The 54,187-nt window shown below is 60.4% G+C and carries 58 protein-coding genes (1 of these 58 cut by a window edge); 27 read left to right on the top strand and 31 right to left on the bottom strand.

Annotated elements, in window-relative coordinates; all coding sequences use genetic code 11:
- The 6 genes from ABLV54_RS18630 to sad all read right to left on the bottom strand — a co-directional run.
- Window positions 1-1,011 carry the 5' portion of a tagaturonate reductase gene (locus ABLV54_RS18630; RefSeq protein WP_050534217.1) on the bottom strand. 441 nt of this gene lie to the left of the window's left edge, so the window shows 1,011 of its 1,452 coding nt (coding positions 1-1,011); its start codon is at window positions 1,009-1,011; its stop codon lies off the left edge, out of view.
- A gap of 113 nt (window positions 1,012-1,124) precedes the next feature.
- Complete coding sequence (locus ABLV54_RS18625) at window positions 1,125-1,655, bottom strand: GNAT family N-acetyltransferase (RefSeq protein WP_050534216.1); 531 nt, start codon at window positions 1,653-1,655, stop codon at window positions 1,125-1,127.
- A gap of 76 nt (window positions 1,656-1,731) precedes the next feature.
- Window positions 1,732-3,156, bottom strand: coding sequence for a GGDEF domain-containing protein (locus ABLV54_RS18620; RefSeq protein WP_050534215.1), 1,425 nt, complete (start codon window positions 3,154-3,156; stop codon window positions 1,732-1,734).
- A 114-nt stretch (window positions 3,157-3,270) separates the two neighbouring features.
- A complete protein-coding gene (locus tag ABLV54_RS18615; protein WP_023289638.1) occupies window positions 3,271-3,639 on the bottom strand; it encodes a DUF4186 domain-containing protein in 369 nt (122 codons plus the stop codon).
- The gene (glsB, locus tag ABLV54_RS18610) at window positions 3,639-4,565 is read right to left on the bottom strand and encodes a glutaminase B (RefSeq protein ID WP_050534214.1); all 927 of its coding nucleotides are present in this window, start codon (window positions 4,563-4,565) and stop codon (window positions 3,639-3,641) included. The genes ABLV54_RS18615 and glsB overlap by 1 nt, the downstream gene beginning before the upstream one ends.
- Window positions 4,566-4,645: 80 nt before the next feature.
- Window positions 4,646-6,031 (bottom strand): succinate-semialdehyde dehydrogenase, encoded by a 1,386-nt coding sequence (gene sad, locus ABLV54_RS18605; RefSeq protein ID WP_050534213.1) that lies wholly within the window; start codon window positions 6,029-6,031, stop codon window positions 4,646-4,648.
- 106 nt (window positions 6,032-6,137) lie between these two features.
- Here sad and ABLV54_RS18600 point away from each other — a divergent pair, with 106 nt between their 5' ends.
- The gene (locus ABLV54_RS18600) at window positions 6,138-7,016 is read left to right on the top strand and encodes a LysR family transcriptional regulator (protein ID WP_050534212.1); all 879 of its coding nucleotides are present in this window, start codon (window positions 6,138-6,140) and stop codon (window positions 7,014-7,016) included.
- On the opposite strand, the gene ABLV54_RS18595 is transcribed toward ABLV54_RS18600, so the two are convergent.
- Window positions 6,970-7,452, bottom strand: coding sequence for a GNAT family N-acetyltransferase (locus ABLV54_RS18595; RefSeq protein ID WP_050534211.1), 483 nt, complete (start codon window positions 7,450-7,452; stop codon window positions 6,970-6,972). The two genes, ABLV54_RS18600 and ABLV54_RS18595, sit on opposite strands and share 47 nt — an antisense overlap.
- Window positions 7,453-7,597: 145 nt before the next feature.
- Between ABLV54_RS18595 and ABLV54_RS18590 the strand changes: the two genes are divergently transcribed.
- Complete coding sequence (locus ABLV54_RS18590) at window positions 7,598-8,542, top strand: L-lactate dehydrogenase (RefSeq protein WP_050534210.1); 945 nt, start codon at window positions 7,598-7,600, stop codon at window positions 8,540-8,542.
- 21 nt (window positions 8,543-8,563) lie between these two features.
- Here the strand turns inward: ABLV54_RS18590 and ABLV54_RS18585 are convergent, their stop codons facing one another.
- Genes ABLV54_RS18585 through ABLV54_RS18575 form a run of 3 tightly spaced genes read right to left on the bottom strand, consistent with a single transcriptional unit; the run spans window position 8,564 to window position 11,541 of the window.
- Window positions 8,564-9,325, bottom strand: a complete 762-nt coding sequence (locus tag ABLV54_RS18585; RefSeq protein ID WP_023289632.1) for a DeoR/GlpR family DNA-binding transcription regulator — start codon at window positions 9,323-9,325, stop codon at window positions 8,564-8,566.
- 1 nt (window position 9,326) lies between these two features.
- Window positions 9,327-10,313, bottom strand: a complete 987-nt coding sequence (locus ABLV54_RS18580; RefSeq protein ID WP_050534209.1) for a D-threonate 4-phosphate dehydrogenase — start codon at window positions 10,311-10,313, stop codon at window positions 9,327-9,329.
- Window positions 10,306-11,541, bottom strand: a complete 1,236-nt coding sequence (locus ABLV54_RS18575; protein ID WP_101881650.1) for a four-carbon acid sugar kinase family protein — start codon at window positions 11,539-11,541, stop codon at window positions 10,306-10,308. Before ABLV54_RS18575 ends, ABLV54_RS18580 begins: the two co-directional genes overlap by 8 nt.
- A 184-nt stretch (window positions 11,542-11,725) precedes the next feature.
- On the opposite strand from ABLV54_RS18575, the gene ABLV54_RS18570 reads away from it, so the two are divergent.
- From ABLV54_RS18570 to ABLV54_RS18545, 6 genes are all read left to right on the top strand, one after another.
- The gene (locus ABLV54_RS18570) at window positions 11,726-12,874 is read left to right on the top strand and encodes an iron-containing alcohol dehydrogenase (RefSeq protein WP_050534207.1); all 1,149 of its coding nucleotides are present in this window, start codon (window positions 11,726-11,728) and stop codon (window positions 12,872-12,874) included.
- A gap of 14 nt (window positions 12,875-12,888) precedes the next feature.
- On the top strand, window positions 12,889-13,773 hold the full coding sequence (locus ABLV54_RS18565; protein ID WP_050534206.1) for a dihydrodipicolinate synthase family protein: 885 nt from the start codon (window positions 12,889-12,891) through the stop codon (window positions 13,771-13,773).
- A 76-nt stretch (window positions 13,774-13,849) separates the two neighbouring features.
- Window positions 13,850-15,259 (top strand): sodium:solute symporter family protein, encoded by a 1,410-nt coding sequence (locus ABLV54_RS18560; protein WP_023289627.1) that lies wholly within the window; start codon window positions 13,850-13,852, stop codon window positions 15,257-15,259.
- 3 nt (window positions 15,260-15,262) lie between these two features.
- Complete coding sequence (locus tag ABLV54_RS18555) at window positions 15,263-16,429, top strand: exo-alpha-sialidase (RefSeq protein ID WP_050534205.1); 1,167 nt, start codon at window positions 15,263-15,265, stop codon at window positions 16,427-16,429.
- The gene (locus ABLV54_RS18550; RefSeq protein WP_032452776.1) at window positions 16,426-16,899 is read left to right on the top strand and encodes a YhcH/YjgK/YiaL family protein; all 474 of its coding nucleotides are present in this window, start codon (window positions 16,426-16,428) and stop codon (window positions 16,897-16,899) included. The genes ABLV54_RS18555 and ABLV54_RS18550 overlap by 4 nt, the downstream gene beginning before the upstream one ends.
- Complete coding sequence (locus ABLV54_RS18545) at window positions 16,896-17,573, top strand: SDR family oxidoreductase (protein WP_050534204.1); 678 nt, start codon at window positions 16,896-16,898, stop codon at window positions 17,571-17,573. Before ABLV54_RS18550 ends, ABLV54_RS18545 begins: the two co-directional genes overlap by 4 nt.
- 50 nt (window positions 17,574-17,623) lie before the next feature.
- Here the strand turns inward: ABLV54_RS18545 and ABLV54_RS18540 are convergent, their stop codons facing one another.
- On the bottom strand, window positions 17,624-18,415 hold the full coding sequence (locus ABLV54_RS18540; RefSeq protein ID WP_023289623.1) for a PhzF family phenazine biosynthesis protein: 792 nt from the start codon (window positions 18,413-18,415) through the stop codon (window positions 17,624-17,626).
- Between the two features lie 201 nt (window positions 18,416-18,616).
- On the opposite strand from ABLV54_RS18540, the gene ABLV54_RS18535 reads away from it, so the two are divergent.
- A complete protein-coding gene (locus ABLV54_RS18535) occupies window positions 18,617-19,816 on the top strand; it encodes a sugar transporter (RefSeq protein ID WP_032452773.1) in 1,200 nt (399 codons plus the stop codon).
- A 69-nt stretch (window positions 19,817-19,885) separates the two neighbouring features.
- Here the strand turns inward: ABLV54_RS18535 and ABLV54_RS18530 are convergent, their stop codons facing one another.
- A complete protein-coding gene (locus ABLV54_RS18530) occupies window positions 19,886-20,554 on the bottom strand; it encodes a MarC family NAAT transporter (RefSeq protein ID WP_004205969.1) in 669 nt (222 codons plus the stop codon).
- Window positions 20,555-20,815: 261 nt separating this feature from the next.
- On the opposite strand from ABLV54_RS18530, the gene marR reads away from it, so the two are divergent.
- Genes marR through marB form a run of 3 tightly spaced genes read left to right on the top strand, consistent with a single transcriptional unit; the run spans window position 20,816 to window position 21,904 of the window.
- Complete coding sequence (marR, locus tag ABLV54_RS18525) at window positions 20,816-21,250, top strand: multiple antibiotic resistance transcriptional regulator MarR (RefSeq protein ID WP_004143563.1); 435 nt, start codon at window positions 20,816-20,818, stop codon at window positions 21,248-21,250.
- 20 nt (window positions 21,251-21,270) lie between these two features.
- Window positions 21,271-21,651, top strand: a complete 381-nt coding sequence (gene marA / locus ABLV54_RS18520) for an MDR efflux pump AcrAB transcriptional activator MarA (protein WP_004205971.1) — start codon at window positions 21,271-21,273, stop codon at window positions 21,649-21,651.
- Between the two features lie 34 nt (window positions 21,652-21,685).
- Window positions 21,686-21,904 (top strand): multiple antibiotic resistance protein MarB, encoded by a 219-nt coding sequence (marB, locus tag ABLV54_RS18515; protein ID WP_044522908.1) that lies wholly within the window; start codon window positions 21,686-21,688, stop codon window positions 21,902-21,904.
- A 48-nt stretch (window positions 21,905-21,952) separates the two neighbouring features.
- Here the strand turns inward: marB and eamA are convergent, their stop codons facing one another.
- Complete coding sequence (eamA, locus tag ABLV54_RS18510) at window positions 21,953-22,852, bottom strand: O-acetylserine/cysteine exporter (protein ID WP_023289620.1); 900 nt, start codon at window positions 22,850-22,852, stop codon at window positions 21,953-21,955.
- A gap of 194 nt (window positions 22,853-23,046) precedes the next feature.
- On the opposite strand from eamA, the gene ydeE reads away from it, so the two are divergent.
- Together ydeE and ABLV54_RS18500 are read left to right on the top strand one after the other, a co-directional pair.
- On the top strand, window positions 23,047-24,243 hold the full coding sequence (gene ydeE / locus ABLV54_RS18505) for an efflux MFS transporter YdeE (RefSeq protein WP_050534203.1): 1,197 nt from the start codon (window positions 23,047-23,049) through the stop codon (window positions 24,241-24,243).
- A 129-nt stretch (window positions 24,244-24,372) separates the two neighbouring features.
- Window positions 24,373-24,855 carry a helix-turn-helix domain-containing protein gene (locus tag ABLV54_RS18500; RefSeq protein ID WP_050534241.1) on the top strand — a complete coding sequence of 161 codons (483 nt, stop codon included), beginning with the start codon at window positions 24,373-24,375 and terminating at the stop codon, window positions 24,853-24,855.
- 33 nt (window positions 24,856-24,888) lie between these two features.
- Here ABLV54_RS18500 and urtE read toward each other — a convergent pair whose 3' ends face one another.
- The 7 genes from urtE to ABLV54_RS18465 all read right to left on the bottom strand — a co-directional run bounded on the left by urtE (window position 24,889) and on the right by ABLV54_RS18465 (window position 32,195).
- On the bottom strand, window positions 24,889-25,587 hold the full coding sequence (urtE, locus tag ABLV54_RS18495) for an urea ABC transporter ATP-binding subunit UrtE (RefSeq protein ID WP_023289617.1): 699 nt from the start codon (window positions 25,585-25,587) through the stop codon (window positions 24,889-24,891).
- A gap of 9 nt (window positions 25,588-25,596) precedes the next feature.
- On the bottom strand, window positions 25,597-26,394 hold the full coding sequence (gene urtD / locus ABLV54_RS18490; protein WP_023289616.1) for an urea ABC transporter ATP-binding protein UrtD: 798 nt from the start codon (window positions 26,392-26,394) through the stop codon (window positions 25,597-25,599).
- Entirely contained in the window at window positions 26,394-27,467 is a 1,074-nt protein-coding gene (urtC, locus tag ABLV54_RS18485; protein WP_050534202.1) for an urea ABC transporter permease subunit UrtC, read from the bottom strand. Before urtC ends, urtD begins: the two co-directional genes overlap by 1 nt.
- Complete coding sequence (gene urtB, locus ABLV54_RS18480; RefSeq protein WP_050534201.1) at window positions 27,467-29,041, bottom strand: urea ABC transporter permease subunit UrtB; 1,575 nt, start codon at window positions 29,039-29,041, stop codon at window positions 27,467-27,469. Before urtB ends, urtC begins: the two co-directional genes overlap by 1 nt.
- Window positions 29,042-29,102: 61 nt before the next feature.
- Entirely contained in the window at window positions 29,103-30,374 is a 1,272-nt protein-coding gene (gene urtA / locus ABLV54_RS18475; protein WP_004205981.1) for an urea ABC transporter substrate-binding protein, read from the bottom strand.
- 170 nt (window positions 30,375-30,544) lie between these two features.
- Window positions 30,545-31,648 (bottom strand): cobalamin-independent methionine synthase II family protein, encoded by a 1,104-nt coding sequence (locus ABLV54_RS18470; protein WP_050534200.1) that lies wholly within the window; start codon window positions 31,646-31,648, stop codon window positions 30,545-30,547.
- Window positions 31,649-31,796: 148 nt separating this feature from the next.
- On the bottom strand, window positions 31,797-32,195 hold the full coding sequence (locus tag ABLV54_RS18465; protein WP_050534199.1) for a rhodanese-like domain-containing protein: 399 nt from the start codon (window positions 32,193-32,195) through the stop codon (window positions 31,797-31,799).
- 67 nt (window positions 32,196-32,262) lie between these two features.
- Between ABLV54_RS18465 and ftrA the strand changes: the two genes are divergently transcribed.
- Both ftrA and ABLV54_RS18455 read left to right on the top strand, forming a co-directional pair.
- The gene (gene ftrA, locus ABLV54_RS18460) at window positions 32,263-33,360 is read left to right on the top strand and encodes a transcriptional regulator FtrA (RefSeq protein WP_050534198.1); all 1,098 of its coding nucleotides are present in this window, start codon (window positions 32,263-32,265) and stop codon (window positions 33,358-33,360) included.
- Window positions 33,329-33,544: a DUF4177 domain-containing protein gene (locus ABLV54_RS18455; RefSeq protein ID WP_004205985.1), complete on the top strand. Its 216-nt coding sequence runs from the start codon at window positions 33,329-33,331 to the stop codon at window positions 33,542-33,544. The genes ftrA and ABLV54_RS18455 overlap by 32 nt, the downstream gene beginning before the upstream one ends.
- A gap of 54 nt (window positions 33,545-33,598) precedes the next feature.
- Here ABLV54_RS18455 and ABLV54_RS18450 read toward each other — a convergent pair whose 3' ends face one another.
- The gene (locus ABLV54_RS18450) at window positions 33,599-34,039 is read right to left on the bottom strand and encodes a GNAT family N-acetyltransferase (protein ID WP_049014027.1); all 441 of its coding nucleotides are present in this window, start codon (window positions 34,037-34,039) and stop codon (window positions 33,599-33,601) included.
- Between the two features lie 264 nt (window positions 34,040-34,303).
- On the bottom strand, window positions 34,304-35,368 hold the full coding sequence (locus tag ABLV54_RS18445) for a LacI family DNA-binding transcriptional regulator (RefSeq protein ID WP_050534197.1): 1,065 nt from the start codon (window positions 35,366-35,368) through the stop codon (window positions 34,304-34,306).
- Window positions 35,369-35,563: 195 nt separating this feature from the next.
- Here ABLV54_RS18445 and ABLV54_RS18440 point away from each other — a divergent pair, with 195 nt between their 5' ends.
- Together ABLV54_RS18440 and ABLV54_RS18435 are read left to right on the top strand one after the other, a co-directional pair.
- Complete coding sequence (locus tag ABLV54_RS18440; RefSeq protein ID WP_050534196.1) at window positions 35,564-38,671, top strand: beta-galactosidase; 3,108 nt, start codon at window positions 35,564-35,566, stop codon at window positions 38,669-38,671.
- A gap of 54 nt (window positions 38,672-38,725) precedes the next feature.
- Window positions 38,726-39,991: an MFS transporter gene (locus ABLV54_RS18435; protein ID WP_048334863.1), complete on the top strand. Its 1,266-nt coding sequence runs from the start codon at window positions 38,726-38,728 to the stop codon at window positions 39,989-39,991.
- Window positions 39,992-40,020: 29 nt separating this feature from the next.
- On the opposite strand, the gene ABLV54_RS18430 is transcribed toward ABLV54_RS18435, so the two are convergent.
- The 3 genes from ABLV54_RS18430 to ABLV54_RS18420 all read right to left on the bottom strand — a co-directional run bounded on the left by ABLV54_RS18430 (window position 40,021) and on the right by ABLV54_RS18420 (window position 41,569).
- Window positions 40,021-41,109: an AAA family ATPase gene (locus ABLV54_RS18430; protein WP_023289607.1), complete on the bottom strand. Its 1,089-nt coding sequence runs from the start codon at window positions 41,107-41,109 to the stop codon at window positions 40,021-40,023.
- Window positions 41,110-41,193: 84 nt separating this feature from the next.
- Window positions 41,194-41,454, bottom strand: coding sequence for a hypothetical protein (locus ABLV54_RS18425; protein WP_004205993.1), 261 nt, complete (start codon window positions 41,452-41,454; stop codon window positions 41,194-41,196).
- Window positions 41,438-41,569: a hypothetical protein gene (locus ABLV54_RS18420; protein ID WP_023289606.1), complete on the bottom strand. Its 132-nt coding sequence runs from the start codon at window positions 41,567-41,569 to the stop codon at window positions 41,438-41,440. The genes ABLV54_RS18425 and ABLV54_RS18420 overlap by 17 nt, the downstream gene beginning before the upstream one ends.
- A gap of 181 nt (window positions 41,570-41,750) precedes the next feature.
- Between ABLV54_RS18420 and blaOKP the strand changes: the two genes are divergently transcribed.
- The gene (gene blaOKP / locus ABLV54_RS18415; protein ID WP_050534370.1) at window positions 41,751-42,611 is read left to right on the top strand and encodes an OKP family broad-spectrum class A beta-lactamase; all 861 of its coding nucleotides are present in this window, start codon (window positions 41,751-41,753) and stop codon (window positions 42,609-42,611) included.
- Between the two features lie 20 nt (window positions 42,612-42,631).
- On the opposite strand, the gene ABLV54_RS18410 is transcribed toward blaOKP, so the two are convergent.
- Window positions 42,632-43,393 (bottom strand): DeoR/GlpR family DNA-binding transcription regulator, encoded by a 762-nt coding sequence (locus ABLV54_RS18410; RefSeq protein ID WP_023289604.1) that lies wholly within the window; start codon window positions 43,391-43,393, stop codon window positions 42,632-42,634.
- Between the two features lie 261 nt (window positions 43,394-43,654).
- Between ABLV54_RS18410 and ltnD the strand changes: the two genes are divergently transcribed.
- Genes ltnD through ABLV54_RS18385 form a run of 5 tightly spaced genes read left to right on the top strand, consistent with a single transcriptional unit; the run spans window position 43,655 to window position 48,655 of the window.
- Complete coding sequence (gene ltnD, locus ABLV54_RS18405; protein ID WP_032452756.1) at window positions 43,655-44,557, top strand: L-threonate dehydrogenase; 903 nt, start codon at window positions 43,655-43,657, stop codon at window positions 44,555-44,557.
- 11 nt (window positions 44,558-44,568) lie between these two features.
- On the top strand, window positions 44,569-45,834 hold the full coding sequence (gene otnK, locus ABLV54_RS18400) for a 3-oxo-tetronate kinase (RefSeq protein WP_050534371.1): 1,266 nt from the start codon (window positions 44,569-44,571) through the stop codon (window positions 45,832-45,834).
- Complete coding sequence (locus ABLV54_RS18395) at window positions 45,827-46,447, top strand: aldolase (protein ID WP_023289601.1); 621 nt, start codon at window positions 45,827-45,829, stop codon at window positions 46,445-46,447. Before otnK ends, ABLV54_RS18395 begins: the two co-directional genes overlap by 8 nt.
- Window positions 46,448-46,451: 4 nt before the next feature.
- Window positions 46,452-47,234 (top strand): HPr family phosphocarrier protein, encoded by a 783-nt coding sequence (locus ABLV54_RS18390; RefSeq protein ID WP_050534372.1) that lies wholly within the window; start codon window positions 46,452-46,454, stop codon window positions 47,232-47,234.
- Between the two features lie 56 nt (window positions 47,235-47,290).
- Window positions 47,291-48,655, top strand: a complete 1,365-nt coding sequence (locus tag ABLV54_RS18385; protein ID WP_050534373.1) for a GntP family transporter — start codon at window positions 47,291-47,293, stop codon at window positions 48,653-48,655.
- A gap of 26 nt (window positions 48,656-48,681) precedes the next feature.
- Here the strand turns inward: ABLV54_RS18385 and ABLV54_RS18380 are convergent, their stop codons facing one another.
- Window positions 48,682-49,590, bottom strand: a complete 909-nt coding sequence (locus ABLV54_RS18380) for a helix-turn-helix domain-containing protein (protein WP_050534374.1) — start codon at window positions 49,588-49,590, stop codon at window positions 48,682-48,684.
- A gap of 310 nt (window positions 49,591-49,900) precedes the next feature.
- Between ABLV54_RS18380 and kbvR the strand changes: the two genes are divergently transcribed.
- Window positions 49,901-50,512, top strand: a complete 612-nt coding sequence (gene kbvR, locus ABLV54_RS18375) for a LuxR family transcriptional regulator KbvR (RefSeq protein WP_050534375.1) — start codon at window positions 49,901-49,903, stop codon at window positions 50,510-50,512.
- Window positions 50,513-50,541: 29 nt separating this feature from the next.
- Here kbvR and ABLV54_RS18370 read toward each other — a convergent pair whose 3' ends face one another.
- Entirely contained in the window at window positions 50,542-50,661 is a 120-nt protein-coding gene (locus ABLV54_RS18370) for a small membrane protein (RefSeq protein WP_137910593.1), read from the bottom strand.
- A 397-nt stretch (window positions 50,662-51,058) separates the two neighbouring features.
- On the opposite strand from ABLV54_RS18370, the gene ABLV54_RS18365 reads away from it, so the two are divergent.
- Complete coding sequence (locus ABLV54_RS18365; RefSeq protein ID WP_050534376.1) at window positions 51,059-52,276, top strand: diguanylate phosphodiesterase; 1,218 nt, start codon at window positions 51,059-51,061, stop codon at window positions 52,274-52,276.
- A gap of 20 nt (window positions 52,277-52,296) precedes the next feature.
- Here ABLV54_RS18365 and ABLV54_RS18360 read toward each other — a convergent pair whose 3' ends face one another.
- The 3 genes from ABLV54_RS18360 to ABLV54_RS18350 all read right to left on the bottom strand — a co-directional run bounded on the left by ABLV54_RS18360 (window position 52,297) and on the right by ABLV54_RS18350 (window position 53,989).
- Entirely contained in the window at window positions 52,297-52,809 is a 513-nt protein-coding gene (locus ABLV54_RS18360; protein ID WP_348814208.1) for a 2-oxo-tetronate isomerase, read from the bottom strand.
- A gap of 168 nt (window positions 52,810-52,977) precedes the next feature.
- The gene (locus ABLV54_RS18355) at window positions 52,978-53,451 is read right to left on the bottom strand and encodes an Hsp20 family protein (protein ID WP_023289594.1); all 474 of its coding nucleotides are present in this window, start codon (window positions 53,449-53,451) and stop codon (window positions 52,978-52,980) included.
- A 436-nt stretch (window positions 53,452-53,887) separates the two neighbouring features.
- On the bottom strand, window positions 53,888-53,989 hold the full coding sequence (locus tag ABLV54_RS18350) for a hypothetical protein (RefSeq protein WP_224222711.1): 102 nt from the start codon (window positions 53,987-53,989) through the stop codon (window positions 53,888-53,890).
- On the opposite strand from ABLV54_RS18350, the gene ABLV54_RS18345 reads away from it, so the two are divergent.
- A complete protein-coding gene (locus ABLV54_RS18345; protein ID WP_022065603.1) occupies window positions 53,940-54,044 on the top strand; it encodes a YnaM/YnfT family protein in 105 nt (34 codons plus the stop codon). The genes ABLV54_RS18350 and ABLV54_RS18345 overlap by 50 nt on opposite strands.
- The last annotated feature ends 143 nt before the right edge of the window (window positions 54,045-54,187 follow it).

Below are 54,187 nucleotides of genomic sequence, written 5' to 3'. Positions count from 1 at the left end.
CACCAGCTCATCGCGCGGCAGATCCAGCACCGGAATAATCTCGTCATAAATCGCCTTTTCGACAAACGCGCAAATTTCCGCATCGTTCATCGCCTCGCCGACGGTGTCGATCCCGGCCTGGAAGGCCACCGGCACCAGGGCGGTGTGCGCCCCGTTGAGGATCGCCACTTTGCGCTCTTTATAGGGCTTGATATCGTCCACGATGCGCACATTGAGCGGCAGCTTATCGAGTCGCAGCTCGCTGGCTAATGAGGCGGGCCCCTGAATAACGAACAAATAAAAGTGCTCGGCAGTATCGAGGAAAGCGTCCTGATAGCCGGTTTGCGCCTCCAGAGCCGCCACTTCATCGCGCGGGTAGCCGGTCACAATGCGATCCACCAGCGTGGAACAGAAGGTATTTGCCGACGTCAGCCAGTTGATAAAGGCCTGCGGCAGCTGCCACTCGGAGGCATAGCGCAGCACCAGCGTCTGCAACGCCTCGCCGTTATAATCGATCAGTTCGCAGGGGATGATCACCCATCCCTTATCGGCTGCGCCGGCAAAATGCTGGTAGCGTTCAAACAGCAGGCGGGTCAGTTTTGCCGGATAGCTTACCGGCGGCGCGTCATCAAACCGATCCCCGGCATGGTAGCTGATGCCCGCCTCAGTGGTATTGGAAAAGACAAACCGCATCTGTGGGTTATGCGCCAGACGTAAAAAAGCGTCGTAGTCAGCGTAAGCGCTGATTTCCCGGTTGACCGAGCGGATCAGCCGCGCGTCGCTCACCGCTTCGCCCTGCTCGTTGAGACCGCGAATGATGGTGGTATAGAGGCCGTCCTGGGTATTCAGGGAGGGGGGGAAATCGGTGGCGATAGGACGAACGACCACGATGCCAGCATTCAGGTCGGTATGCGTGTTGAGCAGGTCAATCTGCCAGTCAACGAATGCGCGCAGGAAGTTACCTTCTCCAAACTGGATGATACGGTCAGGGTACTGCGCGCCGGGGAAATCACGACGGTTTAACGTTTTCACAATGGGTTCCCTCTAAGAGTAGTCATACAACCTGAGTAATTGGTCCAATAACTTATCAGGTTTTACTACCAGTGAAACCCTGTTTTGATCAAAGGATTCTGTAATAACCGCCGTCAGGCAAGAAACTTATAGAACAGTGAAGTGGCGGTCATTGCACCGTCAGGCATCAGCGCATAGCGCGGAATTTCGCCCACTTTTTCCCAGCCACAGCGGACATAGAACTGTTCCGCCCCGCTGCCGGTCGCCGTGTCCAGCACCAGCACCGTCTTACCTACCCGCCGGGCGGTTTGCTCCAGATCCGCCATCAGCGCGTTGGCAATCCCCAGGCGACGGGCATTTTGGTGAACCAAAAGTTTGGCCACGTCCGCACGATGGGGCTGGTTTTCCGGTTGGCTGGTGATAAGTTGCACGGTGCCGACGGGACGTTCCTCAGCGTCAAGGGCGGCCAGCACGATGCGCTCCCCGGCCGCCACGCTGTTGGCGACATGTTGCCAGAAGGTCGTCGCCGTCTGCTGACTGAAAGGCAGCATAAAGCTCACCGAGGCGCCGCCGTTCACGCAGCTCGCCAGGATATCGCTTAATGCCGGAAGGTGATGAAGAATATCGTCGCGCGATAACGTGCGCAGTGAAAATGATGTGATCATAATAGCTCCTTGTTTTTGACCACATCACTATATTTTAACCAAGCATTAACACAAGCATAACACTTATAGGATTTTCTTATGGTGCGCTTTCCGTCAGCGTCGGCATACAGATGCGGTTACGGCCTGTCTGTTTGGCTTTGACCATTTCATCGTCCGCGGCCAGCAGCAGCTGGTTAAACAGCTCGGTAATACGGGCCTGGCCCACCTCGCGTGTCTCCAGTCCCATACTGATGGTCAGGTGGATCGGGTTATGTCCCCAACCGAAAGCTTGCGACTCTACGCCGTGGCGGATCTTCTCCGCCAGCAGATAACCCTGCTGGGTGCTGTCGACCACGGCGGCGACCGCAAACTCCTCGCCGCCGATACGGGCGACCATACCCTGCTCGCCCACCAGTTGCCTGACCTGCTGGGCAAACTGAGTCAGTACGCAATCTCCGCCCTCATGGCCCAGGGCATCGTTCACCCTTTTGAAGCCATCGATGTCCATCACCATCACCGTCAGTAGTTTATCGGCCGGCAAGGCCTGACGTTTCAGCGCCTCGCTCAGCCCGGAACGGGAATAGACCCGGGTCTGGAAATCAAAATCAGCGCGCAGGGCCAGCTGTTTCACCAGCATGTTGATCGCCTCGACGCTGGAGGCGACGATCACCGGGCTTATCAGCATCGCCGCGATCCCCAGGCGAGTGGAGAACAGCTGCCACGGCTGCATTCGCGTATCCGGCGAAAAGTGAATTAACGAGTTGGCTACCAGCAGTATCTCGCCGATGCCGGTGAGAAAGGTCAACAGGCAGGTCAGCGGCAGCGGATAGCGCACGGCGCACCAGATCAGGGCCGGTAGCGGGAAGGTAATGCTGCCGGCGCCGCCCACCGCCACGCCGAGGGCTATCGACAGCACCAGCGCCAGCGCGGGCAGCAGCTGGCGAAAGCGAAAACCGCTTAACGCGGAGGGCAGCGTCAGGGTCAGAATAAACGGCAGAATAAGCACCGCCGTCGAGAACTGCTCGCTAAACCAGTCCGCCAGCTGGGGAATAAAGGTGGCGCGCTCGACGTCCACCGACCCCAACGCGCCGACCGCTGCGCACAGCAGCGCGGCTAACAGACAGAAACAGAATAAATTAAGCGCGTTAATCGGGCCGGGCATCGAGTCGGCGCGTCGTTTATCCCACAGCACCAGCTGCGCCAGGGTCACAATAAAGACAATATTGGAGAAGTTAATCAGCAATGAGGCAAAGCCCATTCCCCAGCGCGAGGTTAATCCGTCATAGACCAGCATTGCCGCAAAGCAGACGGCATAAAAATAGCTGCGATTAAGCCATACGTAGCGCGCAAAGATCCCGGCCATCACTGCGTTGAGCGGCCAGAAGAAAGAGAGCTCCTGCACCAGACGCAACATCGCGCCCAGAAAATGCAGCAATAGCGTTAACGTAAATAAGACCAGTGCATCGCGCACGGGTTGTTCTTCACGAAACAGCGTAAATGACCGAATCGACAGTGAAGACATTCAGTAATTATCCGTCTAATTGTTTCAGGCAATTATTATGTTAATAGTTAGTTAGCGGATTATCATAACATGAGAATATTTATCAGGCATACTCCGGCGCCGATCAAATGCAAATTAGCGCACAGACGGGCCGTTCATCTGCAGCACCAGCCAGCGGTGGATCACCTGCACAATATAGCGCTGCTCCTGCTCGCTCAGCGCGCGGCCGTGGGGAATGGCGTGCCATTTTTCCAGGCAGCCGCGACAGCAGGTGGCGGTCGCGTGCTGGGCGATAAACACCGGGTGACCGCGCATCGGCGTCTGCTTGCCATCATTGGCCGGCGCGGCGGACGCCAGCCGCTGACGGATAAAATCGGCGGCATGCTGGTCGATGACCTCCGGCCCTTTATCGAGGCAGTATTGCCGCTCTTTCATTCCCAGCCGGAAGCGTGAACGAAACGTCGAACGCGCCAGGCGAGCAAATAATCGATCCTGATCGACCATCAGAACACCGACCTCCCCATCCGCTGAGTCAGTTTCTCCAGCAGCGCCACGCCGGCCAGGGAGTTCCCCGCCTCGTCAAGCTCCGGGCTCCAGACCGCGATCGCCATCTCCTGCGGCACAATCGCCACAATTCCGCCGCCGACGCCCGATTTCGCCGGCAGACCGACGCGCCAGGCAAACTCGCCGGCGTTCTGGTACATGCCGCTGGTCATCATCAGGGCATTCACCTGGCGGGACTGTATCGGCGCGATAACCGGCGTTTCGAGATGCGGGGCGATGCCGCGGTCGGCGAGAAACAGAAAGGTTCGCGCCAGCTCGACGCAGCTCATCTCCAGCGAACAGTAGTGGAAATAGTTCTGCAGCACGGTGGCGACATCATTATGGAAGTTGCCGAAGGATTTCATCAGCCAGGCGATGGCGGCGTTGCGCGCCGAATGCTCAAACTCAGAGCGGGCCACCAGCGGATCGTAGGCGATATCGGCCACGCCGCTCAGGCGGCGGACAATCTCCAGCATTCGCTGGCGCGGCGCGCTGAGCCGGCTCTGCAGCATGTCGCAGACAACCAGCGCCCCGGCGTTGATAAACGGGTTGCGCGGTTTGCCCTGCTCGATCTCGAGCTGCAGAAGCGAGTTAAAGGGCTGACCGGAGGGATCTTTCCCCACCCGCTGCCAGATCTCCTCTTCCTGATAGTGGTTCATGGCCACCACCAGACTCAATACCTTGGAGATCGACTGGATGGAGAATCGTTCATGGGCATCGCCGGCGGCAAAATGTTGCCCGTCCACCGTACAGATAGCGATGCCAAGCTTATCGCCGCTGACGCTGGCCAGCGCCGGAATATAATCCGCCACTTTACCGCGGCCAATCAGCGGCCTGATTTCTGCCAGAATGGCTTCCAGCATTGCGTTATTGATCACCGTCGCCACACGCGGCTCCTTGCCCACCGTCGAATTTTGGTGGGCGAGTATAGCAGACGAGAACGACGGTCGTCAGGGGCAAACGCAGATTAGCGACGGTCTTTCCAGACGGTCTGCGCATTGCAGAACTCATGCAGGCCAAAATGCGACAGTTCACGACCAAAACCGCTCTTCTTCACGCCGCCGAAAGCCACCCGGGCGTCGCTGGCGCAGTAGCCGTTAAGGAAGACACCGCCGCACTCCAGCTCGCGGGCAAAGCGCTGGGCCTGCGCCTCGTCGGTGGTGTAGACCGTTGCCGACAGGCCAAATTCGCTGTCGTTAGCGAGGGCCAGCGCATGGTCTGCGTCACGGGCGGTGGTCAGGGTCGCGACCGGACCAAACAGCTCCTGGCGGAAGCCGGTCATGCCGGCGGTGACGTTGCCCAGGACCGTTGGCGCATAGAAATTGCCCGCCCCTTCGATTTTTTCCGCCCCCAGCAGCAGGGTTGCGCCTTCATCGAGGGTCGCCGTTACCTGCTGGTGCAGTTCATCGCGCAGATCGAATCGCGCCATCGGCCCGACGTAATTCTGCTCGTCGCGCGGATCGCCCATCTTCAGCGCCGCGACGGCGTCGACAAATTTGCGGGTGAAGGCCTCGGCAATGCCGGCTTCGAGGATAAAGCGCTTCGATGCGGCGCACACCTGGCCGCTGTTCTGATAGCGGCCGGTGACGGCGGCCTTCACCGCTTCATCCAGATCGGCATCGTTCAGAACGATAAAGGGATCGGATCCCCCCAGCTCGAGCACGCATTTCTTCAACGCTGCGCCCGCCTGAGCGCCAATCGCTTTCCCGGCGCGGACGCTGCCGGTGACGGTCACCGCCGCGATGCGGTCGTCATTGATAATCTGCGAAACGCCGTCATTGGTGGCGTTGACCCAGCCAAACACGCCATCCGGCAGGCCGGCGGCGGCAAAAATCTCACCCAGCAGGCGGGCGCTGCCCATCACGTTCGGGGCGTGCTTCAGCAGGTAGCTGTTGCCGGCCAGCAGGATCGGCACCGCGCCGCGCAGCACCTGCCAGACCGGGAAGTTCCACGGCATCACCGCCAGAATGGCCCCCAGCGGACGATATTCGATCACCGCCTGGTTATTTTCCACCAGGGTGGCTTCGGTCGCCAGCATCGCCGGGCCATGTTCGGCATACCAGTCGCAGAGATTGGCGGATTTCGCCACCTCGCCGCGAGCCTGAGCAATCGGTTTGCCCATCTCGAGAGTGATCGTCTGGGCCACCTCTTCACCGCGGGCGCGCAGCTCGGCCCCGATGCGGTGCAGCGCGTCGGCGCGTGCGGCGAGCGGCGTCTGACGCCACTGGCGATAGCCCGCCGCGGCGAGAGCGATAGCCGCGTCGACCTCGCGTTCGCTGGCCCACGGCAGCGAGGAGACCACCTCGCCGGTAGTCGGGTTGACGGAGACGGCGTGCGTTGCAGATAAATTCATCGTTATTCTCTCTCTCGTTGCTTGCGAAGTGAACGTATTCTGGCTTACCTTTCCATTCATTGAAAATGAATAATATTAAGCAACGCATTCACAAAAGAAGAATAGTATGGACCTGACTCAGCTAGAGATGTTTAACGCCGTCGCCAGCACCGGCAGCATTACCCAGGCAGCGCAGAAAGTGCATCGCGTGCCGTCCAACCTCACCACCCGCATCCGCCAGCTGGAGGCGGATCTTGGCGTTGAGCTGTTTATCCGCGAGAACCAGCGGCTGCGCCTCTCGCCCGCGGGCCACAGCTTCTTACGCTACAGCCAGCAGATCCTCGCCCTGGTGGACGAGGCGCGAATGGTAGTGGCGGGCGACGAACCCCAGGGACTCTTCTCTCTCGGTTCGCTGGAGAGCACCGCGGCGGTGCGGATCCCCACCACCCTGGCCCACTTTAATCAGCGCTACCCGAAAATTCATCTCGCCCTCTCCACCGGCCCCTCCGGGACGATGATCGACGGCGTGCTGGAGGGAGCCCTGAGCGCCGCGTTCGTTGACGGACCGCTGGTGCACCCGGGCCTGGAGGGGCTACCGGTGTTCCCTGAAGAGATGATGATCGTCGCCCCCTACGGCCACGCGCCCATCGCCCGCGCCAGCGAAGTGAACGGGGCTAATGTCTACGCTTTTCGCGCCAACTGTTCCTACCGCCGGCATTTTGAGAGCTGGTTCCATGCCGACAGAGCCACTCCGGGCCGGATCCATGAGATGGAGTCTTATCACGGGATGCTGGCCTGCGTGATCGCCGGCGCCGGGCTGGCGCTGATCCCGCGCAGTATGCTGGAGAGTATGCCGGGCCATCAGCAGGTTTCCACCTGGCCGCTGGCGGAAGAGTGGCGCTGGCTCACCACCTGGCTGGTGTGGCGCCGGGGCGCCAAAACCCGCCAGCTGGAAGCGTTTATAGCGCTGCTGAACGAAGATCGGCAAACAGCGGTTTCTCCATAAAGACGCTGAGCGGATCGGGCTGGTAGGGAGCAAACGCGCAGCGGGTCTGATAGCCGTTGCGCGTATAGAGGGTGATGGCCGCATGCTGATGGATGCCGGTCTCCAGGCGCAGAGTATGGCAGTCGCGCTGGCGCGCTTTCGCCTCCAGGGCCACCAGCAGTTTTTCTCCCAGCTGTTGCCCACGATGCTGTGGATCAATATAGACCCGCTTCATCTCGCCAAAACCTTCATCGCTGAGGACGATAGCCCCACAGCCAACGGCTTCGCCCTGCGGACTGCGGATCGCCAGGGCGATCACTGTCTCCGGCGGCAGTTGACCGAGGTCCAGCAGATGGTTGCTCTCCGCCGGGTAGAGTGTCTCCTGCCAGGCGTCGAGGGCGGCAATCAGGGCGGTAAATTCGGCGTCGGTGGGGGCGATGTCGGTGATGGTATACATAGGTGAGCTCCTTTTTTTACGCCACTGTAGCGCGCCCCGGAACGTTTTCCGCCATAGCATTAACTTATATTGCCGCCCGCCACTTGCGCTAACTAACTGAAACGAAGTAACTTTATCCCCTGCCGTCCGTTTTTGAGACCTGAATATGCGCACCAAAGCCCGTAAAGTGATGATTATTGGCGCCGGTAACGTCGGCGCTTCAGCGGCCTACGCCCTGCTCAACCAGAGCATTTGTGAGGAGCTGATCCTCGTCGACCTTAACCAGCCGCGCGCCGAGGCCCACGCTCAGGACCTCAGCGACGCCGCGGCCTATCTGCCGGGGATGATGACCATCTCCACCCGCGAGGCCAGCGACTGCGCCGATGTCGACATCGCGGTGATCACCGTCTCCGGCGGCGCGCTGCGCCCCGGCCAGAGCCGTCTCGATGAACTGACCACTACCGCAAAAATCGTCAAGAGCATTGTGCCGACCATGATGGCCAACGGGTTTAACGGCATCTTCCTGGTGGCCACCAACCCGTGTGACATCATCACCTGGCAGGTATGGCAGCTCTCCGGCCTGCCGCGCAGCCAGGTGCTGGGCACCGGCGTCTGGCTGGATACCACCCGCCTGCGCCGTCTGCTGGCGCAGGAGCTGAACATTGGCGCCCAGAGCATCGACGCTTTTATCCTCGGCGAGCACGGCGATACCCAGTTTCCGGTATGGTCGCACTCCTCGGTATATGGCACGCCGATCGCCGACCTCTACCAGCAACGCACCGGCCGGCCGCTCGACCGGGAGGCGATGGCCGACAAAGTGCGCAAGCTGGGGTTTGAGATCTACGCCGGCAAAGGCTGTACGGAATATGGCGTGGCAGGCACCATCGCCGAGATCTGCCGCAATATTTTTACCGGCAGCCACCGTGCGCTGGCGGTCTCCTGCATTCTTGACGGTGAGTACGGGGTCAGCGGCGCGGCGGCTGGGGTGCCGGCGGTGCTGGCCCAGGGGGGCGTGGAGCAGATTATCGAACTGCGGCTGGCCGGCGAAGAACAGACGAAGTTCAGCCAGTCGGTTGCGGTGATCAAAGCCAATATCGCGCGTCTGCCCTGACGGCAGACGGCGGCGTCTGGATCAGTCGGCAATGATCAGCTGAGGGGAAAGGGTCACCAGCGCCTCGCGGGTCGCTTCCGGCAGGTGGCCGTCGGTGACGATATCGGTCAACGACTCCAGCGGGGCTATGTTGAAGAGTGACCAGGCGCCGTATTTGGAGCTGTCCGCCAGCAGAATGCGCCGGCGGGCATTGGCCATCAGATCGCGTTTCAGGGCGGCCTTCTCCTCCGTCGGGGCGGTGATCCCTTTCTCAAGGTCCCAGCCGTTGCAGCTGACGAAGGCGAGATCGGGCCAGATGGTCTGCAGCAGGCGGCGGCCGTGATCGCCGATGCACGACTGGCTGCTGTCATCGATGCGCCCGCCGATAATCGTCACTTCAATCTGCTTAAATTCCGACAAAAACAGGGCGATATGTAAATCGCTGGTGATCACCCGCAGCGGCAGATGGGTGATCTGCCGCGCCAGCTCAATCATGGTGGTGCCGGCATCGAGCACAATGGCGTCTCCGGCTTTCACCAGCGCTGCCGCCGCGCTGGCGATCGCCTGCTTTTCCAGCGGGCTGCGCTGGGCTTTCTCCAGCGTCGTCGGCTGGGCAGGAATAAACCGGTTCAACGTCACCCCGCCGTGCGTGCGGCTGATCACCCCTTCCTGATCGAGTTTGATCAGGTCGCGACGAATGGTGGCTGGCGAGGCGTTGGTCGCCGCCACCAGCTGGTCGACTGTCACCAGATTATGGCTTTTCAGGAAGTCCATAATCTGCTCTAACCGGTTATATCCCTTCATGTTATTCCTGCGCGATGTGCATGGCGAGCTCAATGGAGGTTGCCATGCTCTCAGACTTCGCTTTACCTGTCCAGGCAATATCAAACGCGGTGCCATGATCCGCAGAGGTGCGGATAAACGGCAGCCCGGCGGTGATATTGACCCCATCATAGAATCCCAGCAGCTTCAGCGGAATATGCCCCTGGTCGTGATACATCGCCACGACCATGTCGTACATCCCCTCATGACACTGCATAAACACCGTGTCCGGTGGACAGGGGCCGGTTACCTCCACTCCCTGCTCCCGCATGGCGGCAACCGCGGGGGCGACGATGCGGATCTCTTCATCGCCAAACAGGCCGTTCTCCCCGGCGTGCGGATTCACGCCGGCGACCGCAATGCGCGGACGCTGATAGCCGACGCGGCGCAGAAAGCGATCCGCCACGCCGATCACTGTCTCGATCCGCGACTGGTTGAGGGTGTCAAGGAACTGGCGCAGGGCGATATGGGTGGTGATATGGATAACCTTAAGCTTTTCGGTATACAGCACCATGGCGTAATCGGTGGTTTGCGTCAGGTGGGCCAACAGTTCCGTATGACCGGGAAAAGCATGCCCCGCCAGATGCAGCGCCTCTTTATTCAACGGCGCGGTGGCGATGGCCGCGACGGCGCCCTCCAGCGCGAGGCGGGTCGCCCGCTTAATGCAGCGAAACGCCAGATCCCCGGCCTGGGCCTGCACTTCGCCAGGACGCAGCCCCTGCGGGTCGCTGAGCGGCTCATCGATGACGTTAATCGTCGCCGGGGCAAAGCTTGCCTCGGCGGGATGGTCAATGATGCGCAGCTCCGCCCGCGGGGTGATGTTCAACGCCAGGATACGCCGCAGCGTCTGCGCGCAGCCCACCACCACCACCGGCGCGCCGCTCAGCGCCCCGTCGGCGAGGGATTTGATAATAATCTCCGGACCAATCCCTGCCGGGTCGCCCATTGTGACTGCAATGATGTTAGACACTCAGTTTCTCCTCAATAAAATTCACAACATGTAATAGCGTGGTGTCGGTGCCGAATCCTCCGGCTTTAGTCATCACCGGCCGCGACCAGCGGCCGCCGAGGAAGTATCCGTATGGGACGCACTCCGCGACCCGGCCGCGGATCTGAAAACCGCTGGCGCCGAGCACCTGAGCCACGGCGATGGCCACATCGCCACCGGAGAGGTACAGCGCGCCAGGGGGACACAGGGCCACCGCCTGTGCCGTAACGTCGGCAAGCCAGGCGCAGATGTGCTCCCCGTAGGCCGCACGGCTGAGACCGCGTTCGCGGCACTGGGCTTCAATCCCGTGCCGGACGGCGTTATTCGGGCGGGTGGTCACCACGCAGTGATCACCCTCACGCAGCACCTCGGCGATCCGCGAGGCTTCCTCCTTCGGCGATCCGCTAAAGGCCTGTTCGACATCAATTTCGATCTTTCTCACTCGGGAATGAGCCTGCAGCGCCGCGACCTGGCGCTGCGCCATCTCGCTCATCGAGCCGACCACCGCCAGCAGCGGCCCCTGCTCGCTGCGGCGCAGGCGGCGCGCCAGCGCCTCGCAAAGGCCTGCCGAGCCGACCAGCAGGGTCTCCTGCGCATGAGGAGCGACGGCGTCAATAACCTGATCCAGATGACGCTCTTCCCAGGCGTCGATAATCAGTACCTGCCTCGCTTCGCCTGCCGTCGCTAACGCTCCCGGAAGCTGGGCGGCGCTCAGCGACCGGCTCGGCAGCCGGCTCTGCATGGCGAGAATGCCGGCAATATCCGCCCGGCTAACCGGCGTCTTCGGATCGCTGGCAAATTCGGTGTGATCGAGGGGTATCCCGTGTACATAGCAGCGTCCGTCCCGGGTATGCCGCCCGGCCGCCGGGTAAGCCGGCGCCACAACCGCCACCCGGCAGCCCTGCGCCGTCATCATCGCTTCCAGTTCGGCGCCGGGGTTGCCGCGCAGCGTGGAGTCGATCTTCTTTATCTGCCAGCGCGGGGCGAATCGCGCCGCGCCGCGCAGCAGAGCGGTGACCTTGTCGGCGGCCGCGCCGGCGGTCATCGCCCGGCTGTCGCTGTTGAGTATTAACGCCCGGGCGGATGACGCCTGCCCGGCGGAGAATGCCACTTCTACCGACATGCCCGCCTCCGCCAGGCTGACCCCGGCGTCATTGGCTCCGGTAAAGTCATCTGCCAGCACCAGCACGCTGTTATTGCCGTCTTTCATTGTCCTGCCTTGTGGTCGTTGTAAACGTTGCAAACCTGAAATTGATTATATTCAATCATATTTGATTAAATGTGAGCAAGCTCAAGTTATTAAACCGCCGTATAAATTATAACTTTTCCCCACCAGACGAGTAGAACGACTCGTGAATGATTGAATTCAATCAACCACTACCAAGGAGAAACGCGTGGCGACGATTCACAGCACGATCATCAGCGGGGCTGGCGCCTCATCGGCCCTGCTCCCGCTGCTGGCAGATAAAACCCGTATCCTGCTGGTGACCGACAAGAACGTCGGGGCGCTGGAGGCGACCCGGGTGATCCATCGCCTGCTGGCGGCTGACGGGCGCCAGGTTGAGGTCATTAACAGTGTGCCTGCCGAGCCCAGTCATCAGGATGTGGCGGAGATCGTCAGCCAGCTGGGCGCTTCTCAACCGCAGATGGTCGTCGGCATTGGCGGCGGGAGCGTACTGGATGTGGCGAAACTGCTGTCGGTGCTGCTGCATCCGCAAGCCCCCACTCTGACGGCCCTGCTGGCGGGTGAACAGCCGCAACGACGGCTATGCTCCCTGCTGATCCCTGCCACCGCCGGGACCGGCTCCGAAGCAACGCCGAACGCTATTCTGGCGATCCCCGAGCAGCAGACCAAAGTGGGGATCATCTCCCCGGTGCTGCTCCCGGACTACGTCGCCCTGCTGCCGGAGCTGACCACCAGCATGCCGGCCAGCATCGCAGCCTCGACCGGGATCGATGCTCTGTGCCATCTGCTGGAGTGTTTCACCTCCACCGTGGCCAACCCGGTAAGCGATAACGCGGCGTTAATCGGTTTACACAAGCTGGTGCGTCATATCGAACGCTCGGTGGATCAGCCGCAGGATCTGACGGCGAAGCTGGAGATGCTCTGGGCCTCGTGGTACGGCGGCGCGGCGATCAACCATGCCGGCACCCATCTGGTGCATGCGCTCTCCTATCCGCTCGGCGGCACCTGGCACCTGCCGCACGGGGTGGCCAACGCCATTCTGCTGGCGCCCTGCATGCGGGTCGTCCGCCCCCACGCGGTGGCGAAGTTCGCTCAGGTCTGGGATCTGATCCCCGACGCGGACCTCACCCTCAGCGAGGAAGAGAAATCCCATGCGCTGGTGGCATGGCTGGCGGCGCTGGTCAAACGCTTACCGCTGCCCGATAACCTCGCCGCGCTCGGCGTTCCCGCAGACAGCATCCCCGCCCTCAGCGCGGCGGCGCAGAACGTGAAGCGCCTGATGAATAACGCCCCCTGCAGCGTCAGCCGTGAAGAGATCGCGGCTATCTACCAGACGCTGTTTCCGGAACATGCCTAACAGGAGAAAATCAAATGAGGAGAGCCATTAGCGGCGTACTCACCGCCATCGTTACCCCCTTTACCACTGAGGGAGCCCTTAACCTGCCAGCGCTGCAGCAGCAGGTGCAGCGCCAGATCGCCGCGGGCAACGGCATATTCTGCGGCGGCACCAACGGCGAGTTTTTTGTCCTCAATGAGGAAGAGAAGATCGCCGTCGCCAGAACCTGCGTGGAGGCGGCCGCCGGTCGCGCGCCGGTGGTAGCCCACATCGGGGAGGTTTCCACCCGGGAGACTCGCCGGCTTGGCCAGCAGATCGCCCGCCTCGGGGTTGACGCGGTATCGGCCATTACCCCGTGGTTCGTGCCCCTGAAGCAGGAAGAGCTGATAAACCACTATATGGCGATCGCCGACGCCCTGAGCGTCCCGCTCTTTCTTTACAACATTCCCGCCCGCACCGGTAACACCCTTGCGCCGGAGACAGCGCGTAAGCTGGCGCAGCACGACAATATCATTGGCATCAAGGATAGCGCCGGCAGCTACGACAGTCTGAAAGGCTTTCTTGACGCGGTACGCGACATTGACGGTTTCGACGTTCTCAACGGCCCGGACTCGCTTATCCATCAGGGGTTCGTCGACGGCTGCTCAGCCTGCATCTCGGGGCTTGCCAACGTCGCGCCTGCCGAGATCAACGCTATCTGGTCGCTGTTCCATGCTGGAGAAATCGCCGGATCGCGCCAGGCGCAGGAGCGGGTAACGGGCCTGCGCACCGACCTGTACAACGTAGCGTTCTCACCCGCGGCGGTGAAAAAAGCGCTGCAGCTGATGGGCCATGAGGTGGGCGACAGCCGCTACGCGGTGCAGTTTAGTGACCAGCAGCTGCAGGAAATACGCGGCATCATTGCCCGTTATTTAGCGTAATACCCGCTGCGTTTCGTAAATAAAACAGACCGGGTACCGCCGTACCCAGGATTCGTACGCCCAGAGAGAGGCTAAGATGAATCATTTTACCGCTGAAGATACCTTTATTATTGTCGGCATTGTCATTGCCTATATTCTGTTCACCACCTGGCTGACATTCCGTATTCGTAGTAAGAATTCCGGGGATTTTATGGAAGGCTCGCGCGCCATGCCGGCCTTTATTGTCGGTATATTACTGATGTCGGAATATATTGGCGCCAAATCAACCATCGGTACCGCTCAGGCCGCCTTTGAGAGCGGAATTGCCGCCTCATGGTCCGTGCTGGGGGCGGCCATCGGCTTCCCGCTGTTCGGTTTGATTCTGGTAAAGCGCATCTATAACACCGGGAAAATCACCATATCCGGGGCTATCGCTGAGAAATATGGCACCAGTACCAAAAATATTATCTCCCTGATCATGATTTATGCGCTGTTGCTGGTTAACGTAGGCAACTACGTCAGCGGCGCTGCGGCTATTTCCACCGTCTTAAAAGTCAACTTACCCGTGGCCGCCTTTATTACCGCCATCGTCAGTACCTTCTATTTCGCCTTCGGCGGCATGAAAGGCGTCGCCTGGGTCACCATGTTACACAGCGCGTTAAAATACGCTGGTCTGCTGATCATTCTGGGTTTTGCTCTGTCCAAAACCGGCGGCTTCACGCCGATGATTGAGAAGATGCCGGATTACTACTGGACGTGGGATGGCAACATTGGCGCTGGCACTATCTTCGCCTGGCTTATCGGCACTATCGGCTCCATCTTCTGCACCCAGTTTGTTATCCAGGCGATCAGCTCCACCAAAGACGTCCGGTCAGCAAAGCGCTCCACGTGGATCGCCTTCTTTTTCTGCCTGCCCATCGCCCTTGCCATCGCCATCATCGGCGTGGCGGCGAAGTATCTGCATCCGGAAATCAACAGCCTGTACGCCCTGCCGGTATTTCTGCAGGACATGAATCCCTGGCTGGCGGGACTCGTGACAACGTCACTTGTGGCCTCGATATTCGTCAGCGTAAGTACCGTTGCTCTGGCCATTGCCTCGCTGGTGGTGAAAGATTTCTACGTACCATGGCGTAACCCAACTCCGGACCAGGAGTTCAGAGCCACGCGCTGGGCATCGTTAATTATCGGCTTCCTGCCGCTGATCTTTGTGCTGCTGGTGCCGGAAGTGCTGAAACTCTCCTTCTTCACCCGCGCCATCCGCCTGTCCATTACCGTAGTGGCGGTCATCGCCTTCTATGCCCCCTTCTTCAGGAGCACCCGCGGCGCCAATGCCGGTCTGATCGGCGCCTGCGTGGTGACCTCCGTCTGGTATTTACTTGGCGATCCGTTCGGCATCAATAACATGTATGTCGCCCTGGCGACCCCGGCGATCATTATGGTCATCGATCGCCTGATCCCGAATAAATCACAATCATCCCCTGCCCCTGTTGAGCAACGTGGAGTCTGAAACATGTCCGCAATTCCTTCTTTCGACGGCGTCATTCGCCAGCACCAGCAAGATGAACATATCGCATGGGCGATGCTCCCCAACGCCTGCCCGCAAAATCATGCCGCCAACCTGCTTCAGCTGGAAGATGGCTGCCTGATGTGCGTCTGGTTCGGCGGCTCCCAGGAGGGGAAAGCCGACATTTCGATCTGGGGTTCGCGGTTAGCCCCCGGCAGCGATCGCTGGAGCGAAGCGGTTAAGCTCTCCGACGATCCTGACCGCTCAGAACAAAATCCGGTGCTGTTTCAGGCGCCGGACCAGGTAGTGTGGCTGTTATGGACGGCGCAATTCGCCGGCAACCAGGATACCGCCATTGTGCGCTACCGCCAGTCACACGACGGCGGGCAAAGCTGGGGAGCCATCGACACCCTGTTGGATCAGCCCGGTACCTTTATTCGCCAGCCGATTAGCGTCATGCCTGACGGCAGCTGGCTGCTGCCGGTGTTTTACTGCCGCACTGCACCCGGCGAGAAATGGGTGGGTAACAATGACGTCAGCGCGGTGAAGATCTCCTCCGACGGCGGCAGAAGCTGGCGCGACGTGGCGGTCCCGGAGAGTCTTGGCTGCGTCCATATGAGCATCACCGCGCATCCCGACGGCGGACTGGCGGCCTTCTTTCGCAGTCGCTGGGCGGATCACATCTGGTTCAGCCGCTCCAGCGACCAGGGTGAAAGCTGGTCTGCGCCGGTGCCAACGACGCTGCCGAACAACAACTCGTCCATTCAGGCGACGACTCTCGACAATGGCGAACTGGCGCTGGTGTTTAATAATATGAGCGCCGCCGGGGCCACCGAACGCCGAGCCTCACTGTACGATGAAATTGCGGATGACGATGGCCGTAAGGAGCCGGAAACAACCGGAAAAAGCGCCTTCTGGGGCGCGCCCCGCGCGCCGATGACGGTGGCGATCTCGCCTGACGGCGGCAAAAGCTGGCCGTGGCTGCGTAATCTTGACGAGGGCGACGGCTACTGCATGACCAATAATTCGGAGCAGAAGCTGAACCGGGAGTTCTCCTACCCCAGCATCAAACAGGGAGCAGACGGTAATTTGCATATCGCCTACACCTGGTACCGCCAGGCGATCAAGTATGTTCGCGTTTCGCCACAGTGGGTGAAAGGAGAAAGCGCATGATTATCGGTACCCTGCAGGCGCTGCACCAGGCTGGTCTGCCGCCAGCGTTAAAGCAGCTTTTGAGCAGCGAGGACTGTTCGCTGGCCGCCCTGAGCGCCAGAGAGGATGGCCGCTTCCAGCCCGACGGCGCGCCGTGGTTCTGCACCCTCGGCGTGGCGCAAACCCAGCCTGCGGCCGAGCGGCATACGGAATATCATCGCCAGTGGGCGGATATTCAGGTCATCCTGGCCGGCGAGGAGCGGATCCAGGCGGGCATGGCTGCCGTGATGCGCCCGCAGGATAATGAGCTTAAGCCTGACCTCTATCTCTGTCAGCCGGCCCCGGAGAGTGTCTCTATTCTGCTGCGTCCCGGCGACTTCGCGGTCTTTTACCCCGGCGAACCGCACCAGGCGCTGTGTGCGGTTTCGACGCCAGCGCCGGTCAGAAAGGCGGTATTCAAGATACCGGCAGCGATGCTGGAGGCGCAATGAAGCGGGCCATAGTCACCGGGGCCAGTTCCGGGATCGGCGCCGCGGTGGTGAGGCGATTGCTGGAGGACGGCTGGCAGGTGGTCGGCATGAGCCGTTCGCTGCCGCCCTTCTCACAGCCGAACTTTCGCCATCTGGAGGTCGATGTCAGCCAACGCAGCGCGCTGCTGGCGGCGCTGGAACAGATTGAGCCTCCTCAGGCCATCATCCACGCCGCGGGTTCGATGACCGCCGCGCCCCTGGGCAATCTTGATCCACTGCGCGGCGAGTCGCTGTGGCGTTTACATGTCGACGCGGCCCAAACGCTGGTCAATCACTTCGCCCCGGCCATGGCGCCGGGCGGGAGGGTTGTTCTGCTGGGAAGCCGAACATCACGAGGCGCAGCGGGTCGTTCCCAGTATACGGCCACCAAAGCCGCGCTGGTCGCCCTTGCCAGAAGCTGGGCGGCAGAGCTGGCGCCCGCTGGGGTGACGGTCAACGTGGTGGCGCCCGGGGCAACCGATACGCCGATGCTCCATCAGCCTGGCAGGGAAAGCTCTCCGCCGCGGCTGCCGCCGCTGGGGAGGCTCATTACCCCGCAGGAGGTGGTCTCGCTGATAAGCTGGTTATTGAGTGAGGGCGCATCGGCGATGACCGGACAGGAGCTGGTGATGTGCGGTGGCGCCTCCCTTGCCTGATGACGCACGCCGCGCCGTCCCCGGACAACGGAACGACGCGGCGGTGAGGATTAACGCAAATAGACAGTCCCGCGCAGATAGGTGGTGGCCTGGCCGCCGATCAGCACCCGGTCGCCCTGCCACTGGCAGCGCAGATCCCCGCCGCGGGCGGAGACCTGGCGCGCCATCATGGTGGTTTTCCCCAGCTTGTCGCCCCACCAGGGGATCAGCATGCTGTGGGCGGAGCCGGTCACCGGATCCTCCGGCACCCCTTCTCCCGGGCAGAAGAAGCGGCTGACAAAGTCATATTCCTCATCCGGCGCGCTCACGCAGATCATTTTGCCGAGCGTCTGCAGGCGCGCCATGTCCGGTTGCACCGCTTCAACCTGCCGGCGATCCGCCAGCAGCACCAGATAATCGCGCCCTTCCCGTACCTCGACGGCCGCCTCGAGGCCCAGCCCGGCCAGCAGGTCCGCCGGCGGATTGGCCACCGGGGTGGTCGTCCACGCCGGGAAGTCGAGCGTCAGCCAGTCGCCGCTGCGGGTCACCCGCAGGTCGCCGACAAAACGGGTGCTAAAGGTAATCGTCGCCGAGGGATGGTCGAGATATTCAAAAATAACGTGCGCCGTCGCCAGGGTGGCGTGGCCGCAGAGGTTGATCTCGCCAAGGGTGGTAAACCAGCGCAGCTCATAGCCTTCGTCGGTGCGGACGAAGAACGCCGTTTCGGACTGGTTATGCTGTTGGGCCATTTTCAGCAGCACATCGTCGGCTAACCACTCGCTGAGGGGGCAAACGGCCGCGGCATTGCCGCCGAAGTTTTTATCGCTGAAAGCATCGACCAGATAAAATTGTATTTCCTGCATACACTGTCCTTACTTTTTTTACTTTCCTTCAACATGACATAAAAGCGCCCCCCTGACACTATCCATAGCAAAATTAATTGCTTAACCGCACCTGGGCGTTTGCAGTGAAATGAGATACAGATCACAAAATGATTGTCTTTTCGCCAGCAAACGTTTTAAGATCAGCGTCACATCTTCCCCTGAATCACCAGTCCAGAGCTTATGACTACGAATACGGTCTCACGCAAGGTAGCGTGGCTACGTGTCGTGACGTTGGCCATCGCCGCGTTTATTTTTAACACCACAGAATTTGCCCCGGTCGGTCTGCTGTCGGATATTGCCGACAGCTTCGGCATGGAAACCGCCCAGGTGGGCATGATGCTGACCATCTACGCATGGGTGGTGGCGTTAATGTCGCTGCCGTTTATGCTGCTGACCAGCAAAGTGGAGCGTCGGCGGTTGCTCATCGGCCTGTTTATTCTGTTTATCGCCAGCCATGTGCTGTCGTTCTTTGCATGGAATTTTGACGTGCTGGTCATCAGCCGCATCGGCATCGCCTTCGCCCATGCGGTGTTCTGGTCGATAACGTCGGCGCTGGCCATCCGCATGGCGCCCCCGGGCAAACGGGCGCAGGCGCTGAGCCTGATCGCTACCGGTACCGCGCTGGCGATGGTGTTTGGCATTCCGATCGGCCGCATCATCGGCCAGTATTTTGGCTGGCGGATGACCTTCCTGGCGATCGGCCTCGGCGCCTTAGCCACTCTGGCATGCCTGGTGAAACTGCTGCCGACGCTGCCGAGCGAACACTCAGGCTCGCTGAAAAGCCTGCCGGTGCTGTTCCGTCGCCCGGCGCTGGTCAGCGTGTACATTCTGACCGTGGTGGTGGTGACCGCCCATTATACCGCCTACAGCTATATCGAACCCTTCGTCCAGACGGTGGCGGGTCTGAGCGGCAATTTTGCCACCGTACTGCTGCTGATCCTCGGCGGGGCCGGGATTATCGGCAGCATTCTGTTCGGCAAGCTCGGTAACCAGCACGCTTCGGGGCTGATAAGCCTCGCCATCGGCCTGCTGCTGGCCTGTCTGCTGCTGCTTTTGCCGGCCTCGCATAACCCGCACCACCTGATGCTGCTCAGCATCTTCTGGGGGGTGGCGATCATGATTATCGGTCTCGGCATGCAGGTGAAAGTGCTGGCCTCCGCCCCGGACGCCACCGACGTCGCCATGTCGCTGTTCTCGGGCATCTTTAACATCGGTATTGGCGCCGGCGCGCTGGTGGGCAGCCAGGTGAGTCTGCACCTCTCTATGGCCTCCATCGGCTACATCGGCGCCATCCCGGCGCTGGCAGGCCTGATCTGGGCCCTGCTGATCTTCCGTCGCTGGCCGGTATCGCTGGAAGAGCACCAGCCGCACCACTCTTGATTGAGCCGCAAAAAAAAAGCCCGTCGGTATCGCTCCGGCGGGCTTTTGTCTCTCCGCGCATCACCGCGGTCAGGGATGCCAGGTCGAAATGATCTCCAGCACGCCGTTAATAATGAACTGCACGCCCATGCAGACCAGCAGGAAGCCCATCAACCGCGAAATGGCCTCAATGCCGCCTTTTCCTACCAGACGCATAATCGCCCCCGAACTGCGCAGGCAACCCCAGAGAATGATCGCCAACAGGGCAAAGATAATCGGCGGCGCCGCCAGCACCACCCACTCCGGGAAGTCCACGCCGTGCTTCACGGTTGAGGCGGAACTGATGATCATCGCGATGGTGCCCGGACCGGCGGTGCTTGGCATCGCCAGCGGCACAAAGGCGATATTGGCGGTTGGCTCATCCTGTAGCTCTTCCGATTTGATCTTCGCTTCCATCGAATCGTGGGCTTTTTGCTGGGGGAACAGCATGCGGAAACCGATAAAGGCCACAATCAACCCCCCGGCGATACGCAGCCCAGGTATTGATATGCCGAATGTATTCATCACCACCTGGCCGGCATACCACGACACCATCAGGATGGCGAAGACATACACCGAAGCCATCAACGCCTGTTTGTTCCGCTCGGCGTTGTTCATATTGCCCGCCAGGCCAAGGAACAGCGCCACGGTAGTCAGCGGATTCGCCAGCGGTAACAGCACCGCCAGGCCGAGCCCTATCGCTTTAAACAAATCAAACATAGTTAAAAAAAGTCCCGTAAATATTCATTTTTTAAGGATGGTTTCACGCCGTGAGTATACCGGCTTCAACAATTCCAACGCCAGCCTGCTGATAAATCACCTTCGCTAAAAATTAACAAGCGTTAGAAAATTCACAAACAGTGACCCGTGTCGAATTTTCTTGTTTTAGCAAATCGTGGCATCGGCCAATTCATAATGTTGACTTATGATTGCCTGGGCAATAGTATCACTCGCAACTAAATCATTGCCTGGGCAACCATCATGAAAAGTACCAGCGACCTGTTCAACGAGATGATCCCGCTGGGCCGCTTGATCCAGATGGTTAACCAGAAAAAAGATCGCCTGCTCAACGACTACCTCTCACCCATGGATATTACCGCGACCCAGTTCCGGGTGCTCTGTTCCATTCGTTGCGAGGTATGTATTACCCCCGTTGAGCTGAAAACCGTGCTTTCCGTCGACCCGGGCGCGATGACGCGTATGCTCGACCGCCTGGCGTGTAAAGGCTGGATTGAACGGTTACCCAACCCCGCTGACAAGCGTGGCGTGCTGGTGCAGTTGACGCCAGACGGCGCAGCCCTTTGCGAGCAGTGTCATCAGGTTGTGGGTCAGAAGTTACACCAGGAGTTAACAAAAAATCTGTCGGCGGACGAAGTCGCCATGCTTGAGCAACTCCTCAAGAAGGTCCTGCCGTAAAAATAAGAAGAGGTAAGATGATGTCCAGACGTAATAATGACGCCATCACTATCCATAGTATTTTGTCGTGGATCGAGGATAACCTGGAATCGCCCCTGTCGCTGGAAAAAGTGTCTGAGCGCTCAGGTTACTCCAAGTGGCACCTGCAACGTATGTTTAAGAAAGAGACCGGCCATTCCCTCGGCCAGTACATCCGCAGCCGTAAGCTGACGGAGATTGCGCAAAAGCTCAAGCAGAGCAATGAGCCAATCCTGTACCTGGCGGAACGCTACGGTTTCGAATCGCAGCAGACCCTGACGCGAACGTTTAAAAACTATTTCGATGTTCCGCCCCACAAATATCGCATAACGAATGTACCTGGCGAATCCCGCTATCTGCATCCGCTAAATAACTGTTGTTAATCGCCTGCATTATTAAAGACGTATTGAGGAAATCATGAAATTATTCGCTGCCGCAGCCATCGTCGTTCTGTCGCTGGCATCCAGCTTCAGCTATGCGGAGCAAACCACCACGCCGGTGCGGCAAAACCAGCGTGACACAATGATTCTCCCTTCGGAACATAACGACTCGCCGTTTGATTTCAATCATATGGCGGCCGGCAATGATAAATCTGACGAACTTGGCGTGCCGTACTACCAGCAGCACGACCTGTGATGCCATTACACGCATACTTGTGTATAGCCCCGTCTCCGGGGCTTTTTTTTACCCGCGCGCCATGCCCGGCCGCACCAGACGCAGACCGAAAACGTTGATATAGAGCCCGGCCATGATCAGCGCCGCCCCGGCGAGCTGCAGCCCGCTCAGCGTCTCTCCCAGCAGCAGCGCGGCGCTGGCCATCCCCACCACCGGCACCAGCAGCGACAGCGGCGCCACCCGCCAGGTTTCATACCGCCCCAGCAGCGAGCCCCAGATACCGTAGCCGACGATAGTGGCGATAAACGCCAGGTAAAGCAGCGAGAGTACCGTCAGCACATCGATCTGGCGCAGACTCGCCAGCATCAACTGCGGGCCATCGATCAGCCACGAGGCGAGCATAAACGGCAGCACCGGGATCAATGCGCTCCACACCACCAGCGACATGATCGGCGGCCGGGTCGCCTGGGACATGATTTTTTTGTTGAAAATATTGCCGCAGGCCCAGCTGAGCGCCGCCGCCAGGGTCAGCATAAAGCCCACCAGCGGGACATGTTCCCCTCCGAGGCTCCCCTCCACCAGCACCAGCACGCCGAAGATCGCCAGAGCGATCCCCGCCAGCTGCTTGCCCTGCAGGCGTTCGCCAAAGACGAAGGCGCCGAGGATGATGGTAAAGAAGGCTTGCGCCTGCAGAACCAGCGACGCCAGCCCCGCCGGCATGCCCAGGCCGATAGCGCAGAACAGAAAGGCAAACTGGCCAAAGCTAATGGTCAGGCCATAGCCCAACAGCAGGCGCAGCGGAATCGCTGGCCGGGCGACAAACAGCAGCGCCGGGAAGGCCACCAGCATAAAGCGCAGGCCCGCCAGCATCAGCGGCGGCATATTGTGCAATCCCAGCTTAATCACCACGAAGTTAAGCCCCCACACCACCACTACCAGCAGCGCCAGCAGTCCATCTTTCCTCGTCATACCCTGCCTCTGTCGTTATTAGAATTTTTGTGAACAAAATCAAAGTAGCGAAAAAGCGGCCGCCAGGATAGATCATTATTTTTGGCAGGTTCAGAAGTGCCGATCGCGACCGGGGCGACCTGTACAAGGCGTGATGGCCGTGTTATTTGTGATCGAAGACATAAAATTATAACAACATGACAGGCAAGGAAATCATGATCACCACACTCCGGCGCTCCACCATCGCGCTGCTGGCATCGTCGTTACTGTTGACTATCGGCCGCGGGGCCACACTGCCGTTTATGACCATCTACCTCACCCGACGCTATCAGCTGGAGGTGGATGTGATCGGCTACGCCCTGTCGCTGGCCCTGGTGGTCGGCGTGCTGTTCAGCATGGGCTTTGGCATCCTCGCGGACAAGTTCGACAAAAAGCGCTATATGGTGTGGTCAGTGCTGGTATTTATCCTCGGTTTCAGCGCGATACCGCTGGTCCATAACGCGACCCTGGTGGTGATCTTCTTTGCGCTGATCAACTGCGCCTATTCGGTCTTTTCCACCGTGCTGAAAGCCTGGTTCGCCGACCGGCTGACGGCGGAGAAAAAAGCGCGCATCTTCTCGCTGAACTACACCATCCTCAACATCGGCTGGACCGTCGGGCCGCCTATCGGCACGCTGCTGGTGATGCACAGCATTAATCTGCCCTTCTGGCTGGCGGCGGCCTGCGCCGCCTTCCCGCTGGTGTTTATTCAGCTGTTTCTCCAGCGGGATGGGGCCGCCGCCGCCCAGCCGGGAGCTGCCGCCTGGACGCCTTCGGTGCTGCTGCGCGACCGCGCGCTGCTGTGGTTTACCTGTTCCGGGCTGCTGGCCTCCTTCGTCGGCGGCGCGTTTGCCTCCTGTATCTCGCAGTACGTGCTGGTGGTCGCCAGCAGCGACTTCGCCGAGAAAGTCGTGGCCGTGGTGCTGCCGGTTAACGCCGCGGTGGTCGTCGCCCTGCAGTACGCCGTTGGCCGGCGGCTGAGCGCGAGAAATATCCGCCCGCTGATGACCTTCGGTACCGTCTGCTTTGTGATCGGCCTCGTGGGCTTTATGTTCTCCGGCGCCAGCCTGTGGGCGTGGGGGCTCTCGGCGGCGATCTTCACCCTTGGCGAGGTGATTTATGCCCCCGGCGAGTATATGCTGATTGACCATATCGCCCCGCCGGGAATGAAGGCCAGCTACTTCTCCGCTCAGTCGCTGGGATGGCTGGGCGCGGCCTTCAACCCGATGTTCACCGGGTTGATCCTCACCCATCTGCCGCACTGGTCGCTGTTTGTCATTCTTATCGCGGCTATTGTCGCCGCCTGGCTGATGATTTTCCGGGGGATCAATGCCCGTCCCTGGCAGCCGGATTCTCCGCTGGCCAGGGCCTGACGCCAGCTGACATGCGGCTGTCAGGTTACTGTCGGGCCGTTGTCGGGTCGCTGTCGTGGTGGCTGGCGGCCCGCTTTTCCATACTCCATCACAGGTTTACATCCGCAGAACGTCATGGAGCATATGAATATGAACAGCATCAATCAGGTCAAACAATTACGGCTGCAGCGCGCCTGGTCCCAGGAACAGCTGGCCGAAATGGCGGGGCTCAGCGTCCGCACGATCCAGCGCATTGAGAATGGCGAACGCCCGGGGCTGGAGACCCTCAGCGCCCTCGCCGCGGTCTTTGAGGTGACGGTGGCCGAGATCGGCGGCGAAGCCTCGCGGGAGGGCGCGCCGGGTCCGCAAGCTTCGCTGGATCTGCGTATAGAGGAAGCGAAAGCGCGGGTGCAGCAGGAGAGTCGCTTTTTTCGTTCGCTGTCGGTGGCGCTGGTGGTCTGCGTGCTGCTGGCGGTGCTCAACCGGTACACGAACCCGCAGTACTACTGGTCCGGCTGGGTCGCCATGATCTGGGGCGCTCTGCTGGTGGTGAGAGGATTACGTCTGTTCGTCTTTGGCGAATGGATCAAAAACTGGCGCCAGGCGCGCCTGCAGCGGCTGCTGCGTAAATAGCATGGAAACCGGCGGCGCACGCCGCCGGCCCGCTCAGATAGTCACCAGGGCGCGCACGCCGTCGGTTTCCATATCTCCGCCCTTTCCCTGCTGGACGATGGCGCCGCGCGACATCACCAGGTAGTGGTCCGCCAGCCCGGCGGCAAAGTCATAGAATTGCTCCACCAGCAGAATAGCCATATCCCCGCGGCTCGCCAGCTGACGGATCACCTCGCCAATCTCTTTGATGACCGAGGGCTGGATCCCCTCGGTTGGCTCATCGAGGATCAGCAGCTGCGGACGGCTGGCCAGCGCGCGGCCGATCGCCAGCTGCTGCTGCTGACCGCCGGATAAATCACCGCCCCGCCGCTGCTTCATGGTCTTGAGCACCGGGAAAAGCTGGTAAATCTCCTCCGGCACCTGCTGCGCCTCGCGGGCGGGAAAGCGCGACAGCCCCATCAGCAGATTTTCTTCCACCGTCAGGCGGGGAAAAATCTCGCGTCCCTGGGGGACGTAGGCCACCCCGGCCTGCACCCGCTGGTGCGGTTTACGGTGGGTGATGTTCTGATCCTGCCAGCGCACCTCGCCGCTGCGCGCCGGAATAAGCCCCATCAGACATTTCAGCAGGGTGGTCTTACCGACGCCGTTGCGCCCCAGCAGGCAGGTGACCTCGCCCTGACGGGCGGTAAAATCCACCCCGCGCAAGATGTGGCTCCCGCCGTAGTACTGATGTAACTGACTCACCTGTAACATTGGCGCTCCTTAACGTCCCAGATAAACTTCAATGACCTGCTCATTGGCCTGCACCTCCCGCAGCGACCCCTCCGCCAGCACCTGGCCCTGATGCAGGACCGTCACCCGGTCGGCGATGGTCTCGACAAACCCCATGTCGTGCTCCACCACCATCAGGGAGTGCTGTCCGGCCAGCGTGCGAAACAGCTCCGCGGTATATTCGGTTTCCGCATCGGTCATGCCGGCCGCTGGCTCATCAAGCAGCAGCAGATGCGGTTCCTGCACCAGCAGCATGCCGATCTCAAGAAACTGTTTCTGGCCATGGGACAGCAGACCCGCCTGGCGGTAGCGTTCGCCGTCGAGGCGCAGCAGGCGCAGCACCTCATTCAGCCGATCGTCCTGTTCGCTGCTCAGCCGGGCGCGCAGGCTGGCCCACACCGATTTATCCCCCTTCATCGCCAGGGCGAGATTTTCCGCCACCGTCAGCGCTTCGAAGACCGTCGGCTTTTGAAACTTGCGCCCGATACCCTGGCGGGCGATGGCCACCGGGTCGAGAGTGGTCAGATCCACCGACTGGTCATAGATCGCTTTGCCGCTCTGCGGCCGGGTTTTGCCGGTGATCACGTCCATCAGGGTGGTCTTGCCCGCGCCGTTGGGGCCGATCACGCAGCGCAGCTCGCCGACGCCTATCGCCAGCGACAGATCCGTCAGCGCCCGGAAACCGTCAAAGCTGACGTTAATGTTCTCCAGCTGCAGTACCGGGTCGGTTTGCGCACGGAAGCGATCTCCGGGCAGCTGGCGGGTAAACAGTCCTTCATCCGGTTGCATTAGCGGTCTCCTCGACGCAGCAGACCCATCACCCCGCGGGGTAGAAACAGGGTCACGATGATGAACATGAGGCCAAGAAACAGCTGCCAGTACTCCGGCATCGCCACGGTGAAAATGCTTTTCGCGCCATTGACCAGCCCGGCGCCAAGCACCGGGCCGATCAGGGTGCCGCGCCCGCCGAGCGCCACCCAGATGGCGGCCTCGATGGAGTTGGTCGGCGACATTTCGCTGGGGTTGATGATCCCCACCTGCGGGACGTATAACGCCCCCGCCAGGCCGCAGAGCACCGCCGACAGCGTCCACACCAGCAGCTTGAAGCCGCGCGGGTCGTACCCGCAGAACATCAGGCGGTTCTCGGCATCCCGCACCGCGGTGAGGATGCGGCCAAACTTACTCTGCGCCAGCGCCGAGCCCAGCCACAGGGTCAGCAACAACAGCAGGACCGTGGCCATAAACAGCGCCGCCCGGGTGCCGGTGGCGGTGACCGGAAAGCCCAGCAGCGTGGTAAATCCGGTGAAGCCGTTGTTACCGCCAAACCCGGTCTCGTTGCGAAAGAACAGCAGCATACCGGCATAGGTCAAGGCCTGGGTCATGATCGAGAAATAGACCCCTTTGATCTTCGAGCGGAAGGCGAACCAGCCGAAAACCAGCGCCAGCAGGCCGGGAACCAGCACCACCAGCGCCATCGCCCAGGCGAAATGCTGCGTGCCCCACCAGAACCAGGGCAGCTCGTCCCAGGAGAGAAAAGACATGAACGCCGGCAGACCGTCCCCCGCCGCCTGGCGCATCAGGTACATGCCCATGGCGTACCCGCCGAGGGCAAAGAAAATCCCGTGGCCAAGGGATAGCATACCCGCGTAGCCCCAGACCAGATCCAGCGCCACCGCCACGATGGCGTAGCAGAGGATTTTACCGCTCAGGGTCAGCAGCCAGCTCGGCACCGCCAGCGGATGGGAGGCCGGCAGCAGCGCCAGGAATGGCATGCTCAGCAGCCCCAGCACTAACAGGATCCCCAGCCAGCGCAGAGGCCGCGGCGCGCGCTGCGCCAGCGTTAAGGTAATGGGTTGGCTCATCAGTCAATCACCCTCCCTTTCAACGCGAACAGGCCCTGCGGGCGTTTCTGAATAAACAGAATAATCATCACCAGGATCAGGATCTTGCCCAGCACCGCGCCCATCTGAGGTTCAAGAATTTTGTTGAAAATGCCCAGCCCAAAGGCTGCCGCCACGCTGCCGGCCAGCTGGCCGACGCCGCCCAGGACCACCACCAGGAACGAGTCGATGATATAGCCCTGACCCAGCTCCGGGCCGACGTTGCCAAGCTGCGACAGCGCCACGCCGCCCAGCCCGGCAATACCGGATCCGAGACCAAAGGCCAGCATATCCACCCGCCCGGTAGGCACGCCGCAGCAGGCGGCCATCGCCCGGTTCTGCGTCACGGCGCGGACGTTCATTCCGAGGCGGGTGCGGTTCAGGATGAGCCAGGTGAAGCACAGCACCAGCAGGACGAACGCCAGCACCGCCAGCCGGTTCCACGGCAGGATCAGGTTCGGCAGGACCTGCACGCCGCCGGAGAGCCAGGCGGGGTTCGCCACCTCCACGTTCTGCGCGCCGAACAGCATCCGCACCAGCTGAATAAGCATCAGGCTGATCCCCCAGGTGGCGAGCAGCGTCTCCAGCGGCCGACCATACAGATGACGAATAATGGTGCGCTCGAGCGCCATGCCGATCCCGGCGGTGACCAGGAAGGCCACCGGCAGCGCGACCAGCGGATAAAAGGCCAGCCACTGCGGCGCGAGCTGCGCCAGGACCTGCTGTACCAGCCAGCAGCTGTAGGCGCCGATCATCAGCATCTCGCCATGGGCCATGTTAATCACCCCCAGCAGGCCGTAGGTGATCGCCAGCCCCAGAGCGGCCAGCAGCAGCACCGAGCCCAGCGACAGCCCCATAAAGGCCTGGCCCAGCAGATCGCCGAGCAGCAGACGATGTTTGATCTTTTGCAGGCTGTCGCTGGCCGCCTCGCGCACCGCCGCATCCGGCTCATGCTGGGCATCAGTAAAGGGGATCAGCAGCGCCTGGGTTTCCGGGGCCGCGGAATGGCCGAGCAGCGTCACCGCGGCCAGCCGCGCGCTGGCCTCAGGCTGAGTCAACTGCAGGCGCGCCAGCGCCACCTCCAGCAGGCCCCGCACATTATCATCGCTTTCCGCCTTCAGCCGCTGCTGCAGCAGAGCGGCCATGGCCGGGGTCGCTTCCCGCTGCAGGGTGCGCGCCGCGGACGCTCGCTCTGTGACGTTGTCACTTAAAATAAGATGGCTGGCCAGCGCGCCGGCAGCCAGATTGCGCAGGCGGTTGGTCAGACGGACCGGCCGGGTGTCGCCCTGCGGCGCGGCGGCGGCGCCCAGCGGTTGTAAGCCGCCCTGTCGGGCGCGGAAGGCATGTTTTCCGTCGTCCATCACCAGGCTCTCGCTGGTTAACGCCCGCAGCAACGGCAGGCGATCGGCCTGCGGCGCCGCCGCCCACTGGGTCAACAGCTGCGCCTGCTGGCTGCGGCTGGCGGCGACGAAATCATCCGCCTCCGCAGCCTGCGCCCGCCATGGCAGCAAGCTCAGCAGCAGCGCCAACACACTCATGAGACGCAATGCGTTCATGTCGTTCTCCTCTGGTCAGCGGCCGACGGGCGCGACGCTCCCGCCCCGTCGGCCCTGGCGCTTACTGGCTGACGGTTTTCACCGGATGGTCAGGTTTCTTATCATTACCGGGGATCCACGGGCTCCACGGCTGCGCGCGGACGGGCTCATCGGTCTGCCAGACCACATTGAACTGGCCGTTGCCTTCGATTTCACCGATCATCACCGGCTTATGCAGATGGTGGTTGGTGGCATCCATCGTCAGGGTAAAACCGGACGGCGCTTTAAAGGTTTGCCCGGCCATGGCGTCGCGCACTTTGTCCACGTCGGTGGTGCCGGCTTTGGTCACCGCCTGCGCCCACATATGCAGACCCACCCAGGTCGCCTCCATCGGGTCGTTGGTCACCACCGTATCGGCATTCGGCAGCTTGTGCGCTTTGGCGTAAGCGCGATAGTCGGCGACAAAGGCTTTATTGGTCGGGTTATCGACCGACTCAAAGTAGTTCCATGCCGCGAGGTTGCCGACCAGCGGTTTGGTATCGATGCCGCGCAGCTCCTCTTCCCCCACCGAGAAGGCCACCACCGGCACGTCGGTCGCTTTCAGACCCTGGTTAGCCAGCTCTTTGTAGAAAGGCACGTTGGAATCGCCGTTGATGGTGGAGACCACCGCCGTTTTGCCGCCGGCGGAGAATTTTTTGATATTGGCGACGATGGTCTGGTAATCGCTATAGCCGAACGGGGTGTAGACTTCTTCGATATCTTTGTCCTGGATCCCTTTGGCATGCAGGAAGGCGCGAAGGATCTTGTTGGTGGTGCGCGGATAGACGTAGTCGGTTCCCAGCAGGAAGAAGCGTTTGGCGCCGCCGCCGTCCTCGCTCAGCAGGTATTCCACCGCCGGGATGGCCTGCTGGTTAGGCGCCGCGCCGGTATAGAAGACGTTGGGGGACATCTCTTCCCCTTCGTACTGTACCGGGTAGAACAGCAGGCCGTTCAGCTCCTCAAACACCGGTAGCACCGATTTACGCGAGACCGAGGTCCAGCAGCCGAACACCACCGCCACCTTGTCCTGGGCCAGCAGCTGGCGCGCCTTCTCGGCGAACAGCGGCCAGTTGGAGGCCGGGTCGACCACTACCGGCTCCAGCTTCTTGCCCAGCACCCCGCCTTTGGCGTTGATGTCGTCGATGGCCATCAGGGCGACGTCCTTCAGCGGCGTTTCGGAAATCGCCATCGTCCCGGAGAGCGAATGCATAATCCCGACTTTAATGGTGTCGGCGGCATAGGCCTGGAATGAGAGACCCATAGCCATTACAGAGGCGGAGAGTGCAAAAGCTTTTAATAACGTTCTTCGTTGCATGATTCACTCCTGAGTAGCGCAAAAATAAAGAATTAACAGCTAACCAGAGGTGATAAGGCAAAAACGGTGCCAGGTTGTGAGAACAGCGGGATGCGGCGCAGGCGGAGGGCGGAGACGAAGGAGATGGCAGCGTTGCCTCATCACGGTGCAACGCTGCGCTAAGAAAGGCATTACCAGACGTCGGCGGCGATGGCGGTCACCAGACGAACTTTTTGCCACTGCTGGTCTTCGCTGAGGGCGTTACCCTCTTCCGTGGAGGCGAAACCGCACTGCGGACTCAGGCAGATCTGCTCAAGCGGAACATACTGCGCCGCCTCGGCGAGACGCGCTTTGACCCCCTGAGGGTTCTCCAGCTCGCCGTTTTTGGTGGTGATCAACCCGAGGACCACCTGCTGATGGCCGGGACGAATAAAGCGCAGCGGCGCGAAATCCCCGGAGCGGTCGTTGTCATATTCGAGGAAGAAGGCATCGACATTGACGCCGCCAAACAGCACCTCGGCCACCGGCTCGTAACCGCCCTCCGAGATCCAGGTTGAGCGGAAATTACCCCGGCAGACGTGGAGGCCCACCGTCAGATCGGCCGGTTTGCCCTCCAGCGCCTGGTTCAGCACCCGGGCATAAATGCGCGCCAGCGCATCCGGATCGTCGCCGCGCTCGCGTACCTGCTGACGCTGGGCATCGGAGCACAAATAGGCCCAGACGGTATCGTCCAGCTGCAGATAGCGACAGCCGGCGTCATAAAAGGCGCGGATCGCGTCGCGCCAGGTGGTGGCCAGATCGTCGAAGTAGTCTCTGAGATCCGGGTAAACAGTGGCATCAATATCTTTCCGACCGCCGCGGAAGTGCAGCACGCTCGGGCTGGGAATGGTCATCTTCGGCTGCGCGTCGCCGCTGATGCTTTTCAGATAGCGGAAATCCTCCAGCATCGGGTGGTCGCCGAACGCCAGCATGCCGGTAACGCGCACGCCGTGGGCTTTGGTCTGCACGCCGTTGAACTGGATCCCCTGCTCGGCATCGTAACGCTCAACGCCCTGCAGGCCGTCGAAGAAATCGAAATGCCACCATGCGCGACGAAACTCGCCGTCGGTGACCACGTGCAGGCCGCAGTCGCACTGCTGCTGGACCAGATGACGGATAGCGTTATTCTCAATTTCGCGCAGCTGACCGGCGTCGATAAGCCCCTCCGCCAGCTGCTGACGCGCCTGTTTGATACTGTCCGGACGCAAAAAACTGCCGACGATGTCTGCGCGGAACGGGGCCTGTTGACGTTGCATGCTGTCTCCTTAGCGGTGGGCGCGTTAGTTGCCCACCGTGATAGTTCATTATTTGAATTTTTAGACTTCTGGATGGCTATATGTCCAGATACTGGCATGCAGGTCGACGGGCCGCAAACGAGAATATTTCATGGTACATGAAAAATATTCACTTACCGGCGACAAACGCATAACCCTCATCTTCCCAGCCGGTGATCCCGCCGAGCATCATTTTCACCGGCCGCCCCAGTTCGGCCAGCTTCAGCGCGGCAACGTCGGCACCGTTGCAGTGCGGCCCGGCGCAATAGACCACAAACAGGGTCTCCGCCGGCCAGGACGCCATTCTCTCGGCGCTGATCTGGCTGTGCGGAAGATGCAGCGCGCCGGGCAGGTGACGCCTGGCGAAGGCCTCCTCGCTGCCGACCACATGCAGCAGGACAAAGTCGACCTCGCCGGCACGCTGGGCGCTGTGCACATCGGCGCAGTCGGTCTCGAGATGCAGCTTATGGCGGAACCAGCGGATAGCCTCGGCGGAGGTGGCGGGGGTAAATTGGCTTACTACACTCATGGCGTCTTCTCCTTGTCTGTGATAACACTACTTTACTGACGCCCATCACCCTTATCTGCCGGCAACCATGACAGAAAACGCTAACATCCTGACAACCCCTTCGGTGACACTGTCACCTCACCGCGTGGTGGCCCTCGCCTACGATGGCCTGTGCACGTTTGAGTTTGGCGTGGCCGTGGAGATCTTCGGCCTGCCCCGCCCGGAAATGGGCGAGCGTTGGTACCAGTTCGCCGTCGCCGCCGTCGATGAAGGGCCTCTGAGAGCCACCGGCGGGGTCCGCCTGATGACCGACGGCGGCCCTGAGCTTCTCGCCCAGGCGCAGACCATCGTGGTCCCGGGCTGGCGCGGCATCGACGCCCCGGTCCCCGAAGCGCTGTGCGCCGCCCTGGCCGCCGCTCACGCCCGCGGATGCCGAATAATCTCCATCTGTTCCGGAGTGTTCGTTCTCGCCGCCGCCGGGCTGCTCAATGGCCGCCAGGCGACAACCCACTGGCGCTACACCGCGGCGCTGCAGTCCCGTTTTCCGCAGATCCAGGTGGTGGAGGATGTCCTTTACGTGGGCGATGATTTGCTGATGACGTCCGCCGGCAGCGCGGCGGGGATCGACCTCTGTCTGCATCTGGTGCGCGAGGATTTCGGCAGCGAGGCTGCGAATGTGGTCGCTCGCCGCCTGGTGGTCTCTCCCCATCGCGACGGCGGTCAGGCGCAGCAGGTCCTGCGTCCGGTGGCCCGCAGCCGGGAGAGTCTGCGCCTTGGCCAGCTGTTTGATTATCTGCACCAGCATCTCGCCGCCGGCCACACCGTCGCCTCCCTCGCGCAGCGCGCCGGCATGGGGACGCGCACCTTTTTGCGCCGCTTTGAAGAGGCCACTGGTAAAACCCCCGCCCGCTGGCTGCTGGAGGAGCGTCTGCTGCGCGCCCGTCAGCACCTGACGGAGAGCACGATGGGCATCGACCAGATCGCTGAGCGCTGCGGATTTGCCAGCGCTGGCACCCTGCGCCACCATTTTCGCCTGCGCTTCGCGCTAAGCCCGCTGCAGTACCGTAAACAGTTTGCTACTTCTCCGATTGCAAAATCCTCGCAGCCACGGACAATAGACAGCCACAGTAAACCGGTCGCCAGGATGGTCGATGATGAAGAAAGAGTGTCGGGTAGTGATCTATAAAGAGGGCCTGCTGGGCAGCCTGTTTTTTGGCGAAGCCAAAGCCGACCCTGACAAAATGAGCCAGTTTCTCAGCAGCTATACCCGCGAGGGCTGGGAGGTAAAAACCATGTCGGTGGAGCGCCGCCGTACCGCCCTGTTCTGGTCGCGGGAAGCGTATCTGTTTGTGCTTGAAAGGCCCCTGTAACGGAGCCTGCGCCTGGTTTACACGCTTAAGCCAGGCGTTGCCCGGCATCCGCGCTCAGGGCTGGCGAATATAGCCCTGTTCGTGCATTTTGCGCATGCCCTCCTCGCCAGCGCAGACCATCCCGGTGGTCAGCATGGCAAAACCAAAACGCTGATAGAACGCGATTTTATCGGCCACCGCATAGATAAAAATTTTGCCAAAGGGCAGCAGCTGCTCCCGGACCGCCTGCATCAGCTGTTGTCCGTAACCCTGCCCCTGTCGGTCGGGGACGATCGCCACATCCGATAAGTAGCTGCTCCAGGTGCAGTCGCTGATGGCGCGCGCCACGGCAATCAGCTGACCGTTCTCATAGCCGAACCAGCAGAAGGTGCTCTGGCGAAACGCCTGCTCCAGTTGCTGAACATCACGTTCATTCAGCCCGGCCTCGGCGACGATGGTCCGCACCCGCCGCCAGTCTACCCGCGCAATCGCCTCTTTGCCCTCAATCACCATCATGACCTTGTCTCCCGCCGTGTTCGGCATCTATCCCGGAAGAAAGATGTAGCATGCCGCCGCCGGGGATGCCAGGCGAAAAAACCAACGAAAGAACGCGGAAAACAGGAGTGAGGCAAAAAAAAACCGCCATGTGACTGGCGGTAAATCAATGCTTGCATGGATAGATTGTATTTTGCATTTTTCGCAGGCAGAGGATCCTGACCTCTCTACGTTTGATCCCGAGGTTAGCATGGTCAACCTCAATAAATCCTCAACGGCCTGCGGCTAAAGCCTCTCCACCAACGCTTTCAGCTGCGCCAGGGTCTGCTGCCGGTCCTCCGCGGCGGCGAGCGGCCACGCCGATTGGCGCACGATGAGCCGGGTCGGCAGCAGCTCGCGGATCCGCATCTGCGGGGCCGCCATTAGAGCAATCAGCCGCTCCACGGCCCGTTTGCCCAGCAGATCAAAGTCCTGCGCCACCGTGGTGAGCGGCGGCTGAAAGTAGAGACTGTCAGCGGTGTCGTCATAGCCGGTCACCGACACCGCCTGGCTGCCGCTGCGATTGAGCTGGGTCAGCGCGCTGAGTACCCCGAGCGCCATCTGATCGTTGGCCACCACAATGGCGCTGATCCGCGGCTGGAGGTGCAGCAGTTCGAAGGTTTTCTGCCAGCCGCTGGCGGCGCTCCAGTCACCGAACACCGTGGTTGAACGGGCAATGTTCAGGCTGTGCAGCGCCTCGCGCCAGCTGGCGAGACGCAGACGGGCGGAAACCGAACTTTCCGGCCCCGCCAGCAGGCCGAATTCGCGATGCCCGAGCTCCCAAAGATGGCGCACGCAGGCTCCGCAGCCGTCGCGATGGTCGAAGCGCACGCAGCAGACATCGGCCTCCGGGGAGACGTCAAGAAACAGGCAGGCCATATCCGGATTCTCCTTAACCAGCCGCTCGGCGGTGGCGCTCTCCAGCGGCAGGCTGACGATCACCCCGCGAATATGCTGGGCGCGCAGTTCGTCCAGCCGGGCCTGCAGCGCGGCGAAGTCGGCCTGCGCTGGCATCGCTATCGCCACCTCCAGCTGGTGCAGACTGGCATGGCTCTTTACCGCGGCGGCGATCTGCGAGGGGGCATGCAGGGTCAGCGAGGCGGTAATCAGCCCAATGGAGGGCGCCGCTTTGCCGGCGAGCAGCTGCGCCGAGCGGTTAGGCACGTAGTGCAGCGTCTGCATCGCGCGGATCACCTGCTCGCGGGTGCGGGCTGACACCACTTCCGGACGGTTCAGGACCCGGGAGACCGTCTGTTGGGAGACGCCCGCCGCGCGGGCGACATCCTCCAGGGTTGCGGTACGACGCGGCATAGTTTCTCCTCATTGACAAAATGTCGTGCGCTAACATTTTATGTTTAACGCACGACAAAAAACAGCGTATTACCCCCGCTTTCGTGATCGTCTGTTAATTTCATTTCCGCCGTCGTTGCTGGAAAAAACAAATTACCCGATAACGTTCTTCATCCTGTTTAGCGATCGACATTTTCTGACTTACCGGGGATTACTATGCCAATAAGCGATACCAGTCGCCGCCACGCGCCTGACTTCCACGCCGTCCTCGCCCGCGAAGACTGGCAGAACCAGACCATTACCCATCTCAACCGCCTGCCGGCCCATCCCGCGTTCGCCAGCTGGCGCGATGAGCTTGCCGCCCGCGATAATCATCCTTCGCCCCATCGTCGTCAGCTGGACGGCGAGTGGCAATTTGCTTACGCCCGCAGCCCGTTTGCCGTCGATGCGCAGTGGCTGACGCAGGACCTGCCGGGCAGCCGCGGCACGCCGGTGCCCTCCAACTGGCAGATGGAGGGCTATGACGCGCCGATCTACACTAACGTCCGCTACCCCATCGACACCACCCCGCCGCGGGTGCCGGAGGATAACCCAACCGGCTGTTACTCCCTGCACGTTGCGATCGATGACGCCTGGCGCGCGGATGGGCAGACGCAGATTATATTCGACGGCGTTAACTCGGCCTTTCATCTCTGGTGCAACGGCGCCTGGGTCGGTTATTCCCAGGACAGCCGCCTGCCGGCGGCGTTCGATCTCAGCCCCTTTCTGCGTCCGGGCGACAACCGCCTGTGCGTGATGGTCATGCGCTGGAGCGCCGGCAGCTGGCTGGAAGACCAGGATATGTGGCGGATGAGCGGTATTTTCCGCTCGGTGTGGCTGCTGAATAAGCCGCACCAGCGGCTGAGCGACGTCCAGCTGACGCCGACCCTTGACGCCCTCTGCCGCGACGGCGCTCTGCAGGTCCAGGCGACCGTCGAGGCGACAGAAGCGGCGCTTGCCGGGCTCAGCGTCGGGGTTAGCCTGTGGCGCGGCGAGCAGCCTGTCGTTGCCCACCGTCAGCCGTTAGGCACCCCGACGGTGGATGAGCGCGGCCGTTACGCCGAACGGGTCGATTTCTCCCTGGCGGTGGCGGCGCCGGCGCACTGGAGCGCGGAAACCCCGGATTGCTACCGGGCAGTGGTCACCCTGTGGCGCGGCGAGGCATTGCTGGAGGCAGAGGCGTGGGATATCGGTTTTCGCCGCATCGAGATCGCCGACGGCCTGCTGCGCCTTAACGGCAAACCGCTGCTGATCCGCGGCGTTAACCGCCATGAACACCACCCTTTACGCGGTCAGGTGGTCAGCGAGGCGGATATGGTGCAGGACATTCTGTTGATGAAGCAGAACAACTTTAACGCCGTCCGCTGCTCGCACTACCCCAACGCCCCGCGCTGGTATGAGCTGTGCAACCGCTACGGTCTGTACGTGGTCGATGAAGCCAATATTGAAACCCACGGCATGGTGCCGATGAATCGGCTGTCAGACGATCCGGCGTGGCTGCCAGCCTTCAGCGCCCGCGTCACCCGGATGGTACAGAGCAACCGCAACCATCCGTGCATTATCATCTGGTCGCTGGGCAACGAATCCGGCGGCGGCGGCAACCACGAAGCGCTGTACCACTGGCTGAAGCGTAACGACCCGACCCGTCCGGTGCAGTACGAGGGCGGCGGCGCGGATACCACCGCCACCGATATTATCTGTCCGATGTACGCCCGCGTCGAACGCGACCAGCCGATCCCGGCGGTACCGAAGTGGGGGATCAAAAAATGGATCAGCCTGCCCGGCGAGCAGCGGCCGCTGATCCTCTGCGAGTACGCCCACGCGATGGGCAACAGCCTCGGCAACTTCGCCGATTACTGGCAGGCCTTCCGCGAGTATCCGCGGCTGCAGGGCGGGTTTATCTGGGACTGGGCCGACCAGGCGATCCGCAAAATCTTTGACGACGGCAGCGTCGGCTGGGCCTACGGCGGCGACTTTGGCGATAAGCCGAACGATCGCCAGTTTTGTATGAACGGCCTGGTGTTCCCCGATCGCACGCCGCATCCGTCGCTGGTCGAGGCGAAGCACGCCCAGCAGTATTTCCAGTTCGCCCTGCTGTCAACCTCGCCGCTGCGGGTGCGCATCGCCAGCGAATACCTGTTCCGCCAGACCGATAACGAAGCGCTGCGCTGGCAGGTGCAGGCGGCTGGTGAAACCCTGTACCACGGCAAGCTGACGCTGGCGCTCCCGCCTGAGGGCAGCGACGAGATAACGCTGCTCGACAGTCTGATCCTGCCGCCAGGCGCCCGCGCCGTGTGGCTGACGCTGGAGGTGGTCCAGCCCCAGGCGACAGCCTGGTCCCCGGCGGATCATCGCGTCGCCTGGCAGCAGTATCCCCTGCCGGCGCCGCTGGCGCTGCCTGCACCCACGGTGCCAGCCGGCGCCCCGGATCTTATCGTCAGCGATGAGGCCTGGCAGATCCGCGCCGGCACGCAGTGCTGGACCGTCGATCGCCGGACCGGTTTGCTGAGTGGCTGGTCGGTTGCCGGTCAGGAGCAGCTGCTGACCCCCCTGCGGGATCAGTTTGTCCGTGCGCCGCTCGACAACGACATCGGGGTCAGCGAAGTGGAGCGCATCGACCCCAACGCCTGGGTGGAGCGCTGGAAAAGCGCCGGCCTGTTCGACCTTGAGGCGCGCTGCGTGCAGTGCGACGCCCAGCGTCTGGCGAATGAGACCCTTGTCGACAGCCGCTGGCACTACCTGCGCGGCGACGAGGTGGTGATTGTCAGCCACTGGCGTCTGCGCTTTACCGCGGACGGAACGGTGCGGCTGGCGGTGGACGGCGAGCGCGCGGAAACGCTGCCGCCGCTGCCGCGGGTCGGGCTGCACTTCCAGGTGGCGGATCAGCAGGCGCCGGTGAGCTGGCTGGGGCTGGGGCCGCATGAGAACTACCCCGACCGGCGGAGCAGCGCCTGCTTCGCCCGCTGGGAGCAGCCGCTGGCGGCGATGACCACCCCCTACATCTTCCCGACGGAAAACGGCCTGCGCTGTGATACTCAGGCGCTGGACTGGGGACGCTGGCACGTCAGCGGTCATTTCCACTTCTCTGTTCAGCCGTGGAGCACCCGTCAGCTGATGGAGACCGACCACTGGCACAAGATGCAGGCCGAAGACGGCGTGTGGATCACCCTTGACGGCCTGCATATGGGGGTGGGAGGCGATGACTCCTGGACCCCAAGCGTACTGCCGCAGTGGCTCCTGACCCAAACGCGCTGGCAGTACGAGGTCTCATTGCGTTGCCTTTAATCCGTGGGGGCGGCAGCCCCCACCCTACAAACAGAATAACAAGGGATCATGGTGATGAAATTCTCTGAACTGGCGCCGCGAGAACGGCATAATTTTGTCTATTTCCTGCTGTTCTTTTTCTTTTACTATTTCATTATGTCGGCCTATTTTCCGTTTTTCCCGGTGTGGCTGGCGGACGTTAACCATTTAACCAAAACGGAAACCGGGATCGTCTTCTCCTCCATCTCGTTGTTCGCGATTATTTTTCAGCCGGTATTTGGTTTAATGTCGGATAAGCTCGGCCTGCGCAAACATCTGCTGTGGACTATTACGGTGCTGTTAATTCTGTTCGCGCCGTTCTTTATTTTCGTTTTCTCCCCGCTGCTGCAGATGAATATTATCGCCGGTTCGCTGGTGGGCGGGATCTACCTGGGGATTGTTTTCTCCAGCGGCTCCGGGGCGGTGGAAGCCTATATCGAGCGCGTCAGCCGGGCAAACCGCTTTGAATATGGCAAAGTGCGGGTCGCTGGCTGCGTCGGCTGGGCGCTGTGCGCCTCGATAACCGGCGTGCTGTTCGGCATCGACCCCAATATTACCTTCTGGATCGCCTCCGGCTTTGCGCTGGTGCTGGGTCTTCTGCTCTGGCTGTCGCGCCCGGAAAGCAGCAACAGCGCCCAGGTTATCGAGGCGCTCGGGGCCAATCGCCAGGCCTTTTCGCTGCGCACGGCGGCAGAGCTGCTGCGTATGCCGCGCTTCTGGGGCTTTATCGTCTATGTGGTGGGGGTCGCCAGCGTCTACGACGTGTTTGACCAGCAATTTGCTAACTTTTTCAAAAGCTTCTTCGCCAGTCCGCAGCGCGGTACCGAAGTGTTTGGCTTCGTCACCACCGGTGGCGAGCTGCTCAATGCCGTGATCATGTTCTGCGCCCCGGCCATCGTTAACCGTATCGGGGCCAAAAACGCCCTGCTGACCGCGGGGATGATCATGTCGGTGCGTATTCTCGGGTCGTCTTTTGCCTCATCGGCGGTGGAGGTGGTGATCCTCAAGATGCTGCATATGTTTGAGATCCCCTTCCTGCTGGTCGGGACCTTTAAATATATCTCCTCCGCCTTTAACCCGCGGCTCTCGGCCACCCTGTTTCTGATCGGCTTTAACCTGTCGAAACAGCTGTCCGGGGTGGTACTTTCCGCCTGGGTGGGCCGGATGTACGACACCGTCGGCTTCCATCAGGCCTATCTGATCCTCGGCTGCATCACCCTGAGCTTTACCCTGCTCTCGTTCATCACCTTGCGCGGCGGCAAAAGCCTGCTGCCGACAGCGGAGACGCAGACCCCCGCCTGACCGGGCGCGCCCGTCAGGGATGACGGGGTTCACTCCACAATGCGCGTCTCTCCGCCGCTATTCTCCAGCGCATAGCGCTGGCAGGCAGCCCCGGCGGCGATAAGATCCGCCAGCTCTGCCGAGTGGCTGGTCAGCCAGATCTGGCTGTAGCGGGAGGCCTCGACGATCAGCCTGGCCAGCGCCGGGAGCATGTCGCGATGCAGGCTGTTCTCCGGTTCATTGATCGCCAGAAAGGCCGGCGGGCGCGGGCTGAGCAGCGCGACGGCGAGGCAGAGAAAACGCAGCGTGCCGTCGGACATCTCCGCCGCCAGCAGCGGGCGGCGGATCCCCTCCCGGCGCATTTTCAGCGCGAAACGCGAGTGCTCGTTTTCACAGTAAAACTGGCAGCCGGGAAAGGCGTCGGCGAGGATCTCGTGCAAAATCTCCTCCGCGCCGATCTCGACAATGGTCTGAAAGGCGGCCGCCAGATTATGGCCGTCGCTGTCGAGCACCGGCGAACGGTAGCCGACGGCCGGCTGGCGCAGCGGTGAGTGGCGGCCGATAGCGAATTCATGGTAAAACCGCCAGCGGCGCAGGGTCTCGCGCACCCGCGAGACCTCAGGAAAACGGTGCGGCTCGCCAAGCTGACCGAACACCGACTCGTTTTCATAAATACTCTCGGTGAAGGTGCTTTTCTCCCCGGCGACATCGACGAGGAACGCCGCCTGATTCTTACGCTGCAGTACGCGGGAGGAAGGCCGACGGGAATAGCCCGCCAGCCAGATGTTCTCTTCTTTGACGATGGGATCGAGCATGAACTGCGTCGGATAGGGCAATTTTTCCGGGAAACCAACCTGCAGTTCATAATCAAAGCTCTCCGTCCGACAGGCGATTTGCAGCCGGCGGGGATGGCGATCGAGGGGAGAACGATCTCCGGACCACATCATATTTTCAAGGCCCCCCTCTTCGCTGATAAATCCCGACAGCCTGCCGTCGGCAGCCGCGGTCAACAGATGGATAGCGTTGTAAATATTGGATTTGCCGCAGCCGTTAGGGCCGAAGACAATGTTCAGCGGCCCCAGCTCCAGCGCGATATCCCTGACTGAGCGAAAGTTTTGAATACGGATGTACTGAATCATGATGCGTCCTGGCCCGGAGAGAGAAGGCTGCCACAGTAGCAAAGCCGCGGCAAGGATACTATCGCCCCCTCTCTCCGACCGGGTTTAACAGAACATTTTTTTCATTCCGCGGGTCAGCGCCACCCGCGTCAGCTTGTCGCTATCCTGATGGGCGTCACTGAAAACGCCAAAGAAATAGCGTTCATCGTCAATGGTTTGACTCACGATACGATAGCTGAGCGGCTGGCCGGACGGCGCACCGTATTGCGCAGGGGTCACTGAGACCTCGGTCGCATCGTCGGCGACGCTGACCAGCAGTCCATCCGCCTTACCGCCCACCAGCATGACCTTAATTATCGGGTGCACCAGTTCCTCCCGGGATGGCATAGATCATTGGCAAACCGCGCAGCGCGGCGGGCGTATCATCAGCAAACAGCGGCGCCAGCCAGAGTGCGGTCTTAAGTACTTTCTTATAGTTCATTGCGGCCTTGAGTCAAAAAATAGCGTGCCTGGGCTGAGCTAAATATTGATTATTCGAAATAAAAGATGACAAATGATGAAGGAAAAAAGAGGAATTGTGAATCAGCAAAACGCCAGGTTATTCTATTTTATCACTCCTCTCCTCGCCTTTAATGGCCCTGATTCAAGGAAGTATTGCGGTTATGCGTTGTGTTCGCCTGTGCCTTATCTCCCTGATTGCCGCCCTGCCACTGCCGGTATTCGCCAGCCCTCAGCCGCTCGAACAAATTACACGCAGCGAAAGTCAGCTGGCGGGCCGCGTGGGCTATGTTGAAATGGATCTGGCCAGCGGCCGCACGCTGGCCGCCTGGCGCGCCAGTGAGCGCTTTCCGCTGATGAGCACCTTTAAAGTGCTGCTCTGCGGCGCGGTGCTGGCCCGGGTGGATGCCGGAGACGAACGGCTGGATCGGCGGATCCGCTACCGCCAGCAGGATCTGGTGGACTACTCCCCGGTCAGCGAAAAACACCTTGCCGACGGGATGACCGTTGGCGAACTCTGCGCCGCCGCCATCACCATGAGCGACAACAGCGCCGGCAATCTGCTGTTGAAGAGCGTTGGCGGCCCCGCGGGATTGACCGCTTTTCTGCGCCAGATCGGTGACAACGTCACCCGCCTTGACCGCTGGGAAACGGAGCTCAATGAAGCGCTTCCCGGCGACGTGCGCGACACCACCACCCCAGCCAGCATGGCCGCCACCCTGCGCAAGCTGCTAACCAGCCACGCGCTGAGCGCCCGTTCGCAGCAGCAGCTGCTGCAGTGGATGGTGGACGACCAGGTAGCCGGTCCGCTGATCCGCGCCGTGCTGCCGGCGGGCTGGTTTATCGCCGATAAAACCGGGGCCGGCGAGCGGGGCTCACGCGGCATTGTCGCCCTGCTCGGCCCGAACGGCAAAGCGGAGCGCATCGTGGTGATCTATCTGCGGGATACGCCGGCGACCATGGCCGAGCGTAACCAGCAGATCGCCAGAATAGGCGCGGCGCTGATCGAGCACTGGCAGCGCTAGCCCGGCGAAGGCCGCGCGCCTTACCCGGCGCGCAGCACCTCGCAAGCGTGCCGGGCGATATGTGTGGCGGCAGCATCGGAGAGATGCCGGTCGGTAATGATGGTGGTAAAGCGGGTCAAGGGTAACGCCATAAACGTGGCCACCTGATTATATTTCGAACTGTCGCACAGCAGGATGCTTCTGGCGCTGACCTGGCTGACGGTCTCCTTGACGGTGACCTTGTTCTCATCAGGGGTGAAAATCCCGCGGCTGTCCCAGCCGCTGGCGGAGATAAAGGCCGTATCGATAGCCAGGTGGCGCAAGGTCCGCGCCGCCGACTCGCCGACGCAGGAGCGGTTCTCCCGGCACAGGGTGCCGCCGGTGTGGATCACGCCGCACTGGCTGGCATCGATCAGCAGTTGGGTTATCTCAAAATCGTTGGTGACCACCTGCAGGTCGTCCCGGTCGAGGATCGCCCGCGCCAGCGCCAGGGTGGTGGTGCCGGCATCGAGATAGATGCAGCTGTTTTTGGCGATGTGACTGGCCGCCAGCGCGCCGATGGCCTGTTTCTCTTCACTCTGTAGAGTGCTTTTCACCAGATGACTGGGCTCTGCGGCCAGGCGGCTGACGGCGCGCACGCCGCCCGAGACGCTGACCAGCAGCCCCTGTTCTTCCAGCTTACTGACGTCGCGACGGATAGTCATATGGGACACGCCGAGGATCTCCGTCAGCTCATTAATGCTCACCGCCCCACGCTGCTCCACCAGGGCTAAAATACGCTGATGACGTTCTATTGGAATCACCGCTCTCCCCTTACCATTTTTTCACACCAGAGCTTACCACTCACGCCGGGAACCTGAAGATCCCCTGTGCTGTTATCGCTGCTTGACCGCTGTTTTTACGCTATTTTAGGGCATGAATCGCAGTCGCGCAGCCACTTTCCGTCTGTGAATTTTTTATATTCATGTGGGTTATTCGTGATAACTCTCACATAATTTCACATTACAACGCTTTATTCTATCATTAAATCACATTAATTAACGAATATTCACAAGGAGACCGGCATGACTGCACACACTAACGTCTGCGTGATTGGACTGGGTTCGATGGGCATGGGCGCCGCCCGCGCCTGCCTGCAGGCGGGCCTGAACACCTGGGGGGTGGACATCAACCCCGACAACTGCCGCGCGCTGCTGGAGGCGGGCGCCAAAGGCGCAGGCCCCAGCGCGGTGCCTTTCGCCGCTGAGCTGGATGCGGTCGTGCTGCTGGTGGTCAATGCCGCCCAGGTTCGGGGGATCCTGTTCGGCGAGAGCGGCCTCGCCGGCCATCTGAAGCCGGGTACCGCGGTGATGGTGTCGTCAACCATCGCCTCCGCCGATGCCCAGGCGATTGCCGCGGCGCTGGCGGAATACCAGCTATTGATGCTCGACGCGCCGGTATCGGGCGGCGCGGTGAAAGCGGCCGCCGGCGACATGACGGTGATGGCCTCCGGGAGCGATGCCGTCTTCGCCCGCCTCGCGCCAGTGCTGGACGCGGTGGCCGGCAAAGTCTATCGCATCGGGAGCGACATTGGCCTCGGTTCGACGGTAAAAATCATCCATCAGCTGCTGGCCGGGGTGCATATCGCCGTCGCCGCCGAAGCGATGGCCCTCGCCGCCCGCGCCGGCATCCCGCTGGAGACGATGTACGACGTGGTGACCCACGCGGCGGGTAATTCGTGGATGTTTGAGAATCGTATGCAGCACGTTCTGGATGGCGATTACTCGCCAAAATCCGCCGTCGATATTTTTGTCAAAGATCTCGGCCTGGTGAATGACACCGCCCGGGCGCTGACCTTCCCGCTGCCGCTCGCCACCACCGCGCTGAATATGTTCACCTCCGCCAGCAACGCCGGATTCGGCCGGGAAGATGACAGCGCGGTGATCAAGATCTTCAACGGCATTACGCTGCCGGGCCATAAACAGTGAGGAGAGACAAGATGCAGCTTGGTGTCATTGCCGATGACTTTACCGGCGCCACGGATATTGCCAGCTTCCTCGTACGCAATGGCATGCCGACGGTGCAGCTAAACGGCGTACCGCCCCACGAACTGCCGCTGACCAGCGAAGCGGTGGTGATCAGCCTCAAAACGCGCTCCTGCCCGGTGGAAACCGCCGTCAGCCAGTCGCTGGCGGCCCTGCGCTGGCTGCAGGCCCGGGGCTGTCAGCAATTTTATTTTAAGTATTGTTCCACTTTCGACAGCACCGCGCAGGGCAACATTGGCCCGGTACTGGATGCACTACTGGCAGAGCTGGGCGAGACCCGGACGGTGATTTCCCCGGCGCTGCCGGTAAACGGCCGCACGGTCTATCAGGGGTATCTGTTTGTCGGCCAGCAGTTACTCAATGAGTCAGGGATGCGCCACCATCCGGTGACGCCGATGGAGGATGCCCACCTGGGCCGCTTAATCGAGCGCCAGGGCGGCGGAAAAGCGGCGCTGATCGCCTGGCCGATTATCGATCAGGGGCCGGAGGCGGTCGCTGCAGCGCTGGCGGCAATCAGCGACGCGGCGGTGCGCTATGTGGTGCTCGACGCCCTCAGTGAACAGCACTTGCTGACCCAGGGGGCGGCGCTGCGGGAGATGAAGCTGGTCTCCGGCGGCTCTGGTCTCGCCATCGGCCTCGCCCGCGACTGGGCGCAGCGCCACGGAACCCAGGGTGAAGGATCCCAGGCGGGCATGCCGCTGCCCGGCCCGGCGGTAGTGCTCTCGGGCTCCTGTTCGCTGATGACCAACAGCCAGGTGGCGGCCTATCGTGAACAGGCTCCCGCCCGCGCCGTCGACTTAAGCGCCTGCTTTACCGATCTGGAGGGCTATGCCGGGACGCTGGCGGCCTGGGTGGACGCAAACCGCGATTCGCCGCTGGCGCCGATGGTCTATGCCACGACTGAGCCGCAAACGCTGCAGCGGATCCAGGCGCAGTATGGCGACAAGGCCAGCAGCGAACGGATCGAACAGCTGTTCGCCGCCCTCGCCGCCGCGCTGAAGGAGAAAGGATTCACCCGGTTTATTGTGGCCGGAGGGGAAACGTCGAGCATCGTGGCGCAGACGCTGGGGGTCGAGGCGTTCCATATCGGGCCGACGATCTCCCCTGGGGTTCCCTGGGTGCGTGACACCCGCCAGCCGCTCTCCCTGGCGCTGAAGTCAGGTAATTTCGGCGATATCCAGTTCTTTGCCCGTGCCCAGCAGGAGTTTTGTCATGACTGAGCAACAGCTGCGAGATGAGATGGTGCAGATTGGCGCCTCGTTGTTTAACCGCGGTTATGCCACCGGCTCCGCCGGCAATCTGTCGCTCCTGCTGCCGGACGGCAACCTGCTGGCGACGCCGACCGGCTCCTGCCTGGGCGAGCTGCAGGCCCAGCGGTTGTCGGTGGTCACCCTGCAAGGCGAATGGATCGCCGGCGATAAACCGTCGAAAGAGATCGCTTTTCACCGGGCGGTCTATTTGCATAACCCGGCCTGCAAGGCGATCGTCCACTTGCATAGCCACTATCTGACCGCGCTCTCCTGCCTGCAGGGGCTCGATCCGCAGAATTGCATTCGCCCCTTTACTCCCTACGTAGTGATGCGGGTCGGCGACGTCCCGGTGGTTCCCTACTACCGACCGGGCGACGACCGCATTGCCGAGGCGCTGGCCGGCCTGGCGCCGCGCTATAACGCCTTTTTACTGGCCAACCATGGTCCGGTGGTCACTGGCTCATCGCTGCGCGAAGCCACCAATAATACCGAAGAGCTGGAAGAGACCGCGCGGCTGATGTTTACCCTCGGCAATCGCGAGATCCGTTACCTGACCGCTGACGAAGTGGATGAACTGAGATAAAACCATGCCAAAATTTGCTGCAAATTTATCCATGCTGTTTACCGAACTGCCGTTCCTGGACCGCTTTGCCGCCGCCGCCCGCGCCGGTTTCGAAGCCGTGGAGTTTCTGTTCCCCTATGAGTATGCCGCCGGGGATATTAAACAGCGCCTGCAGGAAAACCAGCTGCAGCTGGTGCTGTTCAATACCCCGCCCGGCGACGTTAACGCCGGGGAATGGGGACTCGCCGCCCTACCGGGCAGGAGCGCTGAGGCCCGGCGTGATATCGAGCTGGCGCTGGAGTATGCCTGCCAGCTGGATTGTCCGCAGGTGCATATTATGGCCGGCGTGGTGCAGCCGGAAATGGATCGCGCGGCCTGCGAGGCGGAGCTTTTCGATAACCTGCGCTACGCCGCCGAGCGCTTTGCCCGCCAAGGCAAGCGGGCGCTTATTGAAGCCCTGAATCCGCAGACCAAACCGGGCTATTTCTACCACAGTCAATATCAGACGCTGGAGATTGCGCAGCGGGTCGACCGGCCAAACATCGCCGTGCAATTAGATCTGTTTCATGCGCAGAAAGTGGACGGCAATTTAAGCCATCTTATTACCGAGTATGCCGGTCAGTACCGCCATATTCAGATAGCCTCCCTGCCCGACCGCCATGAACCGGACGAGGGCGAGATTAATTATTCATGGATCTATGCGTTGCTGGATAACGTCGGCTATGACGGTTGGATCGGCTGCGAATATATCCCCAGGGCGGATACCCTTTCCGGACTGGAATGGTTCTCGCCCTACCGGAAAAAATAAAGCGCGGTTCTAAAAATATAACTCTCTGTACACCTGTTAATACCCGAGGCAAAACTATGTCGACATCGGCGCTGTTACTTATTGCGTTAGCCAGCGTAGTGCTGTTGCTCCTGCTGGTGATCAAAGCGAAAGCGCATCCTTTTGTGGCGCTCCTGATCGTCAGCCTGCTGGTGGCGTTCGCCACCGGCATTCCGGCGGATAAAATCATTACCACCCTTGAAAAAGGCATGGGCGGCCTGCTCGGCCACATCGCCAGCATAATTATTTTGGGATCAATGCTGGGGGTGCTTATTGAAATATCCGGCGGCGCCGAATCGCTGGCGAAAACGCTGACCGGCGTGCTGGGTTCTAAACGGACTATTGCCGCCTTAACCATCGTGGCTTTTATTCTCGGCACGCCAGTCTTCTTTGAAGTCGGCTTTATTATTATCATTCCGTTAATTTACGGCTTCAGTAAAGTCGCCCATCTGTCGCCGCTGAAATTTGGCCTACCGATGGCCGGAGTGATGTTAACCGTCCATGTGGCATTGCCAACCCACCCTGGCGCGGCGGCGGCGGCAGGTATTCTGCATAGCGATGTCGGCTGGTTGATGCTGGCGGGAATTGGAGTGTCGATCGTCGTGGGTATCGTGGGCTATTTTGTCGCCCGGTCTATCAATCAGCGCCATTATCATCTGTCGATTAACGTGCTGGAACAGCAGCAAACGGCCGAGGTGCCCGACCTCTCCGTCAACGCCCAGCAGACCCGACTGGCGCCGCCGAATGCGCTGGTTATCGGCGGGCTGATCGTGGTGCCCATCGTGCTGATTGTTTCCGGAACGCTTTGTCAGGCCCTGCTGCTGCCGGATAACGCGATTCGCCAGCTGATGACCGTCATTGGCACCCCGCCCGTCGCCCTGCTGATCTCCCTGGGGCTGGCCAGCTGGACGCTGGGCATCCGGCGGGGGATGAACCTGAAAAAGTTGGGAGAAGTCACCGGCAGCGCGATCCCCTCCTCGGCGGACGTGATCCTCGTCGCCGGCGCCGGCGGCGCCTTTGGCGGGGTGCTGGTCGCCTCCGGCATCGGCAATGCCTTAGCCGAGGCGCTGGAGACGATTCATCTGCCGCTGATGCCCGCCGCTTTCCTGCTGTCGCTGGTGCTTCGGGCCTCGCAGGGCTCGGCCACCGTGGCGATCCTTACCACCTCCGGCCTGTTGTCACAGGCGGTCGTCGGGTTGGAGCCGCTGCAGCTGGTGCTGGTGACGCTGGCGACCTGTTTCGGCTCGCTCGGGTTATCGCACGTTAACGACGCCGGGTTCTGGGTGGTCACGCGCTATCTCGGGCTCTCGGTGCCGGACGGACTCAAAACCTGGACCGTACTGACCACCATCATGGGGGTGACGGGCTTCCTGATCACCTGGCTGCTGTGGTTTGTACTGTAATATTCACCCGGGTGGCTCCGGCCACCTTATCGTGTCCCCTTCGCGGGGACTAACTCATTATCGCTGCCCGGCAGCTGGCCTCCCGCTGACAGCGTCACCGGTATAAAATAGCGTACGTGATAGCGCTTCTCCTCTGCCTCTCCTCCTTCCGCATGACGGGTCATAAAGCATTCAATGTCATGCCCATCCCGACGGCTTACCCCCAGCGTTGGCAACTGTTCCAGATAGAGATCGCTGGACAAACGGGCATAGCGTGACCAGCTGCCGTAGAATTCAACCCCCACATACAGCCCCGACCGGGTGGTCAACGCGGACGACGGCTTTCGCGCCTCGTGACAACCGACAAAGGCGTTAACCTCGACGTTAAGCTCATTTTGACTCGCTGCGGCGTAATCGGAAAGTATGGAAAGCGAACCGCCTCCAGCGGCGAAAAAGCGGTCAACCTTTTGTCTGATAGCCGTCTTGCCGGTACTTTGCAACACCATATCCGACAGGCGCAGTTCATACTTCATCGGGTAGCCATAATAGACCCGCTCCGGCAGGGAACAGATCCGAGCCAAAGGCAGGCTCTCATCATCCGTGGGGAATTTTTTTAACAGTTTTGCCGTGTCCCAGTGCGCCGCGCAGCGGTACTCCCGTGGCGAAAGCGAGAAACGTTTCTTAAACTCCCGGGAGAAGGTCTGCGGCGAATCGTAACTTAACTGCCAGGCTATGGCGGCGATCGGTTGCCGCGTTAAACGCAGACTGACCGCTGCGATGGTCAGCCGCCGCAGGCGAATATACTGCCCGATGGGTATCCGGCCATATTGATAAAACACCTCGTACACAAACCGACGCGAATAGCCCATATACTGCGCCAGGTCATCGATCGCCGGGTTACAGTAGATATTATCCTCCAGCCACGCCAGCATTTTTAAATAGAGCATTTGCTTCATAAGCACCGCATACTTCCTGTAATCTTGTCCTCCGCTAATTTTAGCAACAGACACTGGCTACCACTAAGCTTTTTATGCATCGCAAAAATAAAAAATTATTAAAGTGCTTAAAACGGCATCTAATATAGGCTTATCATTTTGTTTATTAGGAACTTTCGCATACCAACACACCGTTATCTCACTTTTCCTGGTAGATATTGCATTAATGAAAAACATCCCTTAGATTACCCCAACTAAAAAAGACCTGCGCATCACCATTATATTCTTTAATTTATTCTGACACCTTTTTCATACCCCACAGGGAAGTTATATGACGAATTTTTTGATCAATATAAAAAATCACTATTTGCGAGTCGCTATTGCGGAGCTGGTGGATGAAGCGATGAAGACCTACGGGGGATCAGCCTATCAGTTTTCTGAACAATGGGACCTGGAGTCGATAGCGCAATCTCAGGTGTTCTTCACGGAAATGGTGGCGGGAGAATGGTACCTGTGTCATGACCTGTTTCAGCATGCCCCAGAGCAATACTCGCTTTTTATTTTCCAGGACAATGAACAAGCTACCGTCGAAGAGGGCTTACCCAACTGTCTGCGGCAGGCGGTGTTTATACCACCCCATGCTCCCGTTCAGCGTCTTAAAGATGAGATAGCCAGCGCGATTCAGCGCCCCTTGCCTCCTCAGCATGACCCGTCCTTCAATCGGCTGCGGCGTTGCATCAATTGCGCCTGCAAGTCGGTCAGCGATGCGCAAACCAAAGTCATTTACGCGTTCAGTATTGGTCTAAGTCCGCATGAAGTCGCGGCGGCGCTAAAAATTAGCCACAAAACCATTCACTCGCATAAAAAGAATATTATGAACAAGTTCAATTTGCACAGCCGCCAGCAATTTAACAACCTCGTAAAACTACTCGCCAGACGTTAATACAATCGTCATTATATTACCTCTGCAGATTATCTTCTGGAACGGAAGACGTAGCGTCTTTTGCGTCTTTCCTGAATATAAGAAAGACCACTCCACAAAGAAATGACGGGACAAAAAATCAGACACAAAATAATAAATAAGTCGCTCATATCAGACCTGAAAAAAGGAATTAAACTTACGTTGATAATATGGATTTGCTTTTAATCAGGCAAGACCAGTATCTCTTTTTAAGAGCGGGCAATATAATGGCAGGATAATTCCTGGTGGCGAATGTTAACCGATAATTTAAGGTGGTGGACCAATACCGCAGGAGGAATGAGCGGCCTGTTTCCCCCTTTTGCATCGTAAATGAGAAAAAGATAGCTAAACCTCAGATTCCCTGTAGAGTGAAGGTAATCACAAAGTGAAGCTCCCGTTCCGCGTAGCGGACATCACGGTTGGTTAAATGTCATAAAAAACAGCCTCCCTTCTCCGAGGGTCTGGCCATACCTCCCTAAATACGCGCTGTGCGGACCATTACGCGCTGCCGCAGCGACCGGAATGATTATGCTAACCACCCTGATATACCGCAGCCAGGTTAATCCTGCCCGCCCGCCCACCGATCTCGACGCTTTAATTCATCGCGCCAGCGGGAAAAACATGCCTCTTGGCATCACCGGTATTCTGCTGTTTAACGGCCTGCAATTCTTCCAGGTGCTGGAGGGAAGCGAGGAAGATCTTGAGTCGTTATTCCACGAGATACAGAGCGATCCGCGCCATCGCGACGTGGTGGAACTGATGCGCGACTATTCGGCCTACCGTCGTTTTCACGACACCGGGATGCGCCTGCTGGATCTTCGTCTTTTCGAAGCCGACAGCGCGCTGGAGGAGCTCCTGCGCTTTAGCTCGTTTGGGGTCACCGAGCCGGTCAACGACCGGATGTTCCGCCTGATTAGCGCCTTTATCGCCGACGGTGGGCGCTATTGTCTACCCGAGCCGCTGCAGCCTTCTCGCTGGACGATGATGCCTGCCCCGGCCACTGCTACGGCGCGCCACCTGCCCGATCAACCTTGCCAGTTTGCCCTGCAGGCCATCGTCGAGCCGGCCAAAAAGCGGGTCTCTTCCTTTGAAGCGCTGATCCGCAGCCCCACCGGCGGATCTCCTGTAGAGATGTTTGCCGCCATCCCGGCGGAGGATCGCTACCGTTTCGACCTTGAGAGCAAAGCGTATGCCTTCTCTCTCGCCGGTCAGTTACCGCTTGGTAAAAACCAGCTGGCCATTAACCTGCTGCCCGGTTCGCTGTATAACCACCCTGACGCCGTAGGCTGGCTGATGAACAGCCTGCTGGCGGCCGGCCTCAGACCGGACCAGGTGCTGATAGAGGTTACCGAAACGGAGGTGATCACCTGCTTTGACCAGTTCCGCAAGGTGCTCAAAGCGCTGCGCGTCGCGGGCATGAAGCTGGCCATCGACGACTTTGGCGCGGGTTACTCCGGCCTGTCGTTACTGACCCGCTTTCAGCCCGATAAAATCAAAGTGGATGCAGAGCTGGTGCGCAATATTCATATCAGCGGCGCCAAGCAGGCGATTGTCGCCTCGGTCGTGCGCTGCTGCGAGGATTTGGGCATCACGGTGGTGGCGGAAGGCGTCGAAACCCTGGAAGAGTGGTGCTGGCTGCAGTCGGTGGGCATTCGCCTGTTTCAGGGGTTCCTTTTCTCCCGACCGTGCCTGAACGGCATCGGGGAAATTTGCTGGCCGATAGCGCGTCAGGCCACGGATCTGTAAGGCCGCGGTAGGCGGCAGCGTCACTGCCAGTGGGGGAGCTTTTCGCCCAGCGCCGCCAGGGCGAAGCGCACCGCTTTCGCCACCACTGTCTCGCAGTCACCGGTAAAGCGCAGCCGTTGGGTTTCGATCTGGCCGCGAAAGTTCCAGGCAAACCATACCGTGCCGGCGGGGGTACCATCCTCTCCCCCCTCCGGTCCCGCATAGCCGCTGATGGCGATGGCGATGTCGGCCCCGGCTATCGCCAGCATACCGCTGGACATCTCCTTCACGCACGCTTCGCTGACAGCGCTGTGTTCCGCCAGGGTTTCCGCGCGCACCTGCAGCACATTGCGCTTGGCTTCATCGGTGAAGGTGACCACGCCGGTATCATAAAAGGCCGCAGTATCAGCCTGAGCACAGAGCGCTGCCGCCAGATTGCCGCCGGTGCAGGATTCCGCAGTGGTGAGCCGCCAGCCGCGCGCGATAAGCGCCCGGGCCACCTCGGCGGTCAGTTGATGAGTATGTTGTGCGTCTTTATCGATCTCGTCAGCCATTCTGACTCCTCGCCGAATTTGAAAAGTATCACCGCCTCACTGCCCTGTTAACAGGATAGCATAGTGATTTCTCTCGTCGCCTGGAGGCCGTTTACGCCACCCTGAGTGGATAAAATAAAGGCCCGCAGCGCGGGCCTTGAAAGGAACTACCTTGGCACAGAAGCGGAATCACACTTTGTGTTCGATCACCCGCCCCTGGTTCTCAATGGCAATTTTGCGCGGTTTTTCGCTCTCGGGGATCTCCTGATGGATAGCGATTTTTAAGATCCCGCTCTCCAGCTGCGCCTGATTAATCTGGGCGTGTTCGGGAAGCGAAAAACTAAGCTGGAAATCAGCCCGGCGAATGCCTTTATAAATCCAGCCCTGGCTGTTTCCGGAATGATTTTCGGTTTGCGCGCGTTTACCGGTAATATGCAGATTACCGCCTACGGTCTCTATTTCCAGTTCATCATCTTTCCAGCCAGGCACGCTGACGCTGAGCAGGAAATTACTGTCATCCACTTTCTGTAAATCGTAGGCTGGTAAGGTCCCCACCGGCGTATCGCCCGTTAACTGGCTGAAAAGACGGTCGATACGGTTAAAGCGATCGGCAAAAAGGGAATCAGCAAATACCGGGAGTGCTGACAAGGTTTTGAGTGCCATAATTAACCTCCTGAATATCCATTCAAAAGCTCAACATAAAGGCAAGCATTGCTTGTCCGCTTTATAAAATAATAGCTAAAGCGCGTTTTTCAAGACCTGAAATAAAAAAATTTCTTCGTCAGTCACAGAAAGAAATAACCAGGTCAGGTGGCAAAGTGACCCCCGCCAGACGGCGGGGGCTGGGGTGCTTCTGAGTCCCATAACTGATGCTGTTTAACATTCAATAAACAGAAGCGTCATGTATATATTACTTGTTCAAGGGGATGTCAACGCCCGAATCGCGCCCCCTCACCCGTCGCCCTGCAATAGCGCCACGAGAAATGCGGTTCCCCTGACGATCGTTTCGCCAACAGCGGCGGCCTCGACATCACTTTGGCCTCGCTGGCGCCAGCCGGAAGACCCTGGCGAAAATTTACGCCGTCAGGGAAGGAACCTTTCACCTCCCTCCGTGCCTAATAACCTGCATACGCACTTTCTGAGGCATCACTATGACCGGCATTTTTATCTCTACCACCCTGTTCGCCCTCTTCGCGTCGATGTTGATCGGTCTGGGGATGGTATGGAAAGGCATCTCCAACAACCCGGATAACTAATCCCTTTTGGACGCCGTTGCTCTTCGACTGATGCAGCGGCGTGATAGCGCCCTCTACCGGCATCCGGTCAGGACCACTTCTGCTTCCGCTCGGCTTTGTTGAATAAATCAGATTTCGGGTAAGTCTCCCCCGTAGCGGGTTGT

The sequence above is a fragment of the Klebsiella sp. JB_Kp042 genome (assembly GCF_040065275.1).
GTDB lineage: Bacteria > Pseudomonadota > Gammaproteobacteria > Enterobacterales > Enterobacteriaceae > Klebsiella > Klebsiella quasipneumoniae.
This window is presented reverse-complemented; position numbering and strand designations above follow the sequence as displayed.

Excerpts from the sequence above, each read along its gene's own strand:
- ABLV54_RS18625 (WP_050534216.1), bottom strand. The coding sequence starts at position 1,655 with ATGATCACATCATTTTCACTGCGCACGTTATCGCGCGACGATATTCTT.
- ABLV54_RS18620 (WP_050534215.1), bottom strand. The coding sequence starts at position 3,156 with ATGTCTTCACTGTCGATTCGGTCATTTACGCTGTTTCGTGAAGAACAA.
- ABLV54_RS18615 (WP_023289638.1), bottom strand. The coding sequence starts at position 3,639 with ATGGTCGATCAGGATCGATTATTTGCTCGCCTGGCGCGTTCGACGTTT.
- sad (WP_050534213.1), bottom strand. The coding sequence starts at position 6,031 with ATGAATTTATCTGCAACGCACGCCGTCTCCGTCAACCCGACTACCGGC.
- ABLV54_RS18600 (WP_050534212.1), top strand. The coding sequence starts at position 6,138 with ATGGACCTGACTCAGCTAGAGATGTTTAACGCCGTCGCCAGCACCGGC.
- ABLV54_RS18595 (WP_050534211.1), bottom strand. The coding sequence starts at position 7,452 with ATGTATACCATCACCGACATCGCCCCCACCGACGCCGAATTTACCGCC.
- ABLV54_RS18590 (WP_050534210.1), top strand. The coding sequence starts at position 7,598 with ATGCGCACCAAAGCCCGTAAAGTGATGATTATTGGCGCCGGTAACGTC.
- ABLV54_RS18585 (WP_023289632.1), bottom strand. The coding sequence starts at position 9,325 with ATGAAGGGATATAACCGGTTAGAGCAGATTATGGACTTCCTGAAAAGC.
- ABLV54_RS18575 (WP_101881650.1), bottom strand. The coding sequence starts at position 11,541 with ATGAAAGACGGCAATAACAGCGTGCTGGTGCTGGCAGATGACTTTACC.
- ABLV54_RS18565 (WP_050534206.1), top strand. The coding sequence starts at position 12,889 with ATGAGGAGAGCCATTAGCGGCGTACTCACCGCCATCGTTACCCCCTTT.
- ABLV54_RS18560 (WP_023289627.1), top strand. The coding sequence starts at position 13,850 with ATGAATCATTTTACCGCTGAAGATACCTTTATTATTGTCGGCATTGTC.
- ABLV54_RS18555 (WP_050534205.1), top strand. The coding sequence starts at position 15,263 with ATGTCCGCAATTCCTTCTTTCGACGGCGTCATTCGCCAGCACCAGCAA.
- ABLV54_RS18550 (WP_032452776.1), top strand. The coding sequence starts at position 16,426 with ATGATTATCGGTACCCTGCAGGCGCTGCACCAGGCTGGTCTGCCGCCA.
- ABLV54_RS18545 (WP_050534204.1), top strand. The coding sequence starts at position 16,896 with ATGAAGCGGGCCATAGTCACCGGGGCCAGTTCCGGGATCGGCGCCGCG.
- ABLV54_RS18540 (WP_023289623.1), bottom strand. The coding sequence starts at position 18,415 with ATGCAGGAAATACAATTTTATCTGGTCGATGCTTTCAGCGATAAAAAC.
- ABLV54_RS18535 (WP_032452773.1), top strand. The coding sequence starts at position 18,617 with ATGACTACGAATACGGTCTCACGCAAGGTAGCGTGGCTACGTGTCGTG.
- ABLV54_RS18530 (WP_004205969.1), bottom strand. The coding sequence starts at position 20,554 with ATGTTTGATTTGTTTAAAGCGATAGGGCTCGGCCTGGCGGTGCTGTTA.
- marR (WP_004143563.1), top strand. The coding sequence starts at position 20,816 with ATGAAAAGTACCAGCGACCTGTTCAACGAGATGATCCCGCTGGGCCGC.
- marA (WP_004205971.1), top strand. The coding sequence starts at position 21,271 with ATGTCCAGACGTAATAATGACGCCATCACTATCCATAGTATTTTGTCG.
- marB (WP_044522908.1), top strand. The coding sequence starts at position 21,686 with ATGAAATTATTCGCTGCCGCAGCCATCGTCGTTCTGTCGCTGGCATCC.
- eamA (WP_023289620.1), bottom strand. The coding sequence starts at position 22,852 with ATGACGAGGAAAGATGGACTGCTGGCGCTGCTGGTAGTGGTGGTGTGG.
- ydeE (WP_050534203.1), top strand. The coding sequence starts at position 23,047 with ATGATCACCACACTCCGGCGCTCCACCATCGCGCTGCTGGCATCGTCG.
- ABLV54_RS18500 (WP_050534241.1), top strand. The coding sequence starts at position 24,373 with ATGAACAGCATCAATCAGGTCAAACAATTACGGCTGCAGCGCGCCTGG.
- urtE (WP_023289617.1), bottom strand. The coding sequence starts at position 25,587 with ATGTTACAGGTGAGTCAGTTACATCAGTACTACGGCGGGAGCCACATC.
- urtD (WP_023289616.1), bottom strand. The coding sequence starts at position 26,394 with ATGCAACCGGATGAAGGACTGTTTACCCGCCAGCTGCCCGGAGATCGC.
- urtC (WP_050534202.1), bottom strand. The coding sequence starts at position 27,467 with ATGAGCCAACCCATTACCTTAACGCTGGCGCAGCGCGCGCCGCGGCCT.
- urtB (WP_050534201.1), bottom strand. The coding sequence starts at position 29,041 with ATGAACGCATTGCGTCTCATGAGTGTGTTGGCGCTGCTGCTGAGCTTG.
- urtA (WP_004205981.1), bottom strand. The coding sequence starts at position 30,374 with ATGCAACGAAGAACGTTATTAAAAGCTTTTGCACTCTCCGCCTCTGTA.
- ABLV54_RS18470 (WP_050534200.1), bottom strand. The coding sequence starts at position 31,648 with ATGCAACGTCAACAGGCCCCGTTCCGCGCAGACATCGTCGGCAGTTTT.
- ABLV54_RS18465 (WP_050534199.1), bottom strand. The coding sequence starts at position 32,195 with ATGAGTGTAGTAAGCCAATTTACCCCCGCCACCTCCGCCGAGGCTATC.
- ftrA (WP_050534198.1), top strand. The coding sequence starts at position 32,263 with ATGACAGAAAACGCTAACATCCTGACAACCCCTTCGGTGACACTGTCA.
- ABLV54_RS18455 (WP_004205985.1), top strand. The coding sequence starts at position 33,329 with ATGAAGAAAGAGTGTCGGGTAGTGATCTATAAAGAGGGCCTGCTGGGC.
- ABLV54_RS18450 (WP_049014027.1), bottom strand. The coding sequence starts at position 34,039 with ATGATGGTGATTGAGGGCAAAGAGGCGATTGCGCGGGTAGACTGGCGG.
- ABLV54_RS18445 (WP_050534197.1), bottom strand. The coding sequence starts at position 35,368 with ATGCCGCGTCGTACCGCAACCCTGGAGGATGTCGCCCGCGCGGCGGGC.
- ABLV54_RS18440 (WP_050534196.1), top strand. The coding sequence starts at position 35,564 with ATGCCAATAAGCGATACCAGTCGCCGCCACGCGCCTGACTTCCACGCC.
- ABLV54_RS18435 (WP_048334863.1), top strand. The coding sequence starts at position 38,726 with ATGAAATTCTCTGAACTGGCGCCGCGAGAACGGCATAATTTTGTCTAT.
- ABLV54_RS18430 (WP_023289607.1), bottom strand. The coding sequence starts at position 41,109 with ATGATTCAGTACATCCGTATTCAAAACTTTCGCTCAGTCAGGGATATC.
- ABLV54_RS18420 (WP_023289606.1), bottom strand. The coding sequence starts at position 41,569 with ATGAACTATAAGAAAGTACTTAAGACCGCACTCTGGCTGGCGCCGCTG.
- blaOKP (WP_050534370.1), top strand. The coding sequence starts at position 41,751 with ATGCGTTGTGTTCGCCTGTGCCTTATCTCCCTGATTGCCGCCCTGCCA.
- ltnD (WP_032452756.1), top strand. The coding sequence starts at position 43,655 with ATGACTGCACACACTAACGTCTGCGTGATTGGACTGGGTTCGATGGGC.
- otnK (WP_050534371.1), top strand. The coding sequence starts at position 44,569 with ATGCAGCTTGGTGTCATTGCCGATGACTTTACCGGCGCCACGGATATT.
- ABLV54_RS18395 (WP_023289601.1), top strand. The coding sequence starts at position 45,827 with ATGACTGAGCAACAGCTGCGAGATGAGATGGTGCAGATTGGCGCCTCG.
- ABLV54_RS18390 (WP_050534372.1), top strand. The coding sequence starts at position 46,452 with ATGCCAAAATTTGCTGCAAATTTATCCATGCTGTTTACCGAACTGCCG.
- ABLV54_RS18385 (WP_050534373.1), top strand. The coding sequence starts at position 47,291 with ATGTCGACATCGGCGCTGTTACTTATTGCGTTAGCCAGCGTAGTGCTG.
- ABLV54_RS18380 (WP_050534374.1), bottom strand. The coding sequence starts at position 49,590 with ATGAAGCAAATGCTCTATTTAAAAATGCTGGCGTGGCTGGAGGATAAT.
- kbvR (WP_050534375.1), top strand. The coding sequence starts at position 49,901 with ATGACGAATTTTTTGATCAATATAAAAAATCACTATTTGCGAGTCGCT.
- ABLV54_RS18370 (WP_137910593.1), bottom strand. The coding sequence starts at position 50,661 with ATGAGCGACTTATTTATTATTTTGTGTCTGATTTTTTGTCCCGTCATT.
- ABLV54_RS18365 (WP_050534376.1), top strand. The coding sequence starts at position 51,059 with ATGCTAACCACCCTGATATACCGCAGCCAGGTTAATCCTGCCCGCCCG.
- ABLV54_RS18360 (WP_348814208.1), bottom strand. The coding sequence starts at position 52,809 with ATGGCTGACGAGATCGATAAAGACGCACAACATACTCATCAACTGACC.
- ABLV54_RS18355 (WP_023289594.1), bottom strand. The coding sequence starts at position 53,451 with ATGGCACTCAAAACCTTGTCAGCACTCCCGGTATTTGCTGATTCCCTT.
- ABLV54_RS18345 (WP_022065603.1), top strand. The coding sequence starts at position 53,940 with ATGACCGGCATTTTTATCTCTACCACCCTGTTCGCCCTCTTCGCGTCG.